Source organism: Gelidibacter salicanalis, assembly GCF_016469035.1.
Lineage (GTDB): Bacteria > Bacteroidota > Bacteroidia > Flavobacteriales > Flavobacteriaceae > Gelidibacter > Gelidibacter salicanalis_A.
Genome location: NZ_JAEHJZ010000020.1, coordinates 1 through 51,753, shown reverse-complemented (window position 1 = coordinate 51,753; position 51,753 = coordinate 1). Strand labels below are relative to the sequence as shown.

Sequence of the window (51,753 nt, the reverse complement as noted above, 5' to 3'; positions counted from 1 at the left end):
GATTTTTAAAGTGAATTAAAACTCAATTTTTAATTAAAATGCCACGTTCAAAAAACGTGGCATTTTTTTATGCTCTATACAAACTCGGTAAACTAATTTTGAATTTAACGGCAATCAATCGTACTGTAATCACGACGGAACCTGCAACCATAAATATGACATTTTCCTTTATAGGAAACTGACTTAAAATAAAATAAGCAACCCCTCCCAATATACACGCCGTGGCATAGATCTCCTTTCTGAAAATTACAGGAATTTCATTACATAACATATCCCTGAGCACCCCTCCAAAACAAGCGGTCATGGTACCCAGTGCAATGCAAATAATAGGATGTAAACCTATAGCCAATCCTTTTTGAATTCCTACAACCGTATAAAGGGCTATTCCAATAGTATCAAATAAAAACAAGGACGTCCGTAAATAGTTGATTTTCTGACGGAAGATGATTGTAAAAATGGTAGCAGCAAAAATCACATAAACATAGGTCATGTTAGTCATCCAGGCTACTGGTGTAAGGCCAATCAAAACATCTCGCATGGTCCCACCACCTACTGAGGTTACGAAAGCAATGATAAGAACACCAAAGGCATCCATTCTTTTGTCCATAGCAATGGATACACCTGAAATGGCGAAGGCAATTGTTCCAAGAATGTCAATAGCTTGTAGAAACATGAATTTTTGTAAAAAGATCAGCCGCCAAAGATAAGAAGCCCTAGGGTCAATTTAAACTTTAATGCGAGAAATGTGTGGTGGTTGGAGTTTTTGATTTCTAGTATTAGATTAAACAAAAGAGAAATTGAAATCAAAGCTTACTGAGAAAGCTGCGTAAGTCCTTCCACTGCGCTCAGGACATGTTGATCACACCTGATTTGTTAAAACAAAACACTGTGTTCTGATTTGGATTTTGAATCATGAGATCTCGCCTTTTGGAGGGATAAGCGATTCGCACAAGTTTTGTAAAAACAAAACTTGAGGAAATGACATCGATTACTTTATGAGATCCCGCGAAAATGCGGGATAAGCGATTCGCACAAGTTTTGTAAAAACAAAACTTGAGGAAATGACATCGATTACTTTATGAGATCCCGCAAAAATGCGGGATAAGCGATTCGCACAGGTTTTGTAAAAACAAAACTTGAGGAAATGACATCGATTACTTTATGAGATCCCGCGAAAATGCGGGATAAGCGATTCGCACAAGTTTTGTAAAAACAAAACTTGGCTCTCTGCTTACATACTCTGAGTATAATAATTATAATCCTTTAAAATCGTGTCGATAAACTGAATGTCGTTGCCGTTGATGGCCTTTACCCCTATCACTTCAGTAATTTTATTGCGTAACTTAATTAAGGTTTGGTAATCGTTTGCAGATTTTGCCGTGGTAAAAGTATCTTTTATAATCCGTGCATCGTTATCGGAGAGTTTGATGACGGTTGGATACGTAGGTTTGTAATCGTCGTGCAGATCCTCTAAAATGGTATGACTGATATTGACCTTGTCTTTTAATAATATCACCGAAGTGCCTGCCGCCATATCTCCCAATCGCTGCGACCTTTTGCTAAAGATGATCACGAAAAAACCTAAACCCAACATATAAATATCGACAATCCTAAAAAACCAACGCACCACATAATCAGCGAGTGAAGCTTGATAGCCATCAATTTTCACGACTTTTATATTCATTATCCGCTTCCCAATGGTTTGACCTTCCATTAAGGACTCTAATGCCAGCGTATAAAACACCACAGGAAGTCCCAATAAGGTATTGATCCCAATTTGAGACCATTGATCCATATCCTGAAACGCACCTACTGTCATATTTAGAATCGTCAAATATCCAATCTTAATGAGGGTGTCAATTATGAATGCCAATAAACGTTCACCAGCTCCCGCCGCAGTAAAATTTATTTTTACATTTTGAGTGGTGTTAATTTGTAACTCTGCCATTTTATATTTTAATTTAACAACTGTATGAGAGAAGTGGCGTTTATTAAGCAAAATAAGGAAAAATGGCTAAGTTTTGAAACCGCTATTTTCAATGATGACTTTAAAAATCCTGACGAACTCGCCTCTCAATACATTCAATTGATCAACGATTTATCCTACGCACAAACCTACTACCCCAAAAGTAAAATAATTACCTACTTAAATCAATTAGCGGCCAAAGCTTTTCAAAAGATTTATAAAACCAAACGCGAAGACAGTAACAGAATTCTTACATTCTGGAAAACTGAAGTGCCTTTAATCATGCACCAGTACAGGAAATTTGTTTATATCGCGTTCATTATTTTTACTGTATTTACGTCTATTGGCGTTATCTCTGCAGCTAATGACGGCGAATTTGTGCGTTCTATTTTAGGTGATGAATACGTCAACATGACCTTAGAAAACATAGAAGCGGGCAACCCTGTAGCGGTCTATAAAAGCGGAAGTAACTGGGGAAGTTTTATTGGCATTACGGTAAATAATTTGCGCGTGGGTATTATTGCCTTTGTCATGGGCGTTTTTGGCGGACTTGGTACAGTGTATATCCTGTTCAAAAACTGCATTATGTTGGGTTCTTTTCAGTACTTCTTTTACGAAAAGAACGTGTTTTGGGAAAGCGTAAGAGGTATCTGGATTCATGGATCAATGGAAATATTCGCGATTGTAATTGAAGCCGCAGCAGGGTTGATTCTAGGCGCCAGCATCCTATTTCCTGGAACCTACTCAAGATTCACGTCGTTTAAAGAAGGGGCTAAAACGGGTATTAAAATCGTAATTAGCACCTTTCCTTTTACATTTTTCGCTGGATTTCTGGAAGGGTTTATCACAAGATATTCGCAAGAAATGCCAAAAATGATTTCAGTTGGTATTATCTTAGTCACTTTATGTTGTATCAGCTATTATTATTTGGTATATCCCTTTATTGTAAAGAAAAAATTGAAAGCAGAATTGATTCCCTTCGCTTAGATGAAACTGAACCTGATACTTGTTTTTATGGTTTGCACATTTTTGCTCAATGCGAATGCATCGTTATGGGCAAATTCCGCAATGCAGCAACCACAAGTTGAGCGTCAGTTTAACGATGGATTTAAAGAGTCGTATTCCGGCAGGAAGTACAATTATAATGGCACCGCAAAAACACGTCCCTCCTCGGCACACCAAAACCATAACTCTGAATATTCTGAAGATCAACCCTACATTCCAGAAAAAAACCCTGATGGATTTTCGTTCAATTTCAAGACGCTCAACTGGGTGTTTGTGTTTATTCTGATACTTGCCGTTGGTTATTTAGCCTATACCCTCTTAAATAATGGCAGCAGCAAGCTGTTTTCGTCCAAGAACAATTCACAACTCAACCCTAGCACTGACATTTCTGCAAAAAACATAGCGCATGCTGATATTAGAATGCGCATCAAGAACGCCGAAAATACACATGATTACAGATTGGCCATCAGGTATTATTATCTATTAGTACTCAAACAATTGACGCTCAAAAATTTTATCACCTATGAAGATGATAAAACCAATGCCGATTATATGCAGGCAATTGCATCTCAAAAATTCAGTAAAGATTTTGCCTATACCTCCTATATTTATAATTATACATGGTACGGTGAGTTTGACTTAGATGTGAAGCAATACCAATTGGCGAAACAACGTTTTGTTCAACTTATAAAAAAGGTGGACTCGTGAATAAAACCGTCATCACCATACTGGTTATTTTTATTGCAATCATCACCATTGCCATCACTATAGATCATAATAACAATCGTACCGTAGATTGGACAGAGAACTTTAATGAAAAGAGCATCAAGCCTTATGGTGTGAGTGTGTTTTATAAGGAGTTACCCAATCTGTTTAAGGAGCAAAAACTCAAGACCATTTATTATACACCCTATAATTATTTTTATGCGAATTCAGAGGAGGGTAATGGTGATCATATTGCAGCAGGCAACTATCTATTAATTGGTAATTCTGATTACTTAGACGTAGCAGATGTTGAAGAACTGCTGATTTTTGCTGGTCAGGGCAACACGTTGTTGATGTCCGATTACACCTTTCCTCAAAAACTTTTGGACACTTTACAGCTGACGGTAGATGTTATAAAAAACAAAGATAGCATCAGTCAATTAAGCTTTAGTGATGCGGCTCTTAAATCTAAAAACTCTAACATCGATAAAAGTGAGAGCGCTGCTTATTTTTCGAAAATTGACATTGAAAATTTTAAGACTTTGGGATACGCAAATGACAATCCTAATTTGATTAATTTCCTAAAAATCCCTTTTGAAGACGGCAGCATCTATTTGCATTTAGAACCAAAAATCTTTACCAATTATAATATTTTAACGGATGAGCGCTATCGTTACACTGAAGGCGCCCTCTCTTATCTTCCGGATGCCACAATTTATTTTGATTCGTATACCAAATATTTTAATTCTCAATATGGCGATGCAGAGGAAAAATCGCAATTGAGTTGGTTTTTAGAGCAACCCTCCTTCAAATGGGCTTGGTACTTAACCATTATATTGACCTTGCTCTTTATGGTGTTTAATGCAAAAAGACGCCAACGCATCATTCCTATTGTCAAACCGTTAGAAAACACTACCGTTGGCTTTGTAAAAACAATTTCCAATTTGTATTATGAAACTGAAGATCATAAGAATCTAATTGCAAAGAAATTCACGTATTTCTTAGAAAAAATACGATCGGACTACAATTTGGACACCACTACTTTAAACGAAGAGTTTATCACTAAACTCTCTCAAAAATCTGGAAAGAAAAAAGAAACCGTTCAAAAAACCATTACTTTCATCAATTGGTTACGGACTAAAAATGAGTTTTCTGAGGAAACCCTCCTAAAACTCAATAAATATATTGAAGAATTTTATTCATAATTATATGGAAGAACACGAACACCCTATAGAAGATCAAACACCAGCAACCCACAACCCGAACGAAGATAGTACTCAGGAAGTCAATACCCAAGATTTAAAATTCACAAACCGTTTGGATCTTTCGGAATTGCAAATGAACGTGCAAAACATTAAGCAGGAAATAGGAAAAGTGATTGTTGGGCAAACCGATATGGTGGACATGCTTTTAGCATCCTTACTCGCTAAAGGTCACTCTCTAATAGAAGGTGTTCCCGGTGTTGCAAAAACCATAACTGCCAAATTGATGGCTAAATCCTTGAGTGTCGGATTTAGCAGAATTCAATTTACACCAGATTTAATGCCGAGTGATATTCTGGGAACCTCAGTATTTAACTTAAAAACAACAGAATTTGAATTTAAGAAAGGGCCCATTTTCAGTCAAATGATTTTGATTGACGAAATTAACCGAGCCCCAGCAAAAACACAAGCGGCACTTTTTGAAGTGATGGAAGAACAACAAATCACCATTGATGGGCATTATTATAAACTAGAGTCGCCATTTATGGTGTTGGCTACCCAAAACCCTATTGAGCAAGAAGGCACCTACCGATTACCAGAGGCACAATTGGACCGGTTTTTATTTAAGATTGTGGTGGACTATCCGAATCTGGAGGACGAAGTAGAGATTTTAGTGCGCGAACAACAACTGCAAAACCGCGTCAAAACAGATGCCATTACGGCGTTTCTTACTGCTGAACAAATCATAACCTATCAAGCCCTCGTAACCCAAGTATTGGTAGAGGCACATTTATTGAAATATATAGCTGACTTAATTGTCGCTACCCGAAACAACCCATTTTTATATTTAGGTGCCTCACCAAGAGCGTCGATCGCTATCTTAAAAGCTAGTAAAGCTTTTGCTGCCATGGAAGGTCGCGATTTTGTAACGCCTGAAGATATTAAGCGCGCGGCAATTCCGGTGTTACACCATCGTGTCATTGTCACGCCAGAACGCGAAATGGAAGGCATTACCAGCACAGATGTCATTAAACAGATTATTGAAAACGTAGAAATCCCAAGATAAATTGAACTTTTAATTCACGAATTCTTAGCCACCAACCCATCATCAACTTGAACTTCTTTACATCTTTCTACATACAGCCTCGGTTTTTTTATAGTGGATTGTGCATTATAACACTCTTCGTGTTCAGCTATTTTGTACCGGTTCTGTTTGGAGTTGCCCAACTCTTATTATTGGTGGTGGTGGTTTTATTTATAGTTGACGTGGTGATGGTCTTCTCAGGGAAATCTAAAGTAAATGGGAAACGTGTGTTGCCAGACAAGTTCTCAAACGGCGACTCTAACCAAGTGGACATTACAATTAACAACAATTATCCATTTGTGATTGATGTAACAGTCATTGATGAAGTTCCTGTGCAATTTCAGATGCGTGATTTTAATGTCAAATTGAGTATTTTACCTAAAAAAGAACACCAATCAACATACCAATTGAAGCCTACACAACGCGGTGAATACCATTTTGGCAACCTGAATATTTATGCTTCAACAAAAATAGGCTTGGTAGCCAAACGTTTCCGATTTGATGCTGATGCCATGGTGCCCACCTATCCTAGTTTTAAGCAATTGCGAAAGTTTGAATTGTTAAACATCAATCATAACTTACAGGATTATGGCGTAAAGAAAATTCGCAGAATTGGCCATACCATGGAGTTTGAACAAATTAAGGACTATGTTTTGGGTGACGATTTACGAACCATTAACTGGAAGGCGACGGCTAAGAAGAACAGTTTAATGGTGAATCAATTTCAGGACGAAAAATCGCAACCCATCTATTCCATTATTGACAAAGGTCGGGTGATGAAGATGCCCTTTGGCGGCTTGAGCCTGTTGGATTATGCCATAAATGCGACTTTGGTAATCAGCAATATTGCGTTGAAAAAACACGATAAAGCGGGCATGCTTTCTTTTTCCAAAAATGTAGAAAACATGGTCGTGGCGCAACGTCGCAGCTCACAAATGCGTTTGATCTTAGAATCACTTTATAATGTAAAGACCGATTATTTTGAAAGCGATTTTAGCCAATTGTACGCCAACATCAAACGGCACATTACACAACGTAGCCTAATCCTACTCTACACCAACTTTGAAACTTTAGATAGTCTTAATCGTCAGTTGCCCTATTTAAAAGCGATTGCCAAAAATCATCTGATGGTGGTGATCTTTTTTAAAAACACGGAGCTGAATTCAATTGTAGACCAAAAGGCGGCTACAATTCAGCAGGTATACGATAAGGTGATTGCAGAAAAATTCGCTTTTGAAAAACGACTTATCGTACAAGAATTGAAAAAGTATGGCATTTATTCAATACTTACCACGCCAGAAAATTTAACCATAGATACCATAAATAAATATTTAGAGATTAAATCACGAGGTTTACTTTAGCTTTTTGGATACTGTTAATTAGCAAGTAAAGGCAGTCCCTCCAATTCTTTGCGAAAAACATCACTGAAAAAACTTTCATTGACACAAAAGAATTGGTACTCTTTTAAATATTGAATGTAAAAAGAGGACGTTCAAACAGCCCTCTTTTAGTTATTAAAATAATCTTTTTGTGTTTGAGCTTATACCGTTTCTCCTAACCAAGCTTTCATCATCCAAACTGTTTTTTCCTGTTCAGTTATAAAATCGCTCATCATAGAATTGGTTCCTTCATCACCTGTTTCGGCAGATTTGTCCAAGATCATACGCTCAATTCTAAGCAATTCAGATAAAGAATCCACGATCAATTCCACAGTTTTTTCATCTTGTGAAACGTTTTTACCAACCTTCACTTTGGCTCTTTTACTATAATCTTCAAAAGTATGTAAAGGTGTCTCTCCCAAAGTCAGGATGCGCTCTGCAATTTCATCCACTTTTAGGTTGGCATCCGTATAGAGTTCTTCAAATTTTACATGCAAATCAAAAAACCGTTTCCCCTTAATATTCCAATGGATTCCTCTTAAGTTCTGGTAGTACACTTGAAAATTGGCCAGTAAATCATTCAAATCATTTGCTAAATCCTTCGCTTTTTTGGCATTTAAACCAATCGTATTTAATGTCATCTTTTTATTATTTTTTAAGTGAAATCAAATTTAGGCTTTAATTAACTCAATTTACTATAGTTTTTATAGATAGTTTTTATATTTTTATAGTTTAAATGAATAATCATGACCATAACACAATTAACTTATGTTTTAGCGATTGCTGAACATAAGAATTTCACTAAAGCAGCGGAAAAATGTTTTGTGACGCAACCCACCTTAAGTACACAAATACAAAAGCTGGAAGAAGAATTAAGCGTACTCATTTTTGATCGCAGTAAGAAGCCTATTGAATTAACTGAAGTCGGCAGGAAAATTGTGAACCAGGCTCGAAATATTGTGAACGAATCAGAACGCATTCAAGATATTGTAGACCAGCAAAAAGGTTTTATTGGTGGCGAATTCAGAATTGGTATCATTCCTACGGTCATGCCAACCTTGTTACCCATGTTTCTAAAATCTTTTATTAAGAAATACCCTAAGGTGAAGCTTAAAATTGAAGAATTGACGACGGATGATATTATTGAACGCATTAAAGATGGTCATTTAGATGCTGCCATTGCCGCAACACCTTTAGAAAGTGAAAATATTAAAGAACGGGTGCTTTATTACGAACCTTTTGTAGGGTATATTCCAGAGCACCATCGGCTATACAAAAAGAAAACCATAGATGTTTCTGATCTTGAAATTGACGATATGCTTCTATTGGAAGATGGCCACTGTTTTAGGGATGGGGTCATCAACTTATGTAAGGCCTTTAAAGACCAAACCAATGAGAGTTTTCAATTGGAAAGTGGGAGTATAGAAACGCTGATCAAACTTTCCAATGAAGGTTTAGGAATGACGCTACTACCCTACTTACACACCCTTGAACTCAGTGATAAATTGACCAATAACCTGCACCATTTTAATGAGCCCACCCCAGCACGGGAAGTGAGTATTATCTATCATAAAAGTGAATTAAAAATGCAAATTATTGACGCCTTACACGCCGTTATCTCCGGAATTATAAGAGGGGCCATTGCTTTCCAAAACGTGAAAATTATCAGTCCGTTATCAAAATAAAAAAGCGACCGGTTGGTCGCTTTCTCATTATGCTTTTAAATAGATTAAACATTGATTTAAGTCGGGATTCTGTAGTATCAAAGATTTAATAAAGACCTTTAGCTCTTCAAGTTCATAAGGTAATAAACGATGAATTGCTTTTTGGACTTCTCTACAGAACAACGCAGCATCAAAACTGACTTTGCTTAGTACAGTTTTAGTGTACTCAAACATTGCTCTTGCCATGATTATTTTAGTTTAGGTTATGATTAATAAGTAGATGTCAATAATAGGCACAGTGCTTTTAAGTTGTCTAAATTTAGTGAAAAAAAAGACATCAACCAACAACAACCATTACTTTAACAAAAAGAGTGCTTTTTTCTTTAAAAACGATTGTCTCCGTCTAAAATATTACCCAGCCCACCAAGAATACTGCCTTCTCCTTTATCTTTTCCACCACCCTGTGGTGCACTAGCCCATACACGGGCTGCTAACCTGCTAAATGGCAAGGACTGAATATAAACGGTTCCCGGACCTTGAAGTTTGGCGTAGAACAAACCTTCGCCACCAAAGAGTTTATTTTTGATGCCTCCAATAAATTCAATATCATAATCCACATCTTGAGTAAACCCAACCAAACATCCGGTGTCAACGCGCAAGGTTTCTCCCGCCTGAAGTACTTTTTTAGCCATGGTGCCTCCTGCATGAACAAATGCCATGCCATCGCCTTCCAGTTTTTGCATGATAAATCCTTCACCACCAAAAAAGCCACGGCCTATCTTCTTTGAAAACTCAATTCCAACACTGACGCCTTTTGCAGCGCAGAGAAATGCATCTTTTTGACAGATAAATTTCCCTCTAAATTCAGTGAGGTCAATGGGGATAATTTTTCCAGGATATGGTGAGGCAAAAGAGACGTTGCGTTTCCCGGAAAGCACATTATAAAACGCCGTCATAAATAAATTTTCTCCTGTTAATATGCGCTTTCCCGCACCCAATATAGATCCTAAAAACCCTTTATTTTGCTCAGATCCATCACCAAAAATTGTTTCCATTTTGATGCCGTCATCCATCATCATAAAACTTCCCGCTTCGGCAATAACGCCTTCCTGCGGATCGAGTTCTATCTCTACATACTGCATTTCTTCGCCGTAAATCCTGTAATCAATTTCGTGTGCTGTCATGTTTATTAGTGTTTATTGATATCATTTTATTCTCTAGTGTATAGGTAGAAAGTTTTTGAAAATTGTTACAACCGGAGGAATTAAAAATTCCTATTCTTGGTGCTCCAGACTTCTAGCTTCTTAATTTTAACGTCCATTCAAAATTAAAATTAGAAACCTCAACCCCTTCTTCATTAGTCCCTACAGATTTCATCCAAATGGTCTGCCCTTCTCCAGTGGTTATTGCTTGTGCGATTGCTTCATCAATTTTAGCACCTTCGGTACAAATAAAATTAATTCTTCCAGTGGCCTTTTTTGCAAATGAACAGTTGTTATTGGCCACCAACATAGAAATTGGTTTTCCACTTGCTTTTATTTTAGACATGACTAAAGCGCCAGTTGTCAATTCGGCAGCCATACCTTGCACCGCCCAAAACATAGAATTAAAAGGGTTTTGATTGATCCACCGGTGCTTCACACTGACTTTACACTGTACATCATCAATATACGTTGTTCTCACGCCACACAAATAGGCGGATGGGAGTTTAATGCTCAAAAAAGCATTCAATTTTCTGGTGGAAATGGTCATTGTCAAGTTTTTAGTGTCGCTAAATTATCGAATTTATCCCAAATTCCAATTTGTTAAATTTATGTTAAATTATACTACTATGTTTTGCATAATACCTTCCTTTAGACATATATTTGCATAAGACACTATTATATACTTTTAAAATGATAAGCAACCACCAAAAAAATATTGCAACCTTTATTCATCTGTCCACATTTTCAAGATTTATCATTCCATTCGGGAATTTTATTGGGCCCATCCTCTTATGGATGACCAATAAGGAGAACTCAGAATTTGTAGATGCGCATGGCAAACAAGCCATTAATTTTCAAATTAGCGTCTTATTATATGCCGTGGTTTTAGCGGCATTAGCCATTCCGTTATTACTATTTAATGTATTAGGTCCTGTAAATCTTTTCGATTTTAATGGTTTTGATACAATGCATTTTGATTTTGTAAACTTCACCCCACTCCTCTTAACAGTTTTCGTAATCGCTTTCCTAGCCATGATAGGATTTATTTTGGAGTTGGTATTTATCGTGGTAGCAAGTTTAAAAGCGAGAGATGGCGAGTTGTACAAATACCCGTTAACCATTAATTTTTTAAAATAAATTTTCATCAGCCACGACAGTCGTGGTCATCAATCAATCATCAATTGCCTAAAGGCACAATCAAAAAACGAACAGTTTAATTTAAAATCACCAAAGCACATGACACAACTATTGCCCAAGAACAGCAATCGAACACCGCATCTTGCCTCCCTATGGCGTGCCAACGAACATCAGATTAAAAAAAACAGAAGAGACCTATGAAAATTGAAAACACAAAAGCACAAATGCGAAAAGGTGTCCTGGAATATTGCATACTCTCTGTCTTAAAAGACGAAGATGCCTATGTAGCAGAAATTCTAGAAACACTTAAGGACGCAAAGATGCTTGTCGTGGAAGGCACCATCTATCCGCTACTGACAAGGCTTAAAAATGCTGGCCTTTTAAATTATAGATGGGAAGAGTCCACCTCAGGGCCACCACGTAAATATTATGGTTTAACCGAAACAGGAAAATTATTCTTAAAAGAATTAAATACTACTTGGAGTGAACTACAAAACGCCGTCAACTTAGTAACCAACACAAAAAAATCAAGAGATGAATAAGACAGTCAACATAAATTTAGCAGGTATATTTTTTCACATTGATGAAGATGCCTATTTAAAATTACAACGCTATTTGGAGGCCATCAAACGTTCATTTACGGATTCTCAAGGCCGATCTGAAATTATTGCAGACATTGAAGCCCGTATTGCCGAGCTTTTTAACGAACGTGTAAGAAATGATAAACAAGTCATAAGAATTCAGGAAGTTGACGACGTTATTTCCATTATGGGACAACCTGAGGACTACTTGGTTGATGATGAAATTTTTGAAGATGAACCAGAAAAAACTTACCAAAAGAAGCAACACAGCACGCTTTCAAAGAAATTGTTTAGGGACACGGATAATTCTTATATAGGAGGCGTTTCTTCAGGACTAGGTCATTATTTGGGGGTAGATGCGATATGGATGCGTTTATTATGGATTCTATTAGCCTTAGGTTCTGGCGGTACCTTTATCTTAATTTATATATTGTTTTGGATTTTGGTTCCGGAAGCCCGTACCACCGCTGAAAAACTGACCATGACTGGAGAGCCAGTGAACATCAGTAACATCGAAAAAAAAATTAAAGACGGATTTGATAATGTCTCTGAAGCCGTAAAAAATATCGATTTACCCAAACAAGGCAACAGAATAAAATCGAGTTCCAAAACCTTTTTTGAAGCATTGGGAGATATGATCCTGTTTGTGTTTAAAATCTTCGCGAAGTTTATCGGGGTCATGCTCATTATAATTGGCGCGAGCACCTTAATAGGGTTGATTATCGCTTTCTTTTCAGTAGGTGTCGCAGATGTTATTGAGATTCCTGGTATTGATTTCCTAGAAGCTACCAATGCTGCCAATGTACCTATTTGGCTCATGTCATTGATGCTGTTATTTGCAATAGGTATTCCATTTTTCTTCCTGTTCTATCTAGGCTTAAAAATATTGGTAAACAATCTAAAATCCATCGGTGCAATTGCTAAATTCTCATTGTTTGGCTTATGGCTTATGTCTCTAATTGGATTGGTCGTGATAGGTGTTAAGCAAGCCAGCGAATATACTGAAGATGCTATGGTGCAGCAGACGGAAAATTTAAACATCACAGCAAAAGACACCCTCTTTATTAATATGAATCACAATAACACCTATAGCAAACAATTTGGAAGAAATAGTAGCCAATGGCGACCAATTTATGATGAAAATGACAACAAACTACTGTATTTAACAGATGTTGAACTGATTTTTAAATCTACAAAAGATACGGTGGCATCCCTTCGAATAGATAAAAATTCGAGAGGTAATACCTATAGAAATGCGAAGAATAGAGCAGAAAAAATCAATTATAACTATACCATTCAGAACAATAGATTAGAACTTGACGGTTTTTTGACTACTGCTTTTCAAAATAAATTCAGGGATCAAGAAGTTGAAGTAACGGTTTATATCCCAGAAGACACTGTTATATACGCCGATCAAAACACACATTCGTTTTATAGAAATCATTACTTCTCCTCTAATTCAGGAGACCAGGGAAAGGGCCATTATTTACAGATGCTGAATGACGAGATCAAATGCTTGGATTGTCCGGAAGATTTTAGGTTGAACATTGATATCAATGATGACACTTCTGAATTCAAACTTGATGAAAATGGAATAAGAATGAAGAACGACACTAATTCTGTAGAAATAAATCAGGAGGGTATAAAATCAACTACTGATCGCGTAAAGGTCAATATTGATAGTAACGGTATTCAAATTACAACAGACGACAACTAACTAACACATTATAATCATCAATCAATCTTAACAACCAAAAACCAATAATCATGAGTACAGTAATCAAAATAATTATCGCCACCATTCTCAGTTTTAGTCTTTTTTCCTGTAATTTCAATTTTAATACAGGGGTTAACGGTAATGGCAATGTCATAACCAAAGAGCGTGTTTTAGAACAAAGCTTTGACCAAATTGAAGTCAGCGGTGGTATGGATGTTTACCTCACACAATCAGCTTCTGAGAGCATTACAGTTGAGGCAGATGGAAATTTACATGAATTAATTATCACTGAAATTGAAAATAACACGCTTAAAATTTATCCGAGCGAAAACATTAATTTTAATGCTGTGAAGAAAGTCATGGTCAACTTTAAAAACGTAAAAAAAATCACGTCTGCAAGTGGCAGTGATGTTTATGGAACACACACGATCTCTCAAGAGTCCTTAGAGCTTCAAGCGTCTAGCGGAGGTGCAATGGACCTTGAACTAAAGACAAAAACCTTAAATTGTTCCACCTCAAGCGGTAGTGACTTGATATTAAAAGGAACGGCAGACAAGTTTCATGCTCAAGCATCGAGCGGGAGCAACATTAATGCAGAACATCTTAAGATCTTGTTCGCAAATACAAAAGCGACTTCTGGTGCTGACATTAATGTGCATGTCTCAGATGAATTGATTGCCAATACGGCAAGCGGAGGCGACATTACCTACTCGGGCAACCCAATAAAAATCGACAAATCTGAAGGTGTTTCTGGCCATGTAAAACAGCAAAAGTAGCAGAAACACACGCTAACATACATTTAATTTTAAAACCATTTCAAGGCTTGTTAAAAGTTTGGGATGGTTTTTGTTTATATTTGTTAGTATAACCTCTTAAATCGTTAGAATGAATAAAATCATTTTTACACTTTTAATGGTATTTAGCTTTACCGCCTACACCTCCGCTCAAGACGATGAGAAAATTAAAGGCGATAGAAATGTTACCATTAAACAAACCTACATTGATCCGTTCAACAAGATTGTTGTGGGAGAAGATTTTTCAGTTGAAATTATTTACAACAGTAAACCTTCTGTTGAAATTGAAACTGATAGCAACCTTCATGAATATATTCTTTTTGAGGTTGTTAACGGTACGCTAACCTTCAAAACAACCAAACGTATTACCTCTAGCCGACGTATGAATATTAAAGTCAATTATTCAGATGGATTGGAAGCTATTGAGGTATTGGAAGATGGAGAAATTAGATCCTTAACATCCTTAGAATTGAAAAACACAACCTTAAAAACCGATGGATCTTCACGCGCTTACCTTAATATTAAAACCAATGAATTCAATTATACCGCTTCAGATAAGGCAAAAGTAAAATTGAATGTCAATGCCACCAATGCCGTGATTGTCTTAAATGATAACGTTAAAATGGAAGCTCTTCTTAATGCAAAAACCGCTAAGATTGACCTCTACCAACGTGCCACGGCTAATATGGAGGGCACGCTTACTAGTACAGAATTGCGTGTGGACAACTCCTCTACCTTTAATGGCAAGGAGTTCTTGACGACCACCTGTAACATTATTGCAGATATGAATAGTTCGGCTACTATTCGTGTTAATGATGCCGTGACTATTGAAGCCACAGGCAATAGCGAAGTTTACCTCTACAATTCACCTAAAATAACCTTGCCTAAATTTGTTGGATCTACAAAACTACAGATGAAGGAATAGGCTGTCTTTAAACATTTTTGAGCTCAAAAATCTTATTTCTTTTAAAACGATCTTTTATCAATTGTCATCGCATGATTGAGTCATTGCTCTGTTCTCCACACCTTAAAATCAGAATTAATCTGACCATATACAGTATGCCATTAACGTATGAAGAGGTGATAAAAAACATTTTATAATCACATGAGATTGACTTACTCATGACCCGTCCCACAACCAGAGTTATAAGGGTTAAACCAACTTCGCCATAAGGATAGGTTCGAATATTTTTTATCAGCAGTGTCCGGTAAAACAGGTAAAAAGTTTGCAAACCCCTTAAAGCATGATCTGGTNNTTTTTAAACCAATTTCACTTAGAGTGATTGGACAAATTTAATTTAGAATAACGACAGTTCATCAGTTAGTTACAATCAAGTCTTTGTTCTTTTCCCGATAGTTCGGGACTATAAGCGCAGCGATCTTAATTCTTTATCGGACAATAATGATTTTTTATAGTTGTGAGACTTAACTTATTAATCGCTATACAATTAACGCTGCTTTAACAATAAATAAATATTTCACGAGTATCTTTAAAAGAAAAGCATAAACATGGCAAAAACTGTAGCAGACTTATTGGTTGAAAATTTAGTGAATGCGGGTGTTAAGAGATTATATGCCGTTACCGGAGATAGTTTAAATCCTATCAATGATGCGGTAAGAAGAGATGGGAGATTGGAGTGGATTCACGTACGCCATGAAGAAGCGGGTGCATATGCCGCCTCTATGGATGCCGAATTGGATGGGATAGGGTGTTGTATGGGCAGTAGCGGCCCCGGACATGTCCATTTGATTAATGGATTGTATGATGCTAATCGGTCTGGTAATCCCGTAATCGCAATTGCTACTACAATTAATACCGATAAAATGGGCTTGGATAATTTCCAGGAGACCAACGTGGTCAAACTCTTTGATGATTGTAGTAAGTATTGCGTCATGGCCAATACGCCCCAACAAGCTGCCCAAGCGTTTCAAACAGCAATCCAACATGCTATTGAAAAGAAAGGGGTTGCCGTAGTCGGGTTGCCAGGTGACGTATCAGAAGCTGATGTTGAAGAGATTACTACCTCCCATAAAAATTACTATACCAAATCTAGGCTTATTCCCGGGAATGAAGAAATGGAAGAATTGGCACAGGTAATCAATTCCCACGAAAAGATAATGTTATTTTGTGGTTATGGCTGCAAAGATGCTCAAGTAGAAGCAATGCAACTTTCTGAAAAACTAAATGCTCCTATGGGCTATAGTTTCAGAGGTAAAATATTTTTTGACAAAATTAGCAACCCCTATGCTATAGGTCTAAACGGGTTATTAGGCAGCAAATCTGGTTTTAAAGCCATGCATGAAGCTGATTTAGTAATTTTATTAGGCACTGATTTTCCTTATACAGCGTTTCTGCCAGAGAAAAATACGATGATACAAATTGATCATAAACCAGAACGTATAGGGCGTCGAGCAAAAGTAGATTATGGCTATGCCGGGAGCATAAAAGATACATTAGAAGTTTTACTTCCTTTATTAGAACCCAAATCTGACGACGCGTTTTTAAAAGACATGCGAAAATTACATGACGAACAAGAAGAAAAATATGCGTCTTATGTAGATGAAAAATCGAAGGAAAAATTGATCCATCCAGAGTTCGTAGCGTCAGTAATTGACGACATCGCCACTGATGATGCTATTTTTACTGTGGATACCGGAATGTCAGCCGTATGGGCTGCCCGTTATATTAAAGGAAAACGCAACCGTTACCTAACGGGCTCCTTTAATCATGGGTCTATGGCAAATGCCATGCCTATGGCCATTGGCGCAGGACTATCAAGACCAGACCGTCAGGTGATAGCTTTATGCGGAGACGGCGGCATTAGCATGCTACTGGGAGATCTGATGACGATAAGCCAATATAACATTCCCGTGAAAATTATTATTTTCAACAACCGCTCTCTAGGCATGGTCAAATTAGAAATGCAAGTAGCCGGATATCCAGAATGGCAAACTGAAATGAAAAACCCTGATTTTGCTAAAGTCGCAGAAGCCATGGATATTAGGGCATGGAATGTAGATGAATGCGAAAACGTAAAAACCGTTATCCAACAAGCGATGAACCACGATGGTCCTGCTCTTGTGAACATATTTACAGATCCAGATGCCTTGGCAATGCCGCCTAAGGTAGAATTTGATCAAGTAAAAGGCTTTGCTAAAACTATGGGCAAATTAATGCTGAACGGTCAAGCTGCTGATGTTATTGACATCGCAAAATCCAATATGAAATATTTAAAGGAATTATTTTAGAAAATAACGAGCATTACTTTTAGATGTTTCGTTTTTGTCCCTCCATTTATAGGAGGTGATTGATGTCTTTATATGCTACGACCTGTTGATGAACCAACAAAAAAAAATCCTAAACTTTAGTTGCTAACTAAAGTTTAGGATTTTATAATTTTATGCACCGCTACTAAATCTTAATAATTGGTAGCTGTATTGACTTCAAAGTTGGAATCAATTGCAGCTAAGTAACGCTCAGCATCCAAGGCTGCCATACATCCAGTACCTGCAGCGGTCACAGCCTGTCTATAAACGTGGTCAGCAGCATCTCCAGAAACAAAAATGCCATCAATGTGCGTTTTTGCTGTTCCCGGGATGTTGATAATGTACCCAGTTTCATCCAATTCCAAAAAGCCTTTAAAAATATCAGTATTTGGCTTATGACCAATGGCCACGAAAAATCCAGTTGCAGGAATCTCACTGACTTCTCCACTCACATTATTTCTAACCCTAACACCCGTCACTAATTGGCCATCACCCAATACTTCCTCAGTGTCAGTATTAAACAAGATTTCAATGTTTTTAGTATTTTTTACTCTTGCTTGCATAATTTGTGAGGCTCTAAACTCATCACGTCTTACCAACATGGTGACTTTTTTACATAATTTAGACAAGTAATGTGCTTCTTCACAAGCAGAATCTCCTGCACCTACAATAACCACCTCCTGATTTCTATAGAAAAAACCGTCGCATACGGCACAAGCAGAAACACCTCCACCTAATTGTAAATATTTTTGTTCTGATGGTAATCCTAAATATTTTGCGGAAGCTCCTGTTGAAATAATTACGGTTTCACAATGGATTTCTTTGGTGTCTTGTATCCATACCTTATGAACATCTCCTGAAAAATCGACTTTAGTAACCCAACCATCTCTAACATCTGTTCCAAAACGCTCAGCTTGTCTTTGCAACTCTATCATCATTTCAGGGCCTGTTATCCCATCTGGGTATCCAGGGAAGTTTTCCACATCATTTGTAGTTGTCAATTGGCCGCCTGGTTGTGCTCCTTGGTACAGCACTGGAAACATATTTGCTCTAGCTGCATAAATAGCAGCGGTATATCCTGCTGGTCCCGAACCTATAATTAGGCATTTTACTTTCTCGATTGAATCTGACATCATATGTATTAAATTTTGAACGTAACAAAAATAGAGATTTTGATGCAAAACCTTTCGGTATTATCATTAAAAGTTATTATTTAACAATTGGTTTTAGCAATGTGCTGTCTCATCTTTTTTTTATATATTTAGTACATCTTATTTACTATTAAACACACCTATTAACTCATTGTTTGTTAAGGGTTTATTAGATCCTAAATAAGAATTACTAATATAGATTTTTAATCATAAAAAATTAATGGGAGTGATATCAACAGACAAAAATGAAATAAAGTTATACTTTCATTCTGAAAATTCAATTGGAAAGCAAATACAGGCATATGTTTTAGCTTCAGAGAAAAAAGTTTTAACAATTGATATTTCAAAAACCAAGGTGACAGGTACACAATGGACCGAATTGGCCAAAGGTTTGGGAGTAGGCATTTCAGATCTTATCAACAAGGAACATCCGGACTTTGTTAAAAATTACGGAGAGCATGTCGATTTAGAACAAGAAGATTGGTTGAAAATTCTGGATAAGCAACCTGAAGTACTCACAGCTCCAATTGCGATTATTGGTGAACATTTTGTACAATTGACATCGCCGTCCGACTTTGTCAAGTATATAGAGCCAGATAGCAAAGGCATAAAATAAGAAAAAGCCCATCATGAAAATGATGGGCTTTTCTTTGTAAAAATATACAATTACATGTATTAGTCTATTATTAGTCTATAGCATCTCCAACATCGTCAGCTGCGTCTTCGACTGCATCTCCAACATCATCTGCTGCTCTTTCTACATCACTCTTATTTGTTTCTCTGCAACTCGTAAAAGTTGTCATTGCAGTTCCTAAAGAAAACAGAACCGCGAAAGTCATCATTAGTTTTTTCATAATTTAAAATTTGGTTTTAGTTAATAAAGATAGTTTTATTTTTTTAATCCACCTCTCAATAGAGATAAAATGAACAGGACTATAAAAATAAAAAAGAATATTTTTGCTATGCCTGCTGATGCCCCAGCAACTCCGCCAAATCCTAAAATACCAGCGATAATAGCAATTACTATAAAAATAATAGTCCAACGTAACATAATTTTTTAGTTTTTAAGTTAATGTAGTATAAAGGTACAACTTTCTGGCGCTAGGGGTTTAACCCTATCAAAATAGAAATTAACTCATAACATCCAAGAACAAAAGTGTAAGAAGTGCTTATGTAACACTGTATTCTTGTTCAAAAACGAAATTCAAGGAACAATGGTTTTGACAAATTGTATTGATGGAATCTGTAGGTGTGGACGCATCAAGCCATTGGTTTAATTCGTCATCATTTAAGACAAGCGGCTTTAAATCAGAAATGTTTGGAATATTCTTAAAAGAATTATTGGCTTTAATCAGCACTAGTGCACATGTTAAAAATCCATCACTGAGTTCATTAAAGATAGCAGCAATTGGAAATGGTTCAAAATTAGGGAGATGCACGTGGCAACGCTCTACAGATCCCTTATTCAATAGTGTGGTATAAAATCCAGTTGCTATAATCACGCACCGCCTCTGCTTAAGTGCATTAGTATAAACCTCACTGCCATGTTGGAGCGTTTCGATCCTAACATTTAGCGTATTCAGAACATCCTGAAACACACTCCAATTATCTTCAAAATTTTCTGGGAGCAATCCCCAAATAGCGTAAGTCACCTTCTCCGGTTCCGTAGCTGTAATAATAGCTACCGTCGATTCTTTTAAACCTTCAATAAGTTTTAATGGTTTGTAAAGATTTGGAAATTGAAAGGTTACATGAAATTTTCGTTCAATGGCATCTTTGTTGGCTATGTTTGAGATTTTGTAAAACATGGTAAAGAATATCTATATCTAAATAACTCAAAATGGATTGTAACACTTGACTTGAATGCATCAATTGGTAACGCAAACAATTCTACCTTTCATAGTTTTTCAACCTTACAAATAAAAAAAAGGACACTTTAATAAGTGCCCTTCTCTTTAAAAAAATTTAAGGATTATCTCAAATCTTCCAATCTTTTAATATTGTTTAAACCTTGCTCTATGGTGGTCTTCTGAGATTCTAACAATTGTTTTGTCGATCCAGGGATAACATTTTCCGCGAGTACTTCACGATACTCATCTACTGACGCTTTCTCACCTCGGATAGCTTCTTCTAACATAGATTCATCGTCATCTGCAGAGAACCAAGACTTAACCTCCATCCACGTACGGTGAGCAGCTCCTGCAACACTTCCGCTTTCATCTGGTTCTTGTCCAAAATTTCTTAATTCAGACTTTAACTGATGTCCAAAGTTGTAGCGTTCCTGCGCTTTCTTAGAGAAATAAGATTTAAGGCCGACATGTTTCGCATTTTCAGCAGCTTTCTTGAAACCTTTCTCGGCATCGTAATTTTTTTCTAATAAATCATTTAACCTATTTCCTAATTTATCTGTGTAATCACTCATAATATATATGTTTTTAGTTTTTATAAATCTACTAATCATTATGGTGCACAATTACTTCTATTCCGAAGAAAATTGACCCATTCAGTTTACTGTCAGTAAATTAACATTTCATTAATATTGATTAAATAGTGTCACATCATATGTGTTAAGAATTCTTGCATTAGCAAATCATTAATTATGTTGACGACAAGTGCGCGAACTTAATAATTTAAAAGTTTTTTTATCCAACCAGTGTACAACTCACGAGCAATGGCTACATTGTTCAAGGACGTGAGGTCTATATCTCCAAATTTCTGAGGGGTCTGATTGTTTTTTTTTGAAGTGTTACAATAGTGATAAAAGAAAACCTCAGCCTTTTTTGAAGTAGTGCTGAGGTCATTCTTCCTAACTAACCAACCAGTGTAAAAGAGTACTAGACCCTTTTCCATACCACTAAATTAAAACTATTCTACAGTGTTTGCGATCTCAATCCGACAAAAATTTGACTGTAAACATTATGGCTTTCTCAGTCTTTAAAATGTCTTAAATTTGAACAGAATAACATAGCGCATCAATATTGACTGCACTTTGTTTATATTTGTTCATCAATTAGTTTGTGAATTCTATTGGTTTATTGCTAATTATATAAGATTTTTTAAAATTTAAATATCAATTAGTTAATTAATTTAAGCTCGTCATGATAAAGATAACCGTAGATGCTGATAGTACTGAAGATGCACTCAGTCAAATTAGAGCTGTTTTAGGCGGGGAAATAACTGAGCGATGGGGTGAATACACCTTACTATTTGATAATGACATTGCAAAAGGCTGTATTAGATGTATAAACTTTGACTGGGGAATAAGTTTGATGGAATTTGATGTGTTGTTCTTTGATGACATTTTAATTATAGATTACCATAAAAGTGCCAATCCATTGCATTTCTCTTATTGTTCTCGTGGTAGTTACCAACACCGTTTTGAAAATCAATGCGACTATCGCTCTATTGGACAATACCATTCATCTATTCTGGTTGCCGGGAAAAGTGTGAAACATTTTACTCTTCTACAAAAAGACCTGCATATCATCTTCAACAATATCCGCATTATCAGAACGGAGTTTTTGAAAAAGCGTAACAGTCAACTGGCAGATCTTAATGAAATCTTGCATCGGGTTTTTGTAGATGAAAACAATGAGAGTAGTTACGCTTATTATAGTCCTATCCATTTAAGAATGGAAGATCATGTCAAATCCTTACGCGATTTAAAACTAGAGGGAATGACCAGGGTACTTCAAATTGAAGGTGAAGTTTATCAACTGATCGCCATGCACATTGCACGTCACGATAAACACCAGAATAATGAATTGATACCAAATTCACTTTTAAAGGATGAATTAAATATTATTGGACGATTAGGAAGAAAAATTTTAAGTGATCCGTCTTTGAACTATAATTTAGATCAACTTTCGAGCGAAACTGGATTATCCCAAGCGAAATTACAAGAAGGCTTTAAGTTTTTATATGCTAGAACAGTTACAGAATATATAAGACATACCCGATTGGAAGCTGCTCGAGATTTAATGAATACTACAGATTTGAACATATCTCAAATTGTGTATACTATTGGTTTTACGAGTAGAAGTTATTTTTCAAAAATTTTTAAAGACAAATATAGTATGACTCCTCATGAATTCAAAAAACAAGTTGTTGTGATAAATGAAAATCTTAACGATCTAGAGAATTAAAATTACTTTCTGAACAACTTTTTCAGCAATAAAAAAAGACCATATTTTCCCGCAAAATTAACTCCAGTACTCACCCAATTAAGAGGTTTCATGTCTTCTTGAAATTCATTTTTAACGCCCTTTAATTCTTCCCAGGCAATTTGACGTTCAAGCTTCAGTTTATTCAAATCGTACTCAATTTCATCAAAGGATTGGTAGGTCTTCATATGTTATTTAAATATTTTGGTTTGAAACTTTTTAATTATTGCACCGTCTATCAAATGTCTCACCTGATAAATTATAAAAGCCACGATAAAGAAAACAGCGGCCACAATGAGATACCCCCAAGCCACATGTCCTAATAGATCACCTATGGCAATAGCCGCGGCTACAGCTAAAAAAATTAAACCTATAAATAATACGGCACCAATAATCAAAGCCTTCCCCACCATACTTACGGTATAGGAAACTTGCTGGAAAATTCTTAATTTATAATACTCTTGACTTTTATCAAAGTATCGCTCACCAATATCCGCCGCTTTATTGGAGGTATTATTTATAGATTCAAAAATATTCATAGACTCAATTTAGAATTTTTGTAATTTCTTATTTTTATCTTTTAACATTGCCAATTTATTTTCTAATGTCGAGATGACATCTTCAGTCTTATGGCTTGCGTCAGATACAATAGATTCAACCTTTTCGTCTAGAGTTAACTTTTTAGTATTTACAGTATCAACTAGATTATCTCTTAAGTGAGCTGCTTTATTGGCAAGATTATCTTTTGCTGCCAAAGCGGTTTCAGTTAACCTATCTTTTGCAGACAAAGCTTCATCTGAAATCCTTTGTCTTGTATTGATGCCTTTATCCGGCGCGAATAAAATACCTAATGTTGCTCCAATTGCCGTACCCGCCAACATGCCGATAAGCGTATTACTACTACTATTATTTCCCATAATATCGTTTTATTTAAATTGTTAATATTTGATTTTAAGTGTTCAACAAAAATAAACATCAATTTGGATCTATATTGCCTCAAAAAGATAAATTTTTAACTATTACAGAATAGTTCTTGCAGACCTTAATTAATTCCTATATTTTCGGTAAACACTCATTATATAATAGTAAAATTATGTATGATATCCTAAATGTTAAAAGCATTTACGATGAATTTAACACTAATTGCTTCAATTATGAATAATTCTATAAAAACAGTCAATCCTTTTAACAATAAAGTGATTAAAGAGTATCAGCTTCACACTTCTGAAGACTTAACAAACATTTTAAACACTGCTGATAAACGATTCTATGAGTGGCGGCAAACTTCTATTAAGCAACGCTGTAGATTATTGTTGAATTTGGCGCAAGTAATGGATGATGACACACAGGAACTTGCTGAACTCATCACCCAAGAAATGGGAAAACCGATTACCCAAAGTATTGCAGAAATTGAAAAATGCATCACCCTTTGCGATTTTTACGCTACTAATGCGGACGATTTTTTAGCAGATGAACTTATTGAAACAGAAGCCACTGAAAGTTTCATAAGTTATGATCCGTTAGGAACCATTTTAGCAATAATGCCTTGGAATTACCCTTTTTGGCAAGTGATGCGATTTGCAATACCAACCTTGACAGCCGGAAATACGGCCATTTTAAAACATGCTGGCAATGTAACAGGTTGTGGTTTGGCTATAGAAAAGCTTTTTGAAAAAGCGGGCTATCCAAAAGGCTGTTTTTCGACTATTTTAGCAGGACATGATGCCGTTGAAAAACTCATTTCCAATGATTTGATTAAGGCAGTAACCTTAACCGGCAGTGAAAAAGCGGGCAAAAAAATTGCTGAAACTGCAGGCAGAAATCTAAAGAAAACAGTATTGGAACTGGGCGGCAATAATGCCTGTATTGTTTTGGATGATGCTGATTTGGATAAGTACATGGACACGATTGTCAATGCGAGAATGCAAAATGCGGGTCAGAGTTGTATAGCTGCCAAACGTTTTATAGTTACCGAAGCTATTTATGAGGACTTCTTAAAGCGATTCAAAGAAAAAGTAGCAGAGCTTTTACATGGTGACCCAATGAAAGAGGAAACCACCTTTGGTTCCCTAGCAAAGAAAGATTTTGCAGACACTCTAAAAAAGCAAATAGAAGATTCCGTGGCGCTGGGGGCAACTGTAATAACCGGCAACAACCAAAACAAGTCTTATTTTGAGCCTACAATACTTACAAATATCACTAAAGATATGCCTGTATTTAAAGAAGAGACCTTTGGTCCTATAGCCCCAATTATGAAGGTCAAAAACACTAAAGAAGCTTTTAAAGTTGCTTCAGAAAGCAGGTATGGTTTGGGCACAATGGTGTTTACAAAATCTATTGAAACCGCTCAAGACTATATCTCCACAATTGACGACGGTTCCTATTTTATCAATGAACTTGTAAAATCTGACTCACGGCTTCCCTTTGGCGGCACAAAAGCGTCAGGTTATGGGAGAGAGCTTTCAAAGGAAGGGATTCACGAATTTGTAAATAAGAAAACCGTATTTATTAATCACTAAAATAATCATCAATGAGTTTTATTAAAGAAGAAAAAGAAAAAACGAAAGATTATATTTTTCAAAAAGATGCAACTACAAAATAATACATACTAAAGCCTAATTTCGAGAAGATTTTGAAAATATGTTTCCAATCTGCATCTTGTCTTTTCTTATCCGTTTCTAAAAAACTTATAATACAATTAAATAAAATATACCTAAGAGAAGTCCTCAGTTTTTTGTAAATTAGGATAAGTTATTCCTTAATAATCAAAAACTTAGCTCTATGAAACTTTTATTTTTTATACTGGTGTTATTCACATTTAGCGCTTGTAATGAACAGGATAAATCAAATATTAAAGCTGAGGATAAGACACAAGACAAGGCAAGTACACTTAATGGGACCTGGGAAATGGTGGGGTATTATAACTACGTAGATAATAAGATTGTTGATTCCTTCCAAACCAACAACGGATTTAGACAAGTTAAGATGTACACAGACCATAAGGTCATGTGGAGTAAAAACGTTCCAGCAGACTCGAGCGAATGGTTTGGATATGGTAACTATAACCATAACGAAAACGAACTTAAGGAAACCTTAGAATACGGCTCAGAAATGATGCGAAAGATCATTGAAGAAAAGAAAGAATTTAAATACGAACTCCGACTGGAAAAAGACAAATTCAGTCAAATTGAAGTTGATGATCAAGGAAACCGTATTTATTCAGAAAATTATAAACGTATTGAATAGTAATTCCATTAAGTATTCTTATTTCTTATTCAACCACACTAAAACCTGTCTTTAATTTGGTGTTGCTATCGCCGCCTATCCATACGGTGAAAGCTCCTGGTTCTACTTCCCATGTATTATTTGCCGTGTAAAATTGAAGTAGCTCGGCATTAATCGTAAAAATAACGGTTTGTGAAGCTCCTGCTTTTAAATTGATTTTCTCGAAACCTTTTAATTCTTTTATTGGACGCACCAAACTGCCAACCATATCTCTGATATATAACTGTACGACCTCTTCGCCCTCTACATCACCTGTATTTTTAACATCTACAGACACTTTTAAATCACCATTTACAGCCATTTCAGTTTGGTCCAATCTGATGTCACTATATTCAAATGTGGTATAACTCAATCCAAATCCAAAAGGATATAAAGCGCCCTTAGGAGCATCCCTATAACCGGAAAACGTAACATGATTTGGACTGTAGGGTCTTCCCGTATTTTTTTGGTTGTAGTATAATGGCTCTTGACCTACATGGTACGGAAAGGACACTGGCAATTTTCCTGAAGGATTGTAATCTCCAAATAACACATCAGCAATGGCATTGCCTGATTCTGAACCCAAATGCCAGCACTCTAAAATAGAAGGTACAATCTCCGAGGCGCGACTAAGATCCATTGGTCGACCATTCATTAGCACAATCACCACATTTTTGTTTGCCTTGTATACGGCTTCCAAAAGTTCGTTCTGTAATCCGGCAAAACCAATATTCACCTGACTTCTACCCTCTCCGGTTTGATACGCATTTTCGCCAATGGCCAGCAATACCACATCTGCTTTTTTTGCAGCGGCAACAGCTGCCGAAATCCCAGAAGCGTCGGTGGTATTAAATTTTAAAGGATGCAAAAACTGATTGCTACCGGGTTCAACAGTTGGTATGGTCAAATCGATTCCTTTTTCATAATAGATTTTAGTGTTTTTACCAACCATTCCTTTTACGCCTTCCAATAAGGACACGGCCGAATTATAATCGCCTTTACCTCTCCAATTGCCTAACGGTGAATCCTTATCATTTGCCAAGGGCCCGATTACGGCAATACTTTTGATGTCTTTTGACAATGGCAGAATCTTGTTGTCATTTTTAAGCAATACAATAGACTTTTTTGCAACTTCTCTAGCAAAGGCTAAATTTTCAGGGGTGTATACTTCCTTCTTTTCTCGTTCTTCATCACAGTATTTATAGGGATCATCAAACAAGCCCAACTCAAATTTTAACCGTAGCACACGTCTGACGGCATCATCAAGATGGTCCACCGAAATCTTGTTTTCTTTTAGCAAGGTTCCTAAATGTGCTTCATAGGCATAAGACTCCATGTCCATATCACTCCCAGCATTTAAGGCAATTTCTGCAGCATGCTTTTTGTCCGTCGCATAACCGTGGGCTATCATTTCACCAATAGAGCCCCAATCTGAAACCATAAGACCATTCCATTGCCATTCTCCTTTCAATAGATCACGTTGCAATTCTTTATGTCCAGTTGCAGGAATACCATCAATATCATTAAACGCATTCATAAAAGTGGCCACACCAGCCTCGGCTGCGGCTTTAAATGGTGGTAAAATTGTATTATGCAATTCATGAACCCCGATATTTACCGTATTGTAGTCACGTCCGGCCTCCCCAAACCCGTATCCAGCAAAATGTTTTGCACATGCGGCTATCGTAAATTCAGAAGATAGATCATCACCCTGAAAACCTTTGATACGCGCCACACCAATTTTCGAATTTAAGAATGGGTCTTCACCAGCACCTTCCATGACACGACCCCAGCGTGCATCTCTAGACACATCTATCATTGGCGCAAACGTCCAATGCAACCCTGAGGCAGCAGATTCGCGAGCGGAGATTTGTGCCGATTTCTGCATCAGTTCCAAATCCCAACTAGCGCTTTCACCTAACGGTATTGGAAAAATTGTTTTATAACCATGAATAACATCATAAGCAAAAATCAGAGGAATCTTTAAACGACTATTGTCCATAATGATCTTTTGTGTTTCCCTAATACTTGCTACTGTAGTAACATTTAACATAGAACCGACCTCACCTCTTTTGAGTTTTTCCAATTTATGCTGATCGCCCTGTGAAGATGTCGGTCCTGTAGCATCCCATCCACCACTGTATTGTACCAGCTGACCAATCTTTTCATTAAGGCGCATGAGTGCCAAAACAGAGTCCACTTTTTGTTCGATAGAATTATTTGAAGGTGATGGTTTTACACTGCGAGTATCTGAAGACGATGATAACAATAATGCAATTAAAGAAAGTTTTAAACCTACAACGGTTGTATATAGAATTGAAGTGGAGATTTTCATGTGATAAAATTTTATTTGAGCATTAATTGAACAAAAACAGGAAAATGGTCTGAAGGAAACCTGAAATCAATAGTACTTGATAAGGTTGCGTATTTTTGCACACTTATACCCTCAGAAACCATAATATAGTCGATTCTTCTGGTAATAGGTTCATCATATTTGAAAGCATTAAATGTGCCTTCAGGTCCAAAAACAACCTCAGCTTCAGCTCTTGAATCAGAGAATTTAGTTCTTAAATTTGTCAGTATTTCAGAGTCAGGTTCTATATTGAAGTCGCCCATTAAGATTACTGGATAATTGTGATTATTGACCCTTTTAATCTTCTCTAAAATGAGTAGCAAGCCCTCTTTTTGGGCAACTTTTCCCACATGGTCCAAATGAGTATTGAATACCCACACCTTCTGTTTGCTCTGCTTAAAAGTGAACAATCCAAATGTGCACACTCTTGGATAAGCTGCATCCCAACCCTTGGAAACCGTCTCTGGAGTTGTGGATAACCAAAATGTTTGCTCCTGCTGCACTGTCATTCTTTTGCTATTATAATAAATGCCGGCATGCTCACCTTCCTGTCCTCCATCTCGTCCCTGTCCGATAAACTTATAGTCCGTTAAAGCATCATTTAGATCAGTCACCTGATTTGGCCGTGCTTCCTGCACTCCAAGAATATCAGGTTCCAAAAACAAAATTTGAGAACTTACAAATGCTTTTCTATTAGGCCACGCATTTTCTTTATCAGACGCGATATCCAAACGTATATTATAAGTCATGACCTTAAGTCCATTTGATTTCAATGCACCCTGATCCAAACTTTTACAGCTTGTCATTGCAAAAGTCATAACTACCAATACTATCAACACTTGTTTCATTTATAAGTCTTTAGGTTTTTGCTGAAATACTCTGACATAATCAACGGTCATCTGCTGCGGAAATATCGAATCATCAACGCCTTTTAATCCTCCCCACATGCCTCCAACAGCTACATTTAAAATGAGATGGAATTTTTTATCAAAAGGCCATTCCGCTGTAGTCTTATGCTCATTTATTATACTATTGTAAACAACCCCATCCAGCAAAAAATCCATTTTCTCTGGGGTCCATTCCAATGCAAAGACATGAAAAGTTTCATTGGGATCATCAATAAATATGGTTTTACCTTTTTGGGTTCCTTTTAAATGATTGTAAGCTTTGGTATGGATGGTACCATGTATGGTATCATTGTCATAGCCTACATGTTCCATAATATCAATTTCGCCACTTTCCGGCCAACCTATAGCTTTTCGGTCTTCACTTAACATCCATATTGCCGGCCACATTCCACGACCTTTGGGCAACTTTGCACGAACTTCAATACGTCCATATGTCCATGCCGCTAAGCCTTCTGTCGATAATCTTGCAGAGGAATACTGTGCGGAATCAATGTCCTTTTTATAATTGGCCCATTCTTTAAGATTAGGATTGTTATAATCTTTATTAGCGAGTTTTTCTTTATGGGCCTCAATAATCAAATGCCCATTTTCTACTCTGGCATTCTTTAAACTATCAGTATAATATTGCTTTTCCTGATTTGCGATAAAACCGTAACTGTACACCCATTTTGTAGTATCTGGTTCACCTTTATAATTGAATTCATCGTTCCATACCAATTGATAACCTGTGTTATACGTGGCACTATTTCGGATGCGTTCAAATACAAGTTCTGGCTCATCTGTAGTGATATAATTAAAATCATGCGCCAAAAATAGATCTATATCTTCGGTTTTATTGACGGTCCAAGCGTTCAGTTTTAAGTTGTTCGCTTTAGCACTTTCTATCCATTCGGGTTTTCTTTTATAGATATATGCTGCATAATCTAATCCCGTAACACCATCATCCTTTAAGCTTTTAGGAGACTTTGAACCATCTAAGTATAGTGTTTTAGCATTGGGATTTATTTCAATAATTCTCTTTAATAGCTCATAGCTAAAACTGATATAATAGGATATATACCTCTCAGCCTTAAGTTCATCAACCAGTTCCAATACTTTTTCTGCCATGAGCGCATTTCTCCCTTCGGTTTTGGAGGGTTTGATCTCACATACTAAGCCGGTACCAGGATTGTCTTCCATTCCGGCAAGTAGATAGTTCTTTAAAGTGGGCAACATTTCGCCATTGGGCAGTTTGTGTTTTGACAATTCTGCATAGGTGTGGTCTTCAATAAACAAACCATTAAAATCAGGATCATGGGTAACAATCAACACATTGTCTGAGGTCATCCTAACATCAAATTCTGATCCGGTGCAACCTAACTCTATTGCACGTTTTAAGGATGCAATAGAGTTTTGGGGAAGATTCTGAGCCTTCCAAGCACCTCTGTGGGCAACCACTGGATTCTCAACAAATGAAAAAGTACTCTCCGACTTAGATGATTTGCAAGCATTAAATGCTAGAAAAGCTAAAGCAATAAATATAAAACGCATACTGTAATCTTTTATGGCATTAAAGCATATGGATTCTAAAAAGAACTCCTGCTATTAATCGTTGGTTGTCGTCTATTTTATTTTTATAAATCTGATTTTAATATCCAGTATTTTGAGGGTAATTTGGCCCTAATAAATTCAGATCAATTTGTGCAATTGGAAAATTGATATAATAAGGCTTCCAATTTTCTCTAGGATCTTTACTCCCTAAATTATTAGGGAAATATTCACCATCGCCAGCATAATTAGTGATTTGAGAGTTAATAACATCTTGTCCCATTCGCTTTAAAGTAAACCAACGCTGTCCTTCAAAAGCCAGTTCTCTAGCGCGTTCATCAAGGATAGCCTGTTGGTCGACACTTGACAATGGTTCAGCATTAGCTCTGGTTCTTATGGCATTAATGTATGGTAAAGGGTCTCCAGAAGATCTCATGATGGCCTCAGCAGCAATTAGGTAAGTTTCCGCCAAACGGTACACCATAATATTACTTCTATTCAAATACGAGTCAGGATCGTCATCATCTTGAGCAAATTTTATACATGACGGGTGTAAATTTTGATAATATTTTTGATACGTAGGACTTGGATTATTAAGATCGGTTATTGGTTTATAGATTGTAATTTCCTGACCAACCTCATCACCCGATGTATAATAATATTTTAATCTAAAATAGGTATTATCGTCTCTGGTATCGTTTGGATCTTCAGCCAATAGATTTAATAAATATAAATTTGGTAATATACGGGAGAACCCCTTTCCTCCTTGGTCCAAATTCGCCTCAATACCAGAAATATGAAAATACTGGGTAACATAGTTAGCGTTCATCATAGTATTTTCTCCTCCACCCAATAAATCATCCTTAGATTGTATAACAAATAATGCTTCCGAGTTATTTCTATCTCCAGCAAAAACATCTGCAGTTGTTGCAACTAAACTATGTGGACCTTCGTTGATGAGAGAAACTGCTTGAGATTTAGCCTCTTCCCAATCACCTTCCCACATGGCCACCTTTGCTTTTACATGTTTCGCCGTTCCTTTTGTAACGCGTCCAGGAGTAGCTATCCATCCCAAATGCTCTATCGCAAAACTAAGGTCATTGTTTAGGAGTGCAAAAATTTCTTCTTTTGAAGATCTGTCGTTAACCACATCAAAGGCATTATCTACAGTGACAGTTTGAGTGCTCACATAAATATTGTTAAACATTCTGTATAAGTAGAAATAAGCTTCAGCTCTAAAAAACTTTGCCTCACCTAAAACCTGAATTCTCACCTCTTCATCGATGCCTTCTATATCCTCAGCAGCATTTATTATTGCCGTTGCTTTATTGGCAAGGTTATAATAATGTTTCCAAAACAGCCCTGACACAAAATTAGCACCTTGGTCAACTGGTGATACTCCTCTTTCGTATCTGCCCATCAATCCTGTATAGCCTGATCTGCTAAATGCCAAGTCACTTCTGGAGGACATTAAAACGGCACCCATGAAATCTTCTGTCCCGTTATCATATCGATCTCTGTTTATCTTATATAAACTAACCACGCCAGACTTTAAACCTTCTTGAGTAGTAAAAATATAATCAGAGTCAATAAGCGTGCTTGGTTGTTCTTCAAGATAATCTTGACAACCCACTAAGACAAAGGAAAGTGCTATGAAAAGTAGCAGGCTTCCTTTTAATTCCAAATTAAAAAACTTCATTTTCATAATATTATTTTTTTTAAAATTAAAATTTAACTCTTACGCCAAAGGTGAAACTTCTTGCGTCCGGATAGCCGGTATCTGCATTTGAATATGTATCTCTAATGTTTACCTCTGGACTATACCCAATATAATCTGTGTTTGTAAATAAGTTTGAACCTGTTACATAAAACCTGATTTGATCTAAGCCCAACTGAGCATTAACTGCATCTGACAAGCTATAACCCAAACTTACTGTTCTAAGTCTTACATAAGAGGCATCTCTTACAGCCAATGCATTCAAGTATGTTGGTGCAGCATCATAATTAGGTCTTGGAAATGTTGTTGAAGGGTTTTCTGGTGTATAATAATCCACTTTTACCCCGTTTAATTTACTTTCCAATGTACCTCCGTTATTATAGGTGTTTAAAAACGGATTGACTTTTGTTGCACCTTCTACAATATAAAAGTCTACAAATAAATCAAATCCTTTATAAGATAGGCTTGTTGACACTGATCCAAACCAATCTGGATTGGGATCCGTAAATACGCGATCTTCTTGTGTTATTTTACCATCTGGTACACCGGTTACATTTCCGTTGTCATCAACGCCGTTAGTGTCCGCGATTTTTATATCTCCAGGTCTCAAATTATTCTGCTTAATCGCCGAATCTGGGTTTGCCTGTGGTGCATTGGCAAAATCATCGCCCACTTGCCAAATCCCGTCAAATTGATATTGATAAATTACACCAACTGACTGTCCTACATAATATTTGTAGGTATCATCTGCAAGGATAGGATTACCATCACCATCAGTATACAATTCTATCAATTTGTTTTTGTTATTTGACCAGTTTGTAGAAACAGACCATCTGAAATTATCAGTATTGATGATGTTAGCTGTTAAGCTGAGTTCAACTCCTGTATTTTGTAATTCGCCAGCATTAAAGAAAGTATATTCATAACCTGTAGTTGATGGCACACCTCTTTTTAGCAACAAGTCTGTAGTTCTTGCATCATACCAGTTGAAATTACCTACCAATATTCTGTTGAAAACTGAAAAGTCCAAGCCAAGATTGGCTGTTGTAATTCTTTCAAATCTTAAATCAGTATTAGGTAAAATTACTGACGGTGAATATCCCGAAGCAGATTCTTCATCAAAAATATAGTTTTGCCCTACAGCGGTAAAAAGTGAGGTATATGCCCGACCTAAATCATTTACTAAAGAACCGTAACTGGCTCTAAACTTCAATTCCTGTATTGAATTGACATCTTTTAAAAAGCCTTCCTTATGAATTTGCCATGCAAAAGACACTGCAGGGTTGAAACTCCACTTATTGTTAGCAGAATTAACAGAAGCGCCATCACCTCTTCCCGTGACTTCAAAGAGATATCTTTTCATAAAATTATATCTGGCCCTCCCTAGAAATGATGCTAATCTCTGTTGGTTTTTATCCCGTTCCACCGTTACATTGCCAATAGCATTTGTAATACCATCATATCCTAAACTTTCATTTGTAAAACCTTGTCCTTCTGTAAACGTTCTACTAAATTTATTTTCTTGTGCAGACTGAACCAAGGTCACGTTGAGTTGATTGTTATCATTAAACTCTTTATCCCAGGTTAAGATATTTTCAATCAAATAAGATTCTCTTAGTTGATTATCAATTCTGGCAATTCCATTAACGTCATCGCCTGCGGAACTTAGAGAAGATTGATACTGCCCTCTTTCAGAAGTTCTTCTAGTCATGTTGGTCTTTAATTGATACTGTAAATTCTCTGTAATTTGCCAAATTGGTGTCACGTTAATAACATAATCATTTCCTTTTTCATCATTTTGCTGTTCACGAAGATTAAAGATTGGATTTACTGCAGACGCATCTTCACCGCTAGGAAATCGGGTAAGATTACCATTTTTATCATAAGCTCTACCTAATGGTGAAAATGTAATGACGTTAACATTTGCTGGTCTTTCAGTATCATCATTCAATAAATTGACATCAAAATTTACAGAAAATTTTTCACTGACTTTTTGATCTACATTCAAACGGAAGGTCTTTCTAGTATAGCTGGATGTTGGAATAATACCACCTTCCTTAAAATAATTGATACTCCCAAAAACTTTAGTCATCTCTGTTCCGCCACTAACGCTAATAGCCTGACTGTTAACCAAGCCATTTTTCATCAGTTCTTCTTCCCAATCTACAAAATCATTGTTCGCAATAGATTCTAATTCTAGTGCTGTAAAGTTAACGTCTTCAGGTGAATATTCATCCCCAGCATTAGTAGATCTGCGTGCCTCTCGTCTTAACTGTGCAAATTCCTGACCGCTATAAACATCAAAATTTCTTTCTATCGTTTTAGTGGTTACAAAACCGTGATAACTTACACTTAATTTATTTGCTTTACCACGTTTGGTCGTAATTAATACCACACCGTTTGCGCCTCTCGAACCATAGATAGCTTGTGCAGATGCATCTTTTAAAAATTCGATGGATTCAATATCATCTGAATCAATATCTTCAATTCCGCCATCTCTAATGATACCATCCACAACATAAATGGCACTCACACTGCCTTCTATAGAACCTTGGCCTCTAAAAATAATTTCAGAAGTACCACCTGGTCTTAAGGTACCACCTCCTACATTAACTTGTAGTCCGGCTATTCTGCCTCTTAACATCTCATTGACGTCAGATGTTGGCGTTAAGGTTGCATCTTCCAAATCTACAGTAGCCACTGAGTTTACGATATCACTCTTTTTCTGGGTACCATACCCCACTACAACAACCTCATCCAAAGCGCTCGCGTCTGGCACTAAAGAAATGGACATATTAGTTGACGCTTTAACTTCTTGAGTTTTAAAACCAACATATGAAATGATTAATATTGCATTGGCATTGGCAACATCTAGTTTGAATTTCCCATCAAAATCAGTAGATGTACCATTGTTAGTTCCCTTCTCTATAACAGAAGTTCCCGGTAATGGCATATTGTCTTCAGAAGAGACTACCGTTCCGTTTACTTGTGTTACTGTTTGCGCAGTTAAAATAGTCATACTTGACATAAAGAATAGTGCGATTAACAGTTTGAATTTTTGATTAAATAATTTTAATTTCATGAATATTGGTTTTTGTTAAAATTATAGTTGTCTTTTTTGCATTTATGATTTTACCCCACATAGAAGCGAATTCCATACTCGATCTTGGTAAATTTAACTCCAAAAAAAACTTAAGTCGGCAAATAGCACCTCGATAAAAAACGAACACGCCGATTTCTTTAAGAAAAAATTAACATGATAAGCGCGGTAATACGCATAAACATTAAGGACCCGAAAGTTTAGCTATTTTTAAATAAAATTAAGCTAATGCGCTGACTATAAGCCCTTGTAGTGGTTTTGTCGTGGTGAATTTAGTACCTGTAGTGTTGTTAGAAATTTAGGATGTACTCAACGAGTCCTTCGTCATGCTCTAGTTTCAATCGTTTTCGGAGACGATAGCGTTTGGTTTCGACACTTTTAGTAGAGATGTTTAGTAAAGGGGCGATTTCCTTTGAAGATAAGTTTAATCTGAGGTAAGCACAAAAACGCAAATCGTTGGGAGTAAGATTTGGATGCGCCTGTTTTATCTTCTCTAAAAAATCTTTATCGGCATTGTTAAATGCTTGCTCAAAGAACTTCCAATCTTTAGTATTATTCAAGTTTTTGTCAATAAGCTCCACCGCTGAGCTGATTTCAGATGTGGCCTTACTTTTCCGCAATTCCTTCTTAATACTATTAAGCACTTCATTCTTTTTAATAATACTCATGGTTGAAATAGCCAGCTCCCTATTTTTACTATCTATATCCTGATTTAATTTTTCATTCTTGATTTTCATGATCGTTTGTTCATTCTCCAGTTGCTCATGCTTCATTTTTTTGCTGTAATAGCGCTTATAGGTTTTGTGAGTGACAACGCCAAGAAACAAAAACAATAGGGTATAAAAAATTAAGGCCAAATTACTCAGGTACCATGGCCTATTAATAGTAAAGCTGTAGGATTCTAAATTCTGAGAGGGGTCATTGCCAATCACAGCCCGAACTTCAAATCTATATGCACCAAAAGAAAGATTTTCAAAACTAGTGCGGGATTCGTTGGACAATTTACTCCATTTGTCAGTCAGCCCAATTAATCGATATTGATATTGTACTTCAAGAAATTTATCGAATTCAGGCACTGAATATTCAAAGTTAATAATCCCTTTTTTATAGTCAAGTTCTCCTTCAGTATCAACATTTAACAATTGATATTGCTCATCAAGCCCTAAAAGGGTTACTGTATTTAAATACACATGATACTTATGTGTGTACGCTATTTGTGAGAGATCGATCGTAATATATCCATTAGCTGTACCCAAGAGATACCTGTCGTCATTAATTAAGGATATGTTTTCATATCCCAGAGGCCCTTTTCTTAGATATGATGGAATAGAAATGGTATTTATTTTAGGTTTGTTGGACACATCATCAGTGGTTATATAAATGATATTGGCTTTGGTAAATGCCCATAATTTATTCACTTTATCCACTATAAGCTTCCCTGAAATATAATTGTCTCCAGTAAACAGTGTACTTAAAATACTATCTCTTTCAAAACTGGCATTTTTGGGATCGGATTTAAAAACTCCCTCTTCAGAAGCAAAGATAATCTGGTTGTTATAAGCTACTAAACTTGAATTTTTGCCTACAGAGAGCGCCTTCTCCATTTGGAGTTCTTTTACTTCGGTAAATTGCTCATTGAGCTTTAAGCGAAAAACGCCTTTATATTCATGGTTTACCCAAACTTGATTGGCTTTGTCAATTGTAAAATATCGTGATGAATTTTTAAATCCTCCAATTTTGTTCCTCACTTGCCAATTCCCATTTATGTTATGCAGAATGTTCAATCCAGTATAATTACCTTGGAGTAATAATTGGTTGTTATGGGGTATTTTCTTAAAATCCCAAGTCCCTAGCACAGTACTAATCTGTTTTGCTTTTTCACCTTCAATCAAAAAAGTTCCTAAATGATGGCCACAAAACAAAGTTTCATCATTATGGTTATAAAAGCTCCACACCTGGCCTTCTGTGCCTTTTATCGATTTAAAAACTGCATTGCTATCCTTTAATTTTCTATAAAAAAGCCCTTGATTGGTTCCAACATATAGTACATCCTTAAACACTTGCGATGCATAAACAGTTCCCATCACACCTTCGTAGTCATACAAGGTTTTGATGGCCGATTTGGCATTGACGCAGTCTATCCCATTATCAAGACCGGTCCAAACATTTTGTGCATTATCTTCAAAAAGCGACAATACCGTATTGTTGCTCAGTCCTCTTTTTTGGGTGATTTGATAATCGAGTTCACCTTCTTTTGTAATATGTAACAAGCCATTTGAAATAGTACCTATCATATAGGATCCATCCTTCAGCTGAATTCCGGTAAAAACGCTCGTGCCTTTTAAAATGTCATCAGCTCCAATATCCCACTTTTTAAGTTCTTCATTTTTAAAAGTAAAAAAGCCACTGTTTCTTGTAATCAACCGCAACTGATTATCTACTTCAAATACGTTAACGACTCTGCCTTTTTCAACGATGTCTCCTCCAATGATAAGATTGGGTTTACCGCCATCAATACGATACAATCCTTCATTGGCCACATGATAGTAAATGCGATTGTTAACCTTAAACAGTTTGTAAATAATGTTTTGGACTTCAATAGTCTTGAATTTTTCAGTCTCAGTATTATAAAAATAGATATGGTCATTGGTTTGAAAAAGGACCCATTCATCATAGTCAATAATATTCCAGACCTGCTCATCCTCTACCATTTTCATTTCGAGCTTTGGCACAAGCGAGGTATATTCCAAAACACCAAACTGATTTGGGATCCAATATCCAAATTCTGCAAAACAACCGGTATAAATTCTATCATCGATTACGCTTACCGCACGCATGATGGTATTGTTTGGTGAATCGTACAGCGTCCAACTGGCCCCATCAAACTCAAGAAGACCACGATTGTTGGCAACATACATAAAATGATTTGAAGCTTGAGAAAGCATCCAGTTTTGATTGTCCCCCCCGTAGTCTTCAGAAGAAAATTTCTCAATTGGAGGCATCTCCTGACCATAGACGGTCAAGTTTAAAATAAGAAAAAAAAGAAGAAGAAAAATTTTCATGAAATACAACAGTCAGCGAATAGACCTATAAAGACCAATCATAAAGATAGTTTTTGAAAATGATTATACAAAATGAAGTTTTCCTATTACGGAAGAGCCAAAAATCCCAAATTAATACTTAAGCTAAGGCCAACATCAACACCGCTGCCAAACATGCACCAACAATGGGTCCTATAACGGGGACCCATGCATAGCTCCAATCATTGGAAGCCTTGTTTTTTATTGGCAGTAGCGCATGCATAATTCTCGGTCCTAAATCACGGGCAGGGTTAATGGCGTACCCGGTTGTCCCTCCCAAGGACAGGCCTATGGACCATACTACCAATGCAACGGGCAATGCTCCCAAAGAGCCAAGACCTATAACCGTTTCAGGTTCAGCTAAGGTTGCGTCCGTAAAATAGAGCACTGAAAAAATAAGTACGAAGGTGCCCATTACTTCACTCAAAAAATTGCTAAAAAGATTGCGTATAGCCGGTGCCGTACAAAACACCGCTTTTTTTGCGCCAGCATCTTCAGTAGCTTTAAAATGATGTTTATACACTAACCAAACGGCCCCTGCCCCCATCATGGCACCTAACATCTGTGCTAATATATAGGCCGGAACATCCTGCCAAGGAAATTTACCTGCAACGGCCAAACCAATACTTACGGCCGGGTTTAAATGTGCACCGCTATGAGGTGATGCCACGACAACCGCAACATACACCGCCAACGCCCAGCCAGTGGTAATCACTATCCAACCACCGTTATTACCAATGGTTTTACTCAATACAACGTTGGCTACAACACCGCCTCCTAACAGGATTAACAGTGCGGTTCCTATAATTTCTGATATAAATGGTGTCATCTCCTGTTATTGATTGTTAACATTATTTATCTTCCTTAGACCAATATTCTAAAGCATCGATAGCTCTGTACCAGCCTTTGATATCCTTTTCTATGGACGTCCTATCTTGTTTTGGGGAAAAGCGTTTGTCTGTTTGCCAAATTTGTTGAATTTCTTCGGGGTTTTCCCAATATCCAACCGCCAAACCTGCTAAAAATGCCGCACCCATAGCTGTTGTCTCCACTATTTTTGGTCGCACGGTTTCTGTATTCAACACATCCGCCTGAAACTGCATCAACATACTATTGATGGTGGCACCACCATCCACACGCAATTCCTTTATTGAAATGCCAGAATCTGCTTCCATAGCTTTAAGAATGTCCATGGTCTGATAGGCAATAGATTCTACAGCAGCACGTGCAATATGCGCATCTGTACTACCTCGGGTCAACCCAAAAATGACCCCTTGGGCGTGCTGATTCCAATAAGGCGCACCAAGTCCTGCAAAAGCAGGCACAAAATAAACGCCTTCTGAACTTTCTACAGAACCGGCCAAATATTCAACTTCTTGAGAAGTTCTTATGATTTTCAGACTATCTCTTAGCCATTGTACCACTGCACCAGCAATAAAAACACTGCCTTCAAAAGCATAGGTCGTTTTGCCATTTATCTTCCAAGCTACGGTGGTCAATAAGTTATGCTTGGACACCACTGGCTTATCCCCGATGTTCATCAACATAAAACACCCTGTTCCGTAGGTGTTCTTTACCATTCCAGGCTTGGTGCACATCTGGCCAAATAAAGCCGCTTGTTGATCTCCCGCTATTCCTGCAATGGGAATTTTAGAATCATAAAACGTAGATTTTGTATGCCCATAAACTTCACTTGAGGCTTTCACTTTAGGTAACATACTTTTCGGGATGGTCAATAAGTCCAATAATTCATCGTCCCAATCCATGGTGTTAATGTTGAAAAGCATCGTCCTGGATGCATTGGTCACATCTGTAATGTGCTGCTCTCCTTTGGTAAAATTCCAAACCAACCAAGTGTCAATGGTACCCAATATAAGATCTCCAGCTTCTGCTCTAGCTCTTGCCCCTTCCACATTATCCAAGATCCATTTTACTTTGGTTCCTGAAAAATAAGAATCTATGACTAGCCCTGTTTTATCCCTAATGAGATCATTTTTACCTTGCTTTTTCAACTCATCGCAAAAATCAGAAGTTCTTTTATCCTGCCAAACGATAGCATTATAGACTGGCTGTCCTGTTTTTTTATCCCAAACCACGACGGTTTCCCGCTGATTGGTAATCCCTATAGCTGCAATATTCCCTACATCCAAACCTTTTTTGGCAATAGCTTCAGCGGCAACACCGGTTTGTGTTGACCAAATTTCCAAAGGGTCGTGCTCCACCCACCCGGGTTTTGGAAAATATTGGGCAAATTCCTTTTGCGCAATAGAAATAATAGTGCCTTGCTTATCAAAAACGATAGCTCTAGAACTCGTGGTGCCTTGATCTAAAGCGAGAATGTAGTCTGCCATGATATGATTTTTATGTTTAAAAATAAAACAAAAACAGCTCTTAAAATATTGAGCAGCTAGTATTTATAAGATATATTGATTTGTTAAGTACGTAAATTCATTGATTTGTGATTGTTTCCAATCGTCATCCTTGCCTAAATACCATGCTAATATGTCAGCAACTACAGGTGCACATTCTTTAGCCGCCTTGGCATCCAAGAACAAGATTCGCACACGTCTTGCCAACACGTCTTCTACTGTGAGCGCCATTTCATTTTTTACAGCCCAAACGACTTCAGCTTTTAAAAATTCCAATCTCGGATGTAGTTTGTCTCCTAGTTCTGGAGATTCCTGTATCAGACGTTCAATAGCCTTTTGATCTGTTCCATAAATATAAAGATGGTCAGTATCATCAGCAGACCCATCGGCGCCATGAATGGACAGGTGTTTTGTTTGACATTCCCGATGCGGCAATTTACCCAAAAAGATGACCTTGTTTATGGTATCTTGAGCCATCTTTCTATAGGTGGTCCATTTGCCACCTGTAATGGTGATTAAACCAGATGTCGATACAATAATTTTATGACTTCTTGAAATTTCCTTCGTTTTTTCTGAAGCATCTTTAGGAGCCGCCAATGGACGAAGGCCAGCAAAAATGCTCAAAACATCAGCTTTGGAAACTGGCTTATTTAAATAGGCATTAGCCGTTTCCAAAATAAAATCGACTTCCTTGTCAAGTGGTTTTGGCTCCAAACTGTGACTATCCAGCAGCGTGTCTGTAGTGCCAACCACAACTCTATGATGCCATGGCACCAAAAAAAGCACTCTTCCATCTGCTGTTTTAGGAATCATAATGGCGTCATTACCTGGTAAAAAAGAGCGGTCTAATACCAAATGAATGCCCTGACTGGGTCTCACCGTGTTTTTAGCCCCTGCAGTGTCCATTTGCAAGATTTCATCAGTAAACACGCCCGTAGCATTAATGACCACTTTGGTGTTAAATGTATATTCTTTATGGGTCTCATTATCTATGGCCGTTACGCCGTTAACCTTTCCATTCGCATCCTTTTGCAAGTGGCTTACCTTAAAATGATTTAAAACCGTTGCGCCTTGTTCAATTGCTGTTTGGGCCATATTGACTGCCAATCGGGCATCATCAAATTGTCCGTCATGATAAACAACGCCACCTTTAAGATGCTCTGTTTTGATGGTCGAAAGTCGCGAGGAGGTCTCTTTTTTAGAAATTCTGGTCGATTTACCAAAACTTAATTTGCCAGCCAGAAAGTCATATACTTTTAATCCGACAGTGTAAACCAGCGAATCCCACCATTTATAATTAGGAATAATAAACGATTGATTTCTGACCAAATGGGATGCGTTTTTAAGCATCAAGCCTCTTTCATAAAGCGCTTCCTGAACCAAGTCAATATTGCCTTGCGCCAGATACCGGACCCCGCCATGCACCAATTTAGTGCTTCTGCTGGAAGTGCCTTTGGCAAAATCAGATTGCTCTAACAACAACGTTCTATAACCTCTTGTAACGCTATCTAAGGCCACACCCAAACCTGTTGCTCCTCCCCCAATAATAATAACATCCCAATCAGGACTGCTCTCTAAGGGTTTTATTAACGTTTTTCTATCGAACAAATTCTAAAGGTATTATCAACATTTCTTTTATTTGGTTTCAAATATAAATATTATTTTTTCTAAATGAAACAAAACGAAATTTTTTTATGTAAAACGAAACCTAATTAAAGAATATTACATTCAACAGCTTTCATTTGTTTATATTTGTGATGCAAGACTATGAAAAGACATCAAATTATATTAGAAAAATTGGCCAAGGAAAAACACCTTGAAGTTTTGGATTTATGCGAACTACTCGATGTTTCTGCAGTAACCATCCGTAAGGATTTGAGATTGTTGGAGGAAAAGGGGCTGTTATATCGTACCCACGGGGGTGCCTCTTTGGACAATCCTTATATCAATGAAAAAGCGATTGGCGAAAAAGAAAAAATCTCCGTAGAAGAAAAAAATGGGATTGCAGAATGCGCTGCCAGATTAATAGATGAAAATGATTCTATCCTTATTGCTTCAGGCACTACGGTACAAGCATTGTCAAAATTTATCAAACCCAAAAACAAATTAACGGTAATCACATCCTCATTGTATGTAGTTATACATTTAATTCATGACAAAAGCATTGAAATCCTCCAACTAGGAGGGTATATTCGGCACTCGTCAGGCTCTGTTATTGGCTCCTATGCCGAACATATTTTAGCCAACGTTTCTTGTAGCAAACTTTTTTTAGGAGTTGACGGACTTGATTTCGATTATGGACTTTCTACCACCAACTTAGAAGAAGCACAGCTCAATAGAAAAATGCTAGCAGCTGCGCAAAAAATTATTGTTTTAGCTGATTCTTCCAAATTTGGCAAAAAGAGTTTTGCTAAAATCTGCGATTTAGATCAGATTCACGAATTGATTACCGACAAAGGAATTTCGGCAGGTTTAATAAAGAAATTTGAAGAAAAGGGCATTAAAGTCACCATAGCAGAGCACTCAAGATAACTATATTAAAATGTAGGTTACTTAATGACGTTAGCCTCAATCCACGCCTTATAAGCATCTTCTAATTCTTTTACCTTCGCCGGATGTGCCGCTGCTAAATCCACACGTTCTCCAGGATCTTTAGAAAGGTCGAACAACTTCAAGGTAAAATCATCCCTAATTGGTTTAATATACTGTGCTGAAGGCTCACTTTTCCAATGATTTTCATTGGCATTGGTCAATTTCCAATCGCCTTGTCTTACCGCCCAAGTTTTTTGCCATTTCCACACCAATAAACGGTTAGGATCCGGATTGAATAGACTTATGCCATCAAGCGTAGGATCCGTGATTTTAGAACCCGCAGTTTCTACCAATGTCGGCAAAATATCAAGTGCAGACACATACTCATTACGTATGGCCCCTGCTTCTACTTTACCCGGCCAACTCATCGCAATTGGCACACGAATACCACCTTCCCACAAGGAATATTTGCCACCCGTAAGCGGCCTATTATTGGCACCCGTAAGTGGAGCCCCCCCATTGTCAGAAACAAATACAATTAAGGTTTCCTTCTCCAATCCCTGCTGTTTTATAGCATCCAACAAACGTCCAATATTGTCATCAAGACAATTGAGATTCGCTAAATAATAATTTCTTAGGTCCTCATGCTGAATGGCTCCCACTCGAGAATATTTATCATAATACGCAGCGTAGGATCCTGGTTTGTGTTTCCCAAAAGCTTCCATATTATCAGGATCGTAATTTGGGATTTCCTTCACATTATACTTGTCTAAATACTTTTTTGGAACTTCATGTATGAGATGGTGAACCGCGCTGTATGATAAGGTCAGGAAAAATGGTTGGTCTCTTTTTTGTTTGATATAGTCAATTGATTCGTCCGTAAAAATATCGGTCAAGTAACCTTCTTCATAACTTTTTTCGCCCATATTATGCATCAACGGACCCAATAGCGCACTTGTTCCATAGGGATCAGGCGTTCTATCTTTTATTTCTTTTGAATTCAACCAATAATCATGGGCATGTGCACTAAACCCTAAAAACTCGCCGTAGCCATGTTTTAAAGGATATTCACGAACATCATTTTTGTGAAAATTTCTTCCCAAATCATTTTTACCTATGTGTGCTGTGGTATAGCCTGCCTCTTTCAGGTATTCAGCAATGGTTTTGACATTCTCTGGAAGTCCTGGGCCCCAACTAGCGGGTTTATCCCATCTAAATTGATTCTGTCCGGTAAGGATTCCTGCCCGTGACGGACTGCAAACTGGTGCAGTTACATATGCCTGAGTGTAGACGGTTCCCGATTTTCCCAATCGGGAAATATTTGGCGTAGAAATCCGCTGATCATGATCAGCAAATGGCGAAAAATCGGCATATCCCAAATCATCTATAACAATTAATAAGATATTTGGTTTGGTTTCTTCTTTCTGTATTCCTGCTTTACAAGAAAATAGTACGCTGAGCAGTAACAATGCGAGGAGATTTTTCATAATCTGAAGAGTTTATTTTTTAAAAGACAACACAGCTGCACAATAACTAAGGATGTGAATTGTCAGATGTAACACTGATTACTTTGAGATTCAGTGCTGTAATTAACAGCACATCAGATAAAATTAGAGAAGCTTATCGTCTTCATTATTTTATCCCAATTCTTTGGTTTGACAGTGCTCTCTAATAACATATTGATCTTATAATTTAAAGATAAAATTAGAAATAGATCAATCATCTAGTGCGAGAAGTTATAATTGTTAATAACGCTACACATAGCATCACTAAAAATAGGTCAATCGATTAAAATCTCTAAGATCTGAATCGCGGCATCACTAATGCGTGTACCAGGACCAAAAACAGCAACGGCACCTGCATCAAATAAATATTGATAATCTTGTTTAGGAATGACACCACCAACGATGACCATAATATCTTCACGACCATAATTTTTGAGCTCTTCAATCACCTGAGGCACCAAAGTTTTGTGCCCTGCAGCTAAGGATGATACTCCTAAAATATGCACGTCATTTTCAACGGCTTGTTTTGCGGCTTCTTTTGGGGTTTGGAATAAGGGCCCAATATCTACATCAAAACCAACATCAGCATATCCGGTGGCGACCACTTTTGCGCCTCTATCATGACCATCCTGCCCCATCTTTGCAATCATAATTCGGGGTCTCCGCCCATCTTGTTCTGCAAATTTATCGGCCAATTCCCGTGCTCTTTTAAACGAGCTATCGTCTTTTATTTCTTTGCTATACACACCTGAAAATGATTTTATCTGAGCTTTATATCTACCAAACACTTCTTCAAGCGCATCGCTGATTTCACCTAAAGTAGCGCGTTCCCGAGCAGCTTCTACAGCTAAAGCTAATAAATTACCTTCACCTGTACGGGCAACTTCCGTTAATTTTGATAATGCTGCCTTTGCTTTTGCAGCGTTGCGTTCAGATTTAATTCTGTTTAAGCGTGCAATTTGAGAGAGTCTCACGGTTTGATTATCAACTTCTAAGGTTGAGATTGGATCTTCCTTTTCCAATCGGTATTTGTTCACACCTACAATGATATCTTGAGAGGAATCAATACGAGCCTGTTTACGTGCTGCAGCTTCCTCAATTCGCAACTTAGGAATTCCCGCTTCAATTGCTTTGGTCATCCCACCAAGTTCTTCAACTTCCTCAATCAATTCCCAGGCTTTTTGGGCAATATCGTGGGTCAGTTTTTCCACGTAATAACTTCCCGCCCACGGATCGACCGTTTTGGTGATGTGGGTTTCTTGTTGCAGAAAAAGCTGGGTATTTCTAGCTATTCTTGCTGAAAAATCTGTTGGTAAGGCAATCGCCTCATCTAAGGCATTGGTATGTAGACTCTGGGTCCCTCCAAAAGCTGCTGCAGCCGCTTCAATGGTGGTTCTTGCCACGTTATTAAACGGATCTTGTTCGGTCAAACTCCAGCCTGAAGTCTGGCAATGGGTACGCAAAGAAAGTGATTTATCGTTTTTAGGGTTGAACTGCTTCACCAATTTGGCCCATAACATACGTGCTGCACGCATTTTAGCGATTTCCATAAAATGATTCATGCCTATGGCCCAGAAAAAGGATAATCGTGGAGCAAATGTGTCAATATCCATACCTGCATCCAATCCTTTTCTAATGTATTCCAATCCGTCTGCCAGGGTGTATGCCAATTCAATATCACAAGTAGCACCAGCTTCTTGCATATGGTACCCAGAAATACTGATACTGTTGAATTTTGGCATGTTTTTGCTCGAATATTCAAAAATATCCGAGATGATTTTCATGGATGGTGTTGGCGGATAAATGTAAGTATTCCGAACCATGAACTCCTTTAATATATCATTTTGGATTGTGCCTGCCAATTGCTCAGGTTGCACCCCTTGTGCCTCAGCAGCCACAATATAAAACGCCATAATGGGCAACACAGCTCCATTCATGGTCATGGATACCGACATTTTATCTAAAGGAATTTGATCAAAAAGGAGTTTCATGTCCTCTACAGAATCGATAGCGACACCTGCCTTACCTACATCTCCAACCACCCGTGGATGATCAGAATCATAACCGCGATGGGTGGCCAAATCAAAAGCTACCGACAAACCTTTTTGGCCTGCTGCTAAATTTCGTCTGTAAAACGCATTACTTTCTTCAGCGGTGGAGAATCCGGCATACTGGCGAATTGTCCAAGGTCTGCGCACATACATGGTAGAATAGGGTCCGCGCAGGTTTGGTGCCAATCCTGCGATAAAATTAAGATGTTCTACAGTTTCTAAATCCTCTTTAGAATAAGTAGATTGAATATCAATATCTTCGGCGGTCTCAAAAGACTCTGCATCTTGACTCTTGGCTCTAGAGTCTATATTCTTTAGAACTATATGTTGTACATCCTTTCTACTCATCATCCAATCGTTTTTGTTCAACAGCCTCTGCCAAACGTTTTTCTATAATAGGCTCTATTAAAGTCTTTACAGGATTTTTCTTTACGAAAGGGTACAGTTCCAGATCAAGCTTCATTTTATCAGCAGCATTAGGATGTTTATTTGTACCCAACAAAATCAATTCGCCTTTATCAAATTGGCTTTGTTCTTTTGCAGCGCTTTCCTTAATCTTTTTTTGAATAATGCCCTCTTTTAACTGAACTAGGAATCCGCCATTAGCCTCAATATCCTTAAACAATGCTAAAGATTTCTCTGCCAACTGATCGGTTAGACTTTCAATATAATATGTCCCATCTGCGGGATTATTAACTTTATCAAAGTAGCTTTCGTGTTTTAGCACCAATAATTGGTTTCTTGCAATGCGTTCAGAAAACTCATTATCCTTATGATAAATAGCATCATAAGGCACATTGCAAATGGTGTTTGCACCGCCAAATATAGCACTCATACATTCGGTTGTGGTACGCAATAAATTGGTATTATAATCGTAAAGCGTTTTATTGCGCTTGGTTGGCTTAACAAAAATCAAACACTCTGGATTAAAACCGTAAGCCTCTGCCAGGGTGTGCCACAACTTTCGTAAGGCACGAAGTTTTGCAATTTCAAAGAAATAATTCGTTCCTACAGACACATTAAAAAGGACTTTAAACGATTGCTTTGCCTCGCTAGCAAGAACGGTATCTAAATGATTTAAATATTCATTGACATGGGCTAACGCATATGCCAGCTGTTGTACCATATTGGCACCGGCATTTTGGTATGTATCGAGGTGGACTGAAAAGGCGTTTGTATGTTTTATGATCGCCTCAAACTCAGCATGGTCTGCTTTTAAATTTTTGAACCAATTTCCGGTTTTAGCGAGGTTTCCAATAATATCTGTGTGGATATAAATATGCTCTTTACTTGGAATGACATCGAATTGTTTGACAAAGGCTTCAGACAAGAATTGACATTCAAAAAAAACGGTAATCTTAGTCAGATTGATGTTGACCAAAAGATCTTTTATTACGACAGTTTCTGAGGGCAGAATGAAGGTAATACTTTCCGCGCCCCGTTCTATAGCATTGACAGCCTTAAGGTTGGACTTTTCAACATTAGCCACATATATAGATTGGCCAATTCGCCATTCTGTTGCTTTAGTATCAGAAACTTCTGGACGCTTTTCAAATTCATCGGCATGATAGAAAGGTTTCACATGGATGCCTTCATCAGTTTTCCACACCAAGGTTTCATTGTAGTCCGCTCCCTTTAAATCATATTGAATAAGTTGTTTCCATTGTTTGGAGGATGCCTCGTTAAAATCATCAAATAACGTTTTAGTCATATTCCTTTTGATTTCTTATACTATCCTCATATTCGATAATATAAATTTCTTCATTCTCTCTCTTCATATAGTATTTTTCTCGCGCCAATCGTTCCAAGCCTTCTTCGGTACTTATAGCCTTAATGGCCTTTTCGTCCTTTTTGATTTCTCTTTTGTAATGATCGCGTGCCTCCTCAAGATCGTCCATTTCAGAATTCAGTTCACGATGAATGAGATATGAATTGGCATCAAAAAACAGCATCCACCCTGCAAATACAACAAATATAAGCACGTACATGTTCCTGAAGAACTTGAGATATTTATTTTTAATTTTCAACTTATACTAAGCGTTGGTTAATTATGGACTTTACAATATCAACTGCTACGGTGTTGTATTTATTGTTGGGGATAATAATGTCTGCATACTCTTTCATTGGCTCTATAAATTGCTGATGCATTGGTTTGAGCGTGTTTTGATAACGTGCCAAAACCTCATCCAAATCACGGCCCCGTTCTGATATATCTCGTTTTAAGCGTCTTATCAACCGTTCGTCACTATCAGCATGAACAAAAATCTTGATGTCAAACATTTTACGTAATTCAGGATTGGTCAAAATCAAAATGCCCTCAACAATCATCACTTTTCTTGGGTGCGTAAGTATCGTATCTCCTGTTCTATTATGCTTTATAAACGAATAGACCGGTTGGTGAATGTCAATACCTTCGCGCAAGTCTTTTAAATGATTCTCCAGCAATTCAAAATCAATCGAACGCGGATGGTCAAAATTAATTTTTACCCGCTCGTCAAAACTCAAGTGCGTGGTATCTTTATAATAGGAATCCTGTGAAATAACCCCTACCTCACCTTCAGGCAATTCTTTTAAAATTTGATTGACCACGGTAGTTTTTCCACATCCTGTACCCCCAGCTATTCCTATAATCAGCATCTTTAATTCTTTAAATTTCAGGGCAAATTTAACCAATTATTAAGAACTACTAGGGCTCAATTTTAGAAACTTCAGCGGCTGTTACTATTTTTCCATCGTCGTTTCCCCAGGAATTTAAAACGAAGTTCATAACGTCAGCAACTTCACTATCAGAAAGACCCAACGCCGCCATGGTACTGTTATAGACAACGCCATTGACCGTAATTTCACCAGACAACCCGTACTTTACCGCTTTAATACTTTCAAGACGCTTGTTCATCAAATAATCAGCTTTTGCCAAAGGCGGAAATGCTTTGGGAACACCTTCGCCATTGGGCATGTGGCAGTTCATGCAAAAATCTTCATAAACCACAGCGCCTCGTGCCATACTTTCTTTTAGTTCTGGTGTATGCTGCGGACTCGTCTTACAGGAAAACAACACACTTAAAAATATAACTAATGCTACCATTCTTACCATTAATTCTTAGGTAATATTTTAACAATGCCTTTATTTTCGATGCCTACATAAATAAAGCCATCAGGGCCTTGGTTAATAGATCTAACACGACCTAAACCATCTAAAAGGCGTTCTTCCTTTACCACCTGTCCATCTTTTAAGACCACCTTATTTACATATAAAAACTTTAGAGAACCTACCAATAAATCACCTTTCCAACCTGGATAATTATCACTGGTAATAAAAGCCATGCCGCTAGGTGCTATGGAAGGATCCCAATAATGTAATGGCTGCTCCATACCTTCTTTTTCGGTAATATCAGTGAATTTAGTGCCTACATAATTGACGCCGTAACTAATTACTGGCCAACCATAATTAGCTCCTTTTTTAATAATATTTATTTCATCGCCGCCTTTAGGCCCATGCTCATGGGTCCAAATATCGCCCGTTTCAGAATGTAAGACCATACCTTGCGGATTTCGATGTCCGTAAGAATAAATTGCTTTTTTCGCATTCGGGTCATTGACAAACGGATTGTCAGCAGGAATTGAACCATCATCATTTAAGCGATAGACCTTACCCCCATCTCTTGTGATGTCCTGTGAGTTTTCGTCACGATTCCCACGATCACCAACGGTAAAATACAAATAACCGTCTCTATCAAAAACAATTCGTGAACCAAAATGTTGCCCTTTTGTAGTGTTTGGAGTTGCTTTGTAAAGTACTTCTTTACTTACGAGCATGTTGTTTTGAAGTTTAGCACGCATCAGGGCCGTGTTACCGCCCTCATCATCGCCTTCTGAAGAAGCGTAGGTCAAATAAATCCACCCATTTTCTTGATAGTTTGGATGGAGTGCAATATCCAACAGCCCCCCTTGTCCTCTATTGTATACTTCAGGAACCCCTTCAATCATTGATTTTTTACCATCTTTAAAGTGAATGATTTTACCTTCCTTTTCGTTGATCAACATTGAATTATCTGGTAAAAACACAAACCCCCAAGGGTTTGACAAGTCAGCTACCACTACTTCAAAATCATGGTTGGTATTGACCGGGTTCTTATCTTGGGCACATGAGCTAATGCCCACAAATGCCATTATTAGTGTGACGTAATTTTTAATTTTCATACAGTTAGCGATTAATCCATAAATTTATAAATAATATTTGTTACAATTTAAAGAAAAGCCATATATTTGCACCTCGATTTCCAGGAGTCGAAATAAAGATAACCACTTCGGGGTGTATCACGCTAAG

The 51,753-nt window shown here is 37.3% G+C and carries 47 protein-coding genes; 17 read left to right on the top strand and 30 right to left on the bottom strand.

What is annotated here, in order from left to right:
* Window positions 1-67 precede the first annotated feature (67 nt).
* On the bottom strand, window positions 68-673 hold the full coding sequence (locus JEM65_RS09420; protein WP_199598848.1) for a trimeric intracellular cation channel family protein: 606 nt from the start codon (window positions 671-673) through the stop codon (window positions 68-70).
* A 558-nt stretch (window positions 674-1,231) separates the two neighbouring features.
* A complete protein-coding gene (locus JEM65_RS09415; protein WP_199598846.1) occupies window positions 1,232-1,948 on the bottom strand; it encodes an RDD family protein in 717 nt (238 codons plus the stop codon).
* Between the two features lie 24 nt (window positions 1,949-1,972).
* On the opposite strand from JEM65_RS09415, the gene JEM65_RS09410 reads away from it, so the two are divergent.
* The 5 genes from JEM65_RS09410 (at window position 1,973) to JEM65_RS09390 (ending at window position 7,323) form a co-directional block, all read left to right on the top strand.
* Window positions 1,973-2,953, top strand: coding sequence for a stage II sporulation protein M (locus JEM65_RS09410; RefSeq protein WP_199598844.1), 981 nt, complete (start codon window positions 1,973-1,975; stop codon window positions 2,951-2,953).
* A 27-nt stretch (window positions 2,954-2,980) separates the two neighbouring features.
* Complete coding sequence (locus JEM65_RS09405) at window positions 2,981-3,679, top strand: hypothetical protein (protein WP_199598841.1); 699 nt, start codon at window positions 2,981-2,983, stop codon at window positions 3,677-3,679.
* Window positions 3,676-4,881, top strand: a complete 1,206-nt coding sequence (locus JEM65_RS09400) for a DUF4350 domain-containing protein (RefSeq protein WP_199598838.1) — start codon at window positions 3,676-3,678, stop codon at window positions 4,879-4,881. Before JEM65_RS09405 ends, JEM65_RS09400 begins: the two co-directional genes overlap by 4 nt.
* 133 nt (window positions 4,882-5,014) lie before the next feature.
* Window positions 5,015-5,944 (top strand): AAA family ATPase, encoded by a 930-nt coding sequence (locus JEM65_RS09395; protein WP_233530595.1) that lies wholly within the window; start codon window positions 5,015-5,017, stop codon window positions 5,942-5,944.
* 47 nt (window positions 5,945-5,991) lie between these two features.
* A complete protein-coding gene (locus tag JEM65_RS09390) occupies window positions 5,992-7,323 on the top strand; it encodes a DUF58 domain-containing protein (RefSeq protein WP_439953508.1) in 1,332 nt (443 codons plus the stop codon).
* A gap of 179 nt (window positions 7,324-7,502) precedes the next feature.
* Here the strand turns inward: JEM65_RS09390 and JEM65_RS09385 are convergent, their stop codons facing one another.
* Window positions 7,503-7,982 (bottom strand): Dps family protein, encoded by a 480-nt coding sequence (locus JEM65_RS09385; protein ID WP_199598832.1) that lies wholly within the window; start codon window positions 7,980-7,982, stop codon window positions 7,503-7,505.
* A gap of 105 nt (window positions 7,983-8,087) precedes the next feature.
* Between JEM65_RS09385 and JEM65_RS09380 the strand changes: the two genes are divergently transcribed.
* Window positions 8,088-9,026, top strand: coding sequence for a LysR substrate-binding domain-containing protein (locus JEM65_RS09380; RefSeq protein ID WP_199598829.1), 939 nt, complete (start codon window positions 8,088-8,090; stop codon window positions 9,024-9,026).
* A 27-nt stretch (window positions 9,027-9,053) separates the two neighbouring features.
* Here JEM65_RS09380 and JEM65_RS09375 read toward each other — a convergent pair whose 3' ends face one another.
* The 3 genes from JEM65_RS09375 to JEM65_RS09365 form a co-directional block, all read right to left on the bottom strand.
* Entirely contained in the window at window positions 9,054-9,251 is a 198-nt protein-coding gene (locus JEM65_RS09375) for a hypothetical protein (RefSeq protein ID WP_199598826.1), read from the bottom strand.
* Between the two features lie 137 nt (window positions 9,252-9,388).
* A complete protein-coding gene (locus JEM65_RS09370) occupies window positions 9,389-10,189 on the bottom strand; it encodes a TIGR00266 family protein (RefSeq protein WP_199598824.1) in 801 nt (266 codons plus the stop codon).
* Window positions 10,190-10,301: 112 nt separating this feature from the next.
* Window positions 10,302-10,757: a DUF4442 domain-containing protein gene (locus JEM65_RS09365; RefSeq protein ID WP_199598822.1), complete on the bottom strand. Its 456-nt coding sequence runs from the start codon at window positions 10,755-10,757 to the stop codon at window positions 10,302-10,304.
* A gap of 143 nt (window positions 10,758-10,900) precedes the next feature.
* Between JEM65_RS09365 and JEM65_RS09360 the strand changes: the two genes are divergently transcribed.
* From JEM65_RS09360 to JEM65_RS09335, 6 genes are all read left to right on the top strand, one after another.
* Window positions 10,901-11,347 (top strand): DUF4870 domain-containing protein, encoded by a 447-nt coding sequence (locus JEM65_RS09360; protein ID WP_199598820.1) that lies wholly within the window; start codon window positions 10,901-10,903, stop codon window positions 11,345-11,347.
* A gap of 197 nt (window positions 11,348-11,544) precedes the next feature.
* The gene (locus JEM65_RS09355; RefSeq protein WP_199598818.1) at window positions 11,545-11,889 is read left to right on the top strand and encodes a PadR family transcriptional regulator; all 345 of its coding nucleotides are present in this window, start codon (window positions 11,545-11,547) and stop codon (window positions 11,887-11,889) included.
* Window positions 11,882-13,645: a PspC domain-containing protein gene (locus tag JEM65_RS09350; RefSeq protein WP_199598817.1), complete on the top strand. Its 1,764-nt coding sequence runs from the start codon at window positions 11,882-11,884 to the stop codon at window positions 13,643-13,645. Before JEM65_RS09355 ends, JEM65_RS09350 begins: the two co-directional genes overlap by 8 nt.
* Before the next feature lie 50 nt (window positions 13,646-13,695).
* Window positions 13,696-14,421, top strand: coding sequence for a head GIN domain-containing protein (locus tag JEM65_RS09345; RefSeq protein WP_199598814.1), 726 nt, complete (start codon window positions 13,696-13,698; stop codon window positions 14,419-14,421).
* Between the two features lie 109 nt (window positions 14,422-14,530).
* On the top strand, window positions 14,531-15,364 hold the full coding sequence (locus tag JEM65_RS09340) for a GIN domain-containing protein (RefSeq protein ID WP_233530594.1): 834 nt from the start codon (window positions 14,531-14,533) through the stop codon (window positions 15,362-15,364).
* 584 nt (window positions 15,365-15,948) lie between these two features.
* Complete coding sequence (locus JEM65_RS09335) at window positions 15,949-17,688, top strand: thiamine pyrophosphate-dependent enzyme (protein ID WP_199598812.1); 1,740 nt, start codon at window positions 15,949-15,951, stop codon at window positions 17,686-17,688.
* 170 nt (window positions 17,689-17,858) lie between these two features.
* Here JEM65_RS09335 and trxB read toward each other — a convergent pair whose 3' ends face one another.
* A complete protein-coding gene (trxB, locus tag JEM65_RS09330) occupies window positions 17,859-18,839 on the bottom strand; it encodes a thioredoxin-disulfide reductase (protein WP_199598857.1) in 981 nt (326 codons plus the stop codon).
* Window positions 18,840-19,077: 238 nt separating this feature from the next.
* Here trxB and JEM65_RS09325 point away from each other — a divergent pair, with 238 nt between their 5' ends.
* Window positions 19,078-19,473: an arsenate reductase family protein gene (locus JEM65_RS09325; RefSeq protein ID WP_199598810.1), complete on the top strand. Its 396-nt coding sequence runs from the start codon at window positions 19,078-19,080 to the stop codon at window positions 19,471-19,473.
* 70 nt (window positions 19,474-19,543) lie between these two features.
* On the opposite strand, the gene JEM65_RS09320 is transcribed toward JEM65_RS09325, so the two are convergent.
* From JEM65_RS09320 to JEM65_RS09305, 4 genes are all read right to left on the bottom strand, one after another.
* A complete protein-coding gene (locus JEM65_RS09320; protein WP_199598865.1) occupies window positions 19,544-19,699 on the bottom strand; it encodes a hypothetical protein in 156 nt (51 codons plus the stop codon).
* Window positions 19,700-19,746: 47 nt separating this feature from the next.
* Window positions 19,747-19,908: a DUF1328 family protein gene (locus tag JEM65_RS09315; protein WP_084647679.1), complete on the bottom strand. Its 162-nt coding sequence runs from the start codon at window positions 19,906-19,908 to the stop codon at window positions 19,747-19,749.
* Window positions 19,909-20,026: 118 nt separating this feature from the next.
* Window positions 20,027-20,665, bottom strand: a complete 639-nt coding sequence (locus tag JEM65_RS09310; protein WP_199598808.1) for an SOS response-associated peptidase family protein — start codon at window positions 20,663-20,665, stop codon at window positions 20,027-20,029.
* Window positions 20,666-20,829: 164 nt separating this feature from the next.
* On the bottom strand, window positions 20,830-21,279 hold the full coding sequence (locus tag JEM65_RS09305) for a ferritin-like domain-containing protein (RefSeq protein WP_199598806.1): 450 nt from the start codon (window positions 21,277-21,279) through the stop codon (window positions 20,830-20,832).
* Between the two features lie 676 nt (window positions 21,280-21,955).
* Between JEM65_RS09305 and JEM65_RS09300 the strand changes: the two genes are divergently transcribed.
* Window positions 21,956-23,002, top strand: coding sequence for a helix-turn-helix transcriptional regulator (locus tag JEM65_RS09300; RefSeq protein WP_199598805.1), 1,047 nt, complete (start codon window positions 21,956-21,958; stop codon window positions 23,000-23,002).
* 2 nt (window positions 23,003-23,004) lie between these two features.
* Here JEM65_RS09300 and JEM65_RS09295 read toward each other — a convergent pair whose 3' ends face one another.
* The 3 genes from JEM65_RS09295 to JEM65_RS09285 are packed head-to-tail and all read right to left on the bottom strand — an operon-like array spanning window position 23,005 to window position 23,937.
* Window positions 23,005-23,208 (bottom strand): DUF6327 family protein, encoded by a 204-nt coding sequence (locus JEM65_RS09295; protein ID WP_199598804.1) that lies wholly within the window; start codon window positions 23,206-23,208, stop codon window positions 23,005-23,007.
* A gap of 3 nt (window positions 23,209-23,211) precedes the next feature.
* Entirely contained in the window at window positions 23,212-23,559 is a 348-nt protein-coding gene (locus JEM65_RS09290; RefSeq protein WP_199598803.1) for a phage holin family protein, read from the bottom strand.
* Between the two features lie 9 nt (window positions 23,560-23,568).
* A complete protein-coding gene (locus tag JEM65_RS09285) occupies window positions 23,569-23,937 on the bottom strand; it encodes a YtxH domain-containing protein (protein ID WP_199598802.1) in 369 nt (122 codons plus the stop codon).
* Window positions 23,938-24,147: 210 nt separating this feature from the next.
* Here JEM65_RS09285 and JEM65_RS09280 point away from each other — a divergent pair, with 210 nt between their 5' ends.
* A complete protein-coding gene (locus JEM65_RS09280; protein WP_233530593.1) occupies window positions 24,148-25,539 on the top strand; it encodes an NAD-dependent succinate-semialdehyde dehydrogenase in 1,392 nt (463 codons plus the stop codon).
* 262 nt (window positions 25,540-25,801) lie between these two features.
* Entirely contained in the window at window positions 25,802-26,266 is a 465-nt protein-coding gene (locus JEM65_RS09275) for a hypothetical protein (RefSeq protein ID WP_199598801.1), read from the top strand.
* Between the two features lie 25 nt (window positions 26,267-26,291).
* Here JEM65_RS09275 and bglX read toward each other — a convergent pair whose 3' ends face one another.
* The 9 genes from bglX to JEM65_RS09230 all read right to left on the bottom strand — a co-directional run bounded on the left by bglX (window position 26,292) and on the right by JEM65_RS09230 (window position 42,946).
* Complete coding sequence (gene bglX, locus JEM65_RS09270; protein WP_199598799.1) at window positions 26,292-28,619, bottom strand: beta-glucosidase BglX; 2,328 nt, start codon at window positions 28,617-28,619, stop codon at window positions 26,292-26,294.
* A gap of 11 nt (window positions 28,620-28,630) precedes the next feature.
* The gene (locus tag JEM65_RS09265; RefSeq protein ID WP_199598797.1) at window positions 28,631-29,485 is read right to left on the bottom strand and encodes an endonuclease/exonuclease/phosphatase family protein; all 855 of its coding nucleotides are present in this window, start codon (window positions 29,483-29,485) and stop codon (window positions 28,631-28,633) included.
* A complete protein-coding gene (locus JEM65_RS09260) occupies window positions 29,486-31,075 on the bottom strand; it encodes a family 16 glycosylhydrolase (RefSeq protein ID WP_199598796.1) in 1,590 nt (529 codons plus the stop codon). It abuts the gene before it with no gap.
* Window positions 31,076-31,172: 97 nt separating this feature from the next.
* On the bottom strand, window positions 31,173-32,777 hold the full coding sequence (locus JEM65_RS09255) for a RagB/SusD family nutrient uptake outer membrane protein (RefSeq protein ID WP_199598794.1): 1,605 nt from the start codon (window positions 32,775-32,777) through the stop codon (window positions 31,173-31,175).
* Between the two features lie 19 nt (window positions 32,778-32,796).
* Entirely contained in the window at window positions 32,797-35,871 is a 3,075-nt protein-coding gene (locus JEM65_RS09250; protein ID WP_199598791.1) for a SusC/RagA family TonB-linked outer membrane protein, read from the bottom strand.
* Between the two features lie 308 nt (window positions 35,872-36,179).
* Window positions 36,180-38,951, bottom strand: coding sequence for a triple tyrosine motif-containing protein (locus JEM65_RS09245; RefSeq protein WP_199598788.1), 2,772 nt, complete (start codon window positions 38,949-38,951; stop codon window positions 36,180-36,182).
* Between the two features lie 118 nt (window positions 38,952-39,069).
* A complete protein-coding gene (locus JEM65_RS09240) occupies window positions 39,070-39,798 on the bottom strand; it encodes an MIP/aquaporin family protein (RefSeq protein ID WP_199598786.1) in 729 nt (242 codons plus the stop codon).
* 22 nt (window positions 39,799-39,820) lie between these two features.
* Window positions 39,821-41,320, bottom strand: coding sequence for a glycerol kinase GlpK (glpK, locus tag JEM65_RS09235; RefSeq protein ID WP_199598783.1), 1,500 nt, complete (start codon window positions 41,318-41,320; stop codon window positions 39,821-39,823).
* Between the two features lie 63 nt (window positions 41,321-41,383).
* Window positions 41,384-42,946: a glycerol-3-phosphate dehydrogenase/oxidase gene (locus tag JEM65_RS09230; protein ID WP_199598780.1), complete on the bottom strand. Its 1,563-nt coding sequence runs from the start codon at window positions 42,944-42,946 to the stop codon at window positions 41,384-41,386.
* A gap of 159 nt (window positions 42,947-43,105) precedes the next feature.
* Between JEM65_RS09230 and JEM65_RS09225 the strand changes: the two genes are divergently transcribed.
* The gene (locus tag JEM65_RS09225; RefSeq protein WP_199598777.1) at window positions 43,106-43,870 is read left to right on the top strand and encodes a DeoR/GlpR family DNA-binding transcription regulator; all 765 of its coding nucleotides are present in this window, start codon (window positions 43,106-43,108) and stop codon (window positions 43,868-43,870) included.
* Window positions 43,871-43,887: 17 nt separating this feature from the next.
* Here JEM65_RS09225 and JEM65_RS09220 read toward each other — a convergent pair whose 3' ends face one another.
* The 7 genes from JEM65_RS09220 to JEM65_RS09190 all read right to left on the bottom strand — a co-directional run bounded on the left by JEM65_RS09220 (window position 43,888) and on the right by JEM65_RS09190 (window position 51,626).
* Entirely contained in the window at window positions 43,888-45,357 is a 1,470-nt protein-coding gene (locus JEM65_RS09220) for a sulfatase family protein (RefSeq protein ID WP_199598775.1), read from the bottom strand.
* Window positions 45,358-45,650: 293 nt separating this feature from the next.
* A complete protein-coding gene (scpA, locus tag JEM65_RS09215) occupies window positions 45,651-47,774 on the bottom strand; it encodes a methylmalonyl-CoA mutase (RefSeq protein WP_199598854.1) in 2,124 nt (707 codons plus the stop codon).
* Window positions 47,767-49,137, bottom strand: coding sequence for a methylmalonyl-CoA mutase subunit beta (locus JEM65_RS09210; protein WP_199598773.1), 1,371 nt, complete (start codon window positions 49,135-49,137; stop codon window positions 47,767-47,769). The genes scpA and JEM65_RS09210 overlap by 8 nt, the downstream gene beginning before the upstream one ends.
* Entirely contained in the window at window positions 49,130-49,414 is a 285-nt protein-coding gene (locus JEM65_RS09205) for an FtsB family cell division protein (protein ID WP_199598771.1), read from the bottom strand. Before JEM65_RS09205 ends, JEM65_RS09210 begins: the two co-directional genes overlap by 8 nt.
* Window positions 49,415-49,454: 40 nt before the next feature.
* Window positions 49,455-50,063: a uridine kinase gene (udk, locus tag JEM65_RS09200; RefSeq protein WP_199598768.1), complete on the bottom strand. Its 609-nt coding sequence runs from the start codon at window positions 50,061-50,063 to the stop codon at window positions 49,455-49,457.
* Between the two features lie 49 nt (window positions 50,064-50,112).
* Window positions 50,113-50,511 (bottom strand): c-type cytochrome, encoded by a 399-nt coding sequence (locus JEM65_RS09195; protein WP_439953507.1) that lies wholly within the window; start codon window positions 50,509-50,511, stop codon window positions 50,113-50,115.
* A gap of 8 nt (window positions 50,512-50,519) precedes the next feature.
* Window positions 50,520-51,626, bottom strand: coding sequence for a PQQ-dependent sugar dehydrogenase (locus tag JEM65_RS09190; RefSeq protein ID WP_199598767.1), 1,107 nt, complete (start codon window positions 51,624-51,626; stop codon window positions 50,520-50,522).
* Between the last annotated feature and the right edge of the window lie 127 nt (window positions 51,627-51,753).

Bases quoted from the DNA above. Each gene is read 5' to 3' on its own strand.
- JEM65_RS09420 (WP_199598848.1), bottom strand. From the start codon at position 673: ATGTTTCTACAAGCTATTGACATTCTTGGAACAATTGCCTTCGCCATT.
- JEM65_RS09415 (WP_199598846.1), bottom strand. From the start codon at position 1,948: ATGGCAGAGTTACAAATTAACACCACTCAAAATGTAAAAATAAATTTT.
- JEM65_RS09410 (WP_199598844.1), top strand. From the start codon at position 1,973: ATGAGAGAAGTGGCGTTTATTAAGCAAAATAAGGAAAAATGGCTAAGT.
- JEM65_RS09405 (WP_199598841.1), top strand. From the start codon at position 2,981: ATGGTTTGCACATTTTTGCTCAATGCGAATGCATCGTTATGGGCAAAT.
- JEM65_RS09395 (WP_233530595.1), top strand. From the start codon at position 5,015: ATGAACGTGCAAAACATTAAGCAGGAAATAGGAAAAGTGATTGTTGGG.
- JEM65_RS09385 (WP_199598832.1), bottom strand. From the start codon at position 7,982: ATGACATTAAATACGATTGGTTTAAATGCCAAAAAAGCGAAGGATTTA.
- JEM65_RS09380 (WP_199598829.1), top strand. From the start codon at position 8,088: ATGACCATAACACAATTAACTTATGTTTTAGCGATTGCTGAACATAAG.
- JEM65_RS09375 (WP_199598826.1), bottom strand. From the start codon at position 9,251: ATGGCAAGAGCAATGTTTGAGTACACTAAAACTGTACTAAGCAAAGTC.
- JEM65_RS09370 (WP_199598824.1), bottom strand. From the start codon at position 10,189: ATGACAGCACACGAAATTGATTACAGGATTTACGGCGAAGAAATGCAG.
- JEM65_RS09365 (WP_199598822.1), bottom strand. From the start codon at position 10,757: ATGACCATTTCCACCAGAAAATTGAATGCTTTTTTGAGCATTAAACTC.
- JEM65_RS09360 (WP_199598820.1), top strand. From the start codon at position 10,901: ATGATAAGCAACCACCAAAAAAATATTGCAACCTTTATTCATCTGTCC.
- JEM65_RS09355 (WP_199598818.1), top strand. From the start codon at position 11,545: ATGAAAATTGAAAACACAAAAGCACAAATGCGAAAAGGTGTCCTGGAA.
- JEM65_RS09350 (WP_199598817.1), top strand. From the start codon at position 11,882: ATGAATAAGACAGTCAACATAAATTTAGCAGGTATATTTTTTCACATT.
- JEM65_RS09345 (WP_199598814.1), top strand. From the start codon at position 13,696: ATGAGTACAGTAATCAAAATAATTATCGCCACCATTCTCAGTTTTAGT.
- JEM65_RS09340 (WP_233530594.1), top strand. From the start codon at position 14,531: ATGAATAAAATCATTTTTACACTTTTAATGGTATTTAGCTTTACCGCC.
- JEM65_RS09335 (WP_199598812.1), top strand. From the start codon at position 15,949: ATGGCAAAAACTGTAGCAGACTTATTGGTTGAAAATTTAGTGAATGCG.
- trxB (WP_199598857.1), bottom strand. From the start codon at position 18,839: ATGTCAGATTCAATCGAGAAAGTAAAATGCCTAATTATAGGTTCGGGA.
- JEM65_RS09325 (WP_199598810.1), top strand. From the start codon at position 19,078: ATGGGAGTGATATCAACAGACAAAAATGAAATAAAGTTATACTTTCAT.
- JEM65_RS09320 (WP_199598865.1), bottom strand. From the start codon at position 19,699: ATGATGACTTTCGCGGTTCTGTTTTCTTTAGGAACTGCAATGACAACT.
- JEM65_RS09315 (WP_084647679.1), bottom strand. From the start codon at position 19,908: ATGTTACGTTGGACTATTATTTTTATAGTAATTGCTATTATCGCTGGT.
- JEM65_RS09310 (WP_199598808.1), bottom strand. From the start codon at position 20,665: ATGTTTTACAAAATCTCAAACATAGCCAACAAAGATGCCATTGAACGA.
- JEM65_RS09305 (WP_199598806.1), bottom strand. From the start codon at position 21,279: ATGAGTGATTACACAGATAAATTAGGAAATAGGTTAAATGATTTATTA.
- JEM65_RS09300 (WP_199598805.1), top strand. From the start codon at position 21,956: ATGATAAAGATAACCGTAGATGCTGATAGTACTGAAGATGCACTCAGT.
- JEM65_RS09295 (WP_199598804.1), bottom strand. From the start codon at position 23,208: ATGAAGACCTACCAATCCTTTGATGAAATTGAGTACGATTTGAATAAA.
- JEM65_RS09290 (WP_199598803.1), bottom strand. From the start codon at position 23,559: ATGAATATTTTTGAATCTATAAATAATACCTCCAATAAAGCGGCGGAT.
- JEM65_RS09285 (WP_199598802.1), bottom strand. From the start codon at position 23,937: ATGGGAAATAATAGTAGTAGTAATACGCTTATCGGCATGTTGGCGGGT.
- JEM65_RS09280 (WP_233530593.1), top strand. From the start codon at position 24,148: ATGAATTTAACACTAATTGCTTCAATTATGAATAATTCTATAAAAACA.
- JEM65_RS09275 (WP_199598801.1), top strand. From the start codon at position 25,802: ATGAAACTTTTATTTTTTATACTGGTGTTATTCACATTTAGCGCTTGT.
- bglX (WP_199598799.1), bottom strand. From the start codon at position 28,619: ATGAAAATCTCCACTTCAATTCTATATACAACCGTTGTAGGTTTAAAA.
- JEM65_RS09265 (WP_199598797.1), bottom strand. From the start codon at position 29,485: ATGAAACAAGTGTTGATAGTATTGGTAGTTATGACTTTTGCAATGACA.
- JEM65_RS09260 (WP_199598796.1), bottom strand. From the start codon at position 31,075: ATGCGTTTTATATTTATTGCTTTAGCTTTTCTAGCATTTAATGCTTGC.
- JEM65_RS09255 (WP_199598794.1), bottom strand. From the start codon at position 32,777: ATGAAAATGAAGTTTTTTAATTTGGAATTAAAAGGAAGCCTGCTACTT.
- JEM65_RS09250 (WP_199598791.1), bottom strand. From the start codon at position 35,871: ATGAAATTAAAATTATTTAATCAAAAATTCAAACTGTTAATCGCACTA.
- JEM65_RS09245 (WP_199598788.1), bottom strand. From the start codon at position 38,951: ATGAAAATTTTTCTTCTTCTTTTTTTTCTTATTTTAAACTTGACCGTC.
- JEM65_RS09240 (WP_199598786.1), bottom strand. From the start codon at position 39,798: ATGACACCATTTATATCAGAAATTATAGGAACCGCACTGTTAATCCTG.
- glpK (WP_199598783.1), bottom strand. From the start codon at position 41,320: ATGGCAGACTACATTCTCGCTTTAGATCAAGGCACCACGAGTTCTAGA.
- JEM65_RS09225 (WP_199598777.1), top strand. From the start codon at position 43,106: ATGAAAAGACATCAAATTATATTAGAAAAATTGGCCAAGGAAAAACAC.
- JEM65_RS09220 (WP_199598775.1), bottom strand. From the start codon at position 45,357: ATGAAAAATCTCCTCGCATTGTTACTGCTCAGCGTACTATTTTCTTGT.
- scpA (WP_199598854.1), bottom strand. From the start codon at position 47,774: ATGAGTAGAAAGGATGTACAACATATAGTTCTAAAGAATATAGACTCT.
- JEM65_RS09210 (WP_199598773.1), bottom strand. From the start codon at position 49,137: ATGACTAAAACGTTATTTGATGATTTTAACGAGGCATCCTCCAAACAA.
- JEM65_RS09205 (WP_199598771.1), bottom strand. From the start codon at position 49,414: ATGTACGTGCTTATATTTGTTGTATTTGCAGGGTGGATGCTGTTTTTT.
- udk (WP_199598768.1), bottom strand. From the start codon at position 50,063: ATGCTGATTATAGGAATAGCTGGGGGTACAGGATGTGGAAAAACTACC.
- JEM65_RS09195 (WP_439953507.1), bottom strand. From the start codon at position 50,511: ATGGTAGCATTAGTTATATTTTTAAGTGTGTTGTTTTCCTGTAAGACG.
- JEM65_RS09190 (WP_199598767.1), bottom strand. From the start codon at position 51,626: ATGAAAATTAAAAATTACGTCACACTAATAATGGCATTTGTGGGCATT.